Consider the following 57671-nt stretch of genomic DNA (forward strand, 5'->3'; position numbering starts at 1 on the left):
TGGTTGGTTATATAGTGATGCCCGGCTTCAGCCCAATCCCACACTTGAAAAACGATCCGTTTTCCTTCATCCATAACTCGGGGCAACGTGGCACGCTGTCGATCCTGCAGGATCTCGTCATAGTCCCTAATGGACAATACAAGCAAGCCTTGGTTTCCAAGTTTGGCATACAGATTGCTGCATGCTTCTCTTAAATCCTCATCAGTCAATAGATGGGGAATCGCATTGTCAGCAGACAAGACGACATCGAATTGTCCAGGAACATCCTTATCCAGTGTCCTGAAATCCGCGACGCCAAAATGAACTTGAACCCCCAACTTGTCTGCTTCCTTTTTGGCTCGTTCAATGGATTTGGGACTAAGATCCGTAGCCGTTACGTTAAAATGATGCTGCGCTATTCCCAAAGCCTGTGTTCCTATTCCACATGATGCATCCAGGAGATGAATCGGACCCTCGTGTTCCACTGCGTGTAACGAACGAATAAATCGATTGAAGAAATCACCCTGCCATTGAACCGCCTCATACCAATCCTTAAATATCAAATGATATGTGTCCGCAAGATCTTCATAAAAATCCAAGCTGGTGTCCTTCAACACAATCTCCTCCTATGAACAAAACATGTTTTTATACAAGTAATGTTAATAACGGTAACCATGTCATAAATCTTCTTTTCTCATGATTTATCCATTATGGTGGATGGACTTCTCCAAAAGTTTTGCGGGTTTCTACTAATTTGTACGCTTTGATGTTCAGGTATTTCTCTCATCAGTTCAATTGGAGTAAAGTGTTCCGGCAATAAGGCACAATAATCTTTTTCCATACGAGCTTCATAATTGTACTCACTATCAACAGGGCCATAAAACCAAAACATATTTTTGGCCATATAACCTTTATAAAAAATGCTCCAGTCCGTCTCAGTCGATTCACCATTAACCCAAACGGGCTGATTGGAAGAAAGGCGTTCTCGAAACTCTTCTAAACTAAGAGGAATTCTACTATCATCGGTAAGATAGCAATTCCACGAACCATCCATACAGACCCACTTGTTAAGCTTATTTGAGTAAACAAGTGTTACAACATGGCTATCCGAATCATATGCATCGTATGATCTACAATGAACTCTGCGAGAATGGAACCCTAGGCTCAAGAATACTTCATTCAATACAGTAGCAATCACATAGCAATTCATCTGGATAGGTTCTGAATCTGAAAGCCCCAAGACATGTAATGCATTAACTTGCTCCGGCGGCCTAATGTTTCCATGCGGAAGGCGTTCATTCACCCATTGCGTTAGATTTTTAATTTGAGATAGCTCATCTCCAGTTCCTGCTACCTTTTCCAAATGATATTTTTCTCTCAAATGAATCAAATTCTCGTGTGAGCTAGATTGATAGCCAAACACTATAGGCTCCTCTTCAGCCTCAACTTCATATTCTGTTAATTGTAAGAGCTGAAGATAATGTTCATGAAATTCCTTCATATACCCAAACAAGAATATCGCCTCAATTCCAAATAGAAGAATTTTCCTTTCCTCTATAATAGATGATTTGTGCTCGGGAAGGAACCAAAAAGAACCTCCAATTGGGGAGGTTCTTTTTGGTTCCTTTTACTCCGGACTCACGATTGACCCAGAATCCATCCTTGGCCCTGTACTTCTCAAGTCCACGCTTCTACTAATTCTGATTATTCCGGAACCACTCCTCAAAATCTTCCCCTTCCGATTCAACGGATCGATCATTTGAGGGAGTTGAGCCCGCCTGCTGCCGTGAGAAGGTAACATGGCTTGCTTGACCCGTAACATTCTTCTGCAGCATCCAACCGAGAGTCCCCATGATCACGGCATACAACACATACTGTGCACTGTTCGTCATATAGAAGTTCACAATATCATACTCGCTTCCACTCACGCTGATCTGATTCTGTTCCATCATGCTGGAAATGTAGCCGTGCGACTCCACCGCTGCCCAAGCCGCATACAGCGTTAACAAGCCGGCAAGAACGTACAGAATGATGCTGAAGCCATGTATTTTCTTTTTGCTCATATAGGTTCAGCCTTTCTATATAAACTTAATTAAGATTTGATATACAGTAATTTTCCTTCCGAGAGTCCCCACACCTCGTCTGCTACCGATGTGACTTTTTTGGAATGGGTAACGATAATGACGCATTTTCCATGTTCATGTGCAAGGGACATCAGAATATTCAATACTTCGGCTTCCGTATCCCGATCCAAATTCCCGGTCGGCTCATCGGCAATGACAACATCCGGATTGTGCGACAAAGCACGTGCAATGCCGACGCGCTGCTGCTCTCCCCCCGACAGCTTCAATATTCGGCGATCTGCCGTTTCCCGGTTGATCCCCACTTTTTCCAGAAGCGAATAGGCAAACGCCTTTTTGTCCTTTTCCTTGCTGCCGCTTATATTCATGGACAGCACAATGTTCTCGACGGCCGTCGCCGTAGTGAGCAGATTAAAGCTTTGAAAAATAACGCCGATGCTCTTCGCTCGGTAATAGTCGCGGTCAAGGGACTTCAGACTGTCTCCTTTATACAGAATCTCCCCGTTTGCACATACGTCCAGACCGGACAGGAGTGACAGCAGGGTGGATTTGCCGGAACCGGATTTTCCTACAATGGTGTACACTTTGCCGTTCTCAAAAGCCACATTGACGTTTTTCAAAACAAGCTGCTTTGCACCCTCATAGCGATACGATACATTCTGTAAGGCTAATACACTCATGATTCATGCGCCTCCTAATTCCGTTCCATCAAAATTTTGATGGGTTCGTATTTCGTAATTCGGCTGATGCTCATAATGCTGGACACCGCTGCCAGCAGCAGTGCGATAAGCGCGATTTGAAAAAGGGTATCCATTCCCAGCCCGACATCGATTTCACTGATCGGCGGGGTTGTTACATTGCTCATATTGCTCTGTCCCCCGACCATCAGAAATTTACCGGGGCCGCTTGCGGCTTTTGTCTGTTCCGCGGCTTCGATCTGATTCTGCAGAATGGTGTTGGCTGTCGGCTGGGACAGTGCACTTCCAACGGCCAGCCCTACTATAAGGCAGACTGCCGTAATCATAAGCGCCTCGCTGATAAGCCCTGCAGCGACTTTGCCTTTTTTCATACCCATCGCCCGCAGAACCCCGATCTCATATTTCCGCTCCCTGATCGTTATGGAAGACAGCAGCGCAAGGATGATGGAGCCCAGAATAATCACGACGATCATAAAAGTCAGGAAGATTCCCTTCATCGCTTCGACCGGACCGACAACCTTGGCATAGCTTTCCTCATCAGTACTTACCGTATAGGAACTCGGAAGCCCTTTATCACGCAGCTCCTTTTCGAAATCAGGCAATAGATCCGGACTCTTCAGAAAATAAGTGGCCTGAATGTTGACAGCACCCGCTGCCGCTTGGTCGTCCCCCATCACCGTATCAAAGCTCGTCAAAATTTCATTGCGGCGGTTCATGAAACTCATCTCCATCGGCATGTCCCCGTATTCTGCAGTGGAGTCCAGATAGATTCCGGTAACGAGCAATGTATACGGATTGCCCTCGCCCATCACACTGTTCACCTCAATCGTGTCTCCGACCGAGATATCGTTTATCTCTGCAAACTCTTTGCTTACGATACTTTCATTGGGCTCCTTATACATTTCGCCTTCCGTGATGGATCTCTGTCCATCCGAGAATTCGGCAAGGGTCTCCAGGTTAGAATTTCCCACAAGTTTCATCGTTGGATTTCCTTTGGACGCTCCGCCAGGCCCTTGAAGCTTGATATTTCCGCCCTTTGGATCGTTATCCTGATCCACCGCTTTGACGGTATCACTGACACTCGGCACGATGGCGGAAAAGGTGCTTTGACTCAGGTATTCGGATTCCGCAAATTCCAAATATTGCTCCGATGTGACTTTTTCGTAATCTGGCCCCTTGCTGTACATTTGCTCCAAATCGGGAGCCAAGCTAACTTTGGAGCCAAACTGTGTTTTATAGTCGTCAATGATCCTGCCTGACGTGTTGTTGATAATCAGCGAGATGACGGTCGCAATGATGATGACCAGGACGATGATCCCCATCAGCAGGTTTCGTCCTTTGTTACGGCCGATGTTTTTCATGGCATGTTGAAAGATGTACATGGTTATCCTCCCTTTTGTTATTGGCCTAAGATGCAGCGAACCGGTTCAATGCATCCCTATGGACAATCCCATTCTAACGAATGCCATGTTAATCTAATGTTAAGGCCTCAGGGAAAATCATATAAAATGTAGTGCCTCTAGCACCTCTGTTCTCTACCCAGCACAGCCCGGCACAGAGCTCGCACACATGGCGTACCAGACTAAGCCCGATACCGTAGCCGTCTTTCTTGAGTTTGCCAACCCGATACTGGTAATCGAACAGCTTCTCCTGCTCCGCTTCGTCTATGCCCTCTCCTCCATCGGAGACCGCTATAATCACGCTGCCCTTCCTGTTGCATACCGACACATGGATTTCACTGTTCCCGCCATACTTCACCGCATTGGACACCAGATTGGTGACAGCCCGGCATATCCAGAGCTCCCGCCCTATTATGGTGTTGTTGGCATCGTCATCAAAATCAAAATGGATGTTCGGGTGCAGCCTCCGATATTCATCACATACATTAGCGCACAGAAGGGCTGTATCGACCAATTCCATGGTCGTATTTTCTTTGGAGGCACTCAATGTCAAAATATCGTCGAGGCTGTCCGTAACCTTATCCACCTCTTCCGTCAGTTCCCCATGGTCTGAAAGCTGCAATTTGGCTCGGAGCAAGGAAAGGATATTCTTCTGCTCATGCGTCACGTAAGCACTAAGCCGGACGTAATCCAGAGTGTACGCTTCAAATTTACTCTTAATCTCTTGATATGCTTTAACAATGGCAGGATGCTGCTCCATGATGATATGTTCCTCGTCCATGCTGCTTAATTGCTTGGCTAATAGGAGGGCCTGTTTCTCATGCTGGACCTTCAGAATTTTGGACAATACCCAGGTCCCTGTTACGAGTATGCCTACAAGACATAGAATCAAGATAGGAATATGCTGAAGCAGCGCTCCCACATAATAATCCTCCAGGTTTCTCTTGTTGATGATGGACGGCTTCAGATCGAAGAAGGACATGCCGTCAAAACTCCCGTTTTGAATGAGCATTGTCACTTTGTTCATGTTCATCATAAATAAATATTTGGGCAGATTGGACTCGGGGACCGTAATGGAGCTAATGAATAAAATGAATGCAAGAATCAGACAGGCCGTCACCGTAAGGGAATAATACAGAAGAACTCGGCTGACTTTCATCGAGGTTGTCCGCATAACTGATACCCGTTCCCTTTCATGGTAACCAGCAGCCCCTGTCCACCTTGCAGCGTTAATTTCTTACGCAAATTCGCAATATGCACCCTTAGCACCGACGAGAACGGGTCAAAAAACTCATCGTACACATGCTCCGCAATGTCCTCGCTGGATACGATATCCGGGCTTCGGCTAGCTAAATACTCCAATATATCAAATTCCTTGGCGGACAATGCGATCTCCATTCCATCTATGTAGGCCTTCCGTGTACGGGGACAAATTCGAATGCGGCCGATATCAATCTCATTCTTCGTTCGCCCATAATAGCGGCGGATGACGGCTTGAATCCGGGCTTCAAGCTCGACAAAATCAAAAGGTTTGATGATATAATCATCGGCCCCCGTGTTTAATCCCAGTGCCCTCTGAACGACTTCATCCCGTGCCGTAACAATAACGATGGGCGTGTCGATATGCTGTTCCCGTAGAAAGGAGAGGATCTCCATCCCGTCTTTGTCAGGCAAATTCAAATCAAGTAAAATAGCATCATACCGGTTGGCAAACCCTTTATCTTCACCTTCAAGCCCATGGTTGGCAACATCGACATGAAACCCGCTTTTTTCAAGCCCGGCTTTCATGACATAGGATAATTCCCGATCATCTTCAATTATTAGCAGACGCATCTCTTCTACCACCTCCCCATCATTATACGGTTGCCAATGTTAAATTTACGTTAAGAGGACCTTAAGAGAAACTTATTGCTGTCATAAAAAAAGACTCTGGAGCATCGGCGCTCCAGAGTCTATGAGATGGCATGGTTTTATTCGAAAATAATAGGAATAAGCACCGTAATCAACAGGGTCAGAACCATAAATGAAACAGAAAAAATAGAATACCCCGATTTCTTTCGAAACCATACTAACCCGATCAAAATGGCAATGAGGGGCAACCCGAGTAAAAAATACAAGATGTATTTCATAGTAATGCTGCCTGCTAGATAGTTCATGTAGATTATAATGCCGATAGGAATCCAGATCACTGCAAGCAAGAGTCCGTAGGAGGTGGGGACCAACGCTTTATGAAGTAATTTGTTCATCATGTTTTTATCTCCGGGATTGATGTTTTATATTTCCGGTTCATTCCTTCGTCCTCGCGGCTCTTTAATCGTTCAATATACCAGGGATGGGTTTACCACCTATTGGTAATTATTACCACAATCCGACCTCCTGTTTAGGTCGAGTCATGTAGTGTTCAGTATTTTTTCTAATGCGATTAAATCGCAATTCCCTCTCCCCGATACTGATTTAACAACGCCTCTCTCATCGCTTCATCCGTTTCAATCGAGACACTGATCTGAATCGGGGTTTGTTCGACGAGCTTACCGTCCTTATATGTACAGCGATGATCGTAGCAATTCGGATCATATAGGATAAGTTCGAGCGAACCCGGTATATTAGCTGCAATTCCAGCATTTTCCCCGTCGGTTATCCAGCTCACTGGTTTCCAATCCAATATTCCTTCAGCTGTCGTGATCGGAGTAGGGTAGCTGTAATCCTCAGGCACCTCTACTAGATATAAATACATACCACCCGTAATCGAGCCGTTGACGGACCAAGTCACTACGCCTTTAAAGGTTAGACTGTAGTCTTGTATATTTGTCTCTTCCTCCAGTTCACGCAACATTGAGTCTCGCGGGGTTTCATTCGCCTCCAGCTTGCCTCCCACGCCATTCCAGCACCCCATCCAGGGCGGGGATTTACGATTCAACAATAAAACCTCATCACCGCGCCGAACAAAACAAATATTGTATTTGATCATCTGATAATGGTCCCTCCTCTGGATCGTTGCCCTTATCTTAAGCTTCTGATCTTCTCTTCGATTGGCTTCTGTCCATCCTCATCCCAGACAATAGAGATTTCAAAAGTCCCTTCTTCAAAGAATAGGGGAAATCTTCGTTTAAACCAGGGCTGCATAGGTAGATCCATTGCTTCATCAATCGGTACCCAAACGAGCTCACCTTCCGGTGGATCCGCTAACAGCTTACCTTCAAAAGAGTCCGCCAAATAATTAAACACCATGTAACGATAGTTTGTCTGAGGAACCACATACTCATCTAATCCTTTGTACACCAGGTTTTTCACGATCAGTCCTGTCTCCTCAAAAACCTCACGCACAGCACCTTCTGAAATGCTCTCAGGAAACTCCACTTTTCCTCCTGGACCAAGATATCCGGGAAAACCCAGCTTGTCTGGGCGATTGATTAATAACACTTTATCATCTTTTTGGATCAGGCACATTGTGTACATGCCATAAGTTATAGGGGGGCTAGACATTCATTTTCCTCCATCCTGCAGCTGTAAGCTTGCGTTAGACAAACGACCTTTCTTATACAGGTGTATAGCTGCTACTCCCTCGAATACAAGAGTGCTCCGCCCGACCCTAGAATAACGAAATGTTGACCAGACGGCGAGAAACCACTTTTTATTTTTCCATCCAGCCGGTTCAAATCGATCATCGAGGCGTTTTTGAGATATTCATAGTTAGGGACAAACACCTGATCCAATACGACGGCAGCCCTTGGCCACCATGGGTGAATAACTTCCAGCATCCAGCCATCGTTCGTCACGTGAATCCCGTCTCCAGACTCAAATCCAAATATCGCAATCTCCTGTCCGCTCTGCGGAATACGAAAACTCAAGTAGTTCTCGCTAATATGATCTTCGGTTACTTCAGAATCCCGCTCTCTGTGAATCAAGGTTCCTGACTTGGCCTGCGTAATACTGTATCCATTGCTGCTGATCAGAACCAGGTTCTCATCGGTATCCCACCCGCACGCAATACACCCCGCAGCTGGAATGATAACCTCGTGACGCCAAGGATGTGGTGGTTTCGTAGGTTCTTTGGCTTGTGCCTGGTGCAGCAAATCGATCTCAAACTTCGTTCTGATTTCTTTTTTTGAATGTTTAAAAGGGTTCATGTCATACTCCCAATTGATTGTATTAAGTCGAATACGCTCCCAGATTCCTTCTCTACTGGTTTAGCAAGGCTAACCTCACTCAATAAAAAAACAATATCATTGTTTAGGATGATGATTTATCTCTTGTATTTTTGTGTTAAGCTCATCCAATGAACGCTGCATGCGCTCCATCCTTCTCAGAGCAGAATACTGATTGCTGATTATCCCGGCCAAGCCAACTATCATAACGATAATAATCAAACTGATCATATGTAGAATGCTTCCTTTCGTTCTTAGATTGATCTCTAAAAACACTTGTTGTCAGGTAACATCGAAGCGTGCACCCATTCTTCAAAACTACTAAACATCACGGTCTTCGGCCATTCCGCCGACTCTTCATGTTTCCAGGTTAAATGCACCTGCGCATACGATCCTGCAATACAGCACAACATTTACGAAGACGGGCTACTACCTAACTCCTTGCGATGAAGAATAGGATTCATATCACTTTGTTCGATGTGCAATGTTCCATCAGCTTGTTCTGCCTCATAATTAAATACCAAATACCCTCCAATAATTTCCTTGCCTGACTCTAGTATATATCCTACAATCTGATTGTACGTCATTGTTTTCTCTTGCAGGATATACCCTGTCTCTGTAACTTCTTGATCCAAATATCGGGTCAAATCCACATCACCCAATTCTTTAATGTCTTTCACATGCGACTTAAAGGATTGTAAAGTATGAGCAGCGTATTTTGTTTCGGACGCAAATCTATCAATGCCCCATCCGTATTTCTCCAAGTAGTTGATATGCTGTTCTTTATGGATTTCTACGACGACTTCATCATCCTCTCTATTACAACCAACAAAGATTACTAACATGAGAATGAATAATAACTTTAATTTCAATTCTCCGGTCCTTTCCTACATCAGGATTATGTATCTAAATGAGAAGCCTTTGCCATGGTTGGGCCGGACAAATAGGCTCTACCCATTTCGCATCCTCCTCTTAATTCCTCCTATATAAAACGACTACGAGTATCCCATATGTGCGGGTCCAATTTTATTGCTGGCGTGAAAGTTGTTGTCAATGAGTACCGCTCCCCGGATTCCGCGGATTGATAGGCGCCGAACAGAATCTCATGCACGTGCAGCTGCTGTTGCGCAGACTGGACGGGCGGTTCACCCGTACGAAGGCAGCGAACAAAATGGGCAATAACACTCTCATCACGTTGTTCCGTAATTCGATGATACGGTACATAACAGTTATCATTCCCCCGCCAATTGACTGGCTCCGCATCTGGAATGGCATCTCCTAATGTGTGAACAACCAAAGGATATCCACCGTCATTCAGAGCTATAGTGCCTTTTCGACCGTAGATCAGCGTATTATTCTGCTTGAAGGACATTCCCCATAACGAGCGAACAACGGCATGTTGCCCGCCTGCGAATTGAAGGATGAGAGTCGCATTATCATCCACGTCGCTATTCACTTTCTTACCACCGCCAACGATGCGATTAGGAATCAGCGTGTTGACTTCAGCCAGCACACTTTTAGCGGGGCCCAACAAACCGATCAGACGGCTAACGGGATAAGCCAGGCAATCCAATACCGCACCTCCATGCGCTACAGATTTATCATAATACCAGTTATCGCGCCATGGGCCGGGAAGGGAAAGTTGTGCTTCCGCTCCTGTGATTTTTCCAATGTATCGTTCATCCATGTAATCGGCAGCAGCTAGAAAGACGGGATTCAAGTCAAAAGGCAGGCTCATAAAAATAAGCCCCTTCTCCTCTGCCAACGTAACCATACGTTTACAATCTTCGAATGTGGTCGCCATCGGCTTCTCGTTCAGAACAGGCACTCCCCGCTCCAGCGCAGCCAGCACCGGCTCAGCATGCATGGAATGAGGGGTTGTAACTACTACGCCATCCAGATCTTCTCGTTCCAGCATGAGTCGATAATCAGCATACCATCCGGGAATTCCAAATGCCGCCGCCTTCTTCTCCGCATTCTCCAAATGTCTGGAGTATGTTGCTACAATCTGCACGTCTTCAAGCATTGCCGCCTGTTCAAAATAACGATTGCTGACATGGCCGCTGCCGATCATGCCAAGCTTAATCTTTTTCATGGACATCACCTGTATCTAAGATTTGGACGATCAGGAGCAGCGCGTGCAACTGCGCGTGTATCTGTCATTGTGATATGACCGGTTTATAGTTGCATTCACTATCAGCTCTACCTTTTATAACCGCAAGCACTCGTATAATGTTTCATTAAACATGGTCTGATCTTCACTATAATTCTCCGTATATTTGTTCAGCATCCGAACCCCAACCGCATTGAACTCAGGGATAACTACGCAATGACAGCCGGCGGCTCCGGAAGCATAAAACCATTTTTCTTGATAATACCATCCAAAAACCCGGTGTTGATCCTGAGTCTCAGCCCTTAATTGGTTAATTAAACGAAATACTTCACTGGATAGGAGTTGTTGGTTATGAACGGTTCCCTGACATAGATGCAGATATCCCCACATCGCCAAATCTTTAGCGCTGGCATACAAATTCCGGTCGCAGCCTTCATCGGATTCTATTCGAATGGATGCATACCCATCCGCAGCTTGAAAATCACATACCAATCGAGCTTCCGGCACAGACACCCACTCCGAATGGTTCAACTCCAGTGGTTTAAATACTCGGTCTGTTATTAATTGAGCGATCGTCTTGCCTGTTATCGCTTTTATTAGTTTTCCTGCGACTTCCTCGCGTTCGATTCGCTGGGGGCCAAAGTACTTCGCATTGGTTTTGGTGGCTAAATCTCGGATGGTCACGCCCTTTAAATCGCTTATCGCCATATCCTTAACGATATCAGAGACAACCGTATCGATGGAGATGTTCCCTTCTGTAACCGCTATGGCTGTTGCCATGCCAACGTATGACTTTCTGATTGAATATAGATTAAACATCGAATCCCTGGTTACCGGCAATGCACCACGCTTAAAATGATGCTGACCAGAATACCATTCCGTTACGACTTGACCATCTTGAATGATGAACAAAGCGGAGGCAGAAGCACCATACTTCTCCTGAGAAGTTTGTGTATATGATATTAGTTTCTCGAAAGGATTGCTCATAAAAACTCCCCTTTAAACATCATAACCCGGCCTTTAGAACGTAGGTCGGGTCATATGTTGTCTGTTATTCTGTTATATTATTTCGTTGCATAGATCGATAACCATTGAGGAAGCGCTGCAAGCGGGTTCAATTTCCAGTTACGGAAATCTTCCAGCTCTTGATCAGACAAACGACTAGCCTCGGCTTTGGATTCATCCACCCAGAACCTACCGTCCATTGCGAACATTTCTTCCATATGTTTAACGTTAAAACCGGATGACATCATGGCATTCAAAATATCTTGAATACGCCACTTATACGTGGGTATTTCTCCAAAAGGCCCTGTGGAGTCATATGGATTCACCACATGGATCTTATCTGTAGAGCCGGTTCCAAATGGGCGCATAAATGGATGAATATCATACATGATGTAAGCCCCATTAGGTTTAAGAACTCGATGGATTTGGGTATACATCGAATTCAAATCATGAATCCATACATGGACCCCATTCGATGTGTAGACAAAATCATATTCATTGCTCTTGATGCTGCTCAGCTTCATGGTATTGTCACAGATGAACTCAACATCCCATCCATATCTCTGTGCTATAACTGAGCTGTTCTCGAGCTGTCGTTCCGAAATGTCACATGAAGTGACCTGAGCCCCCATGAGATGAAAAGCAAACACGGCATGATTATCTCCGCTTGAAGGAACACATATCCGTTTGCCCCGCAGGTCTGGGAATGCCTTCATGATCATCGAGAATGTTATAGGATGAAACGCGGAATCAGGTTGTTTTATGATGTTGGCAATGACCTCTTCGGTTCGATATCCTACGTACCACGAGTCTGACCATTCGTCCCAAGATCTTTTCACGATATCCGTTTGTCCCTTCATCTTGCAACCTCCCTGCCTGCCAAACGCAAGCGTATTCACAATTAAACATTCATATCGGCTATTATGCTACAACCTACGCCTGACAGGATATGGAGAATTTATATGTAATTGAACTCTACCACAGAGAACAAATAAAAGCTTAGCCCTATGCTCCTTACGTCAATAATCCCTTAAACCAAGGGCGTTATCTGGAACCTTTTGACCACAACCTCTTCTTTGAAATGAATATCATGTAAATTCCTCGCCTGAAACTCCTCTAATATGCTTAAAAAAAATCGACCAATCAATATACTGTCACCTAGCGCATCATGCCGCTTTTGGTCCCGATCATTCACCTTATAGTACTTTATCAAATAATCAGTTGATATAATGCAGTCGATCTCTGGATGCAAATAAGAGAATAGGGCTTTGGTATCCAAGCAGCATATGTTCATCATGGGAAGGCCAAATCTGTTGCATTCGGCCCGCAATAGTGGCAAATCAAATTCATAGCCTGCATGTGTCACCAACACGCAATCCTTCATAAATTCGACAAAACCGCTATAAACCTCGTCAAATCTGGGAGCACGCTCTACATTTATGTTATAAATACCGGTAAAACGCTCAACAGCTTCAGGAATGGGCTTTAGAGGCTGAACATACGAATTGAAGGTTTGGGATTCCTGAACGATACCGTTCTCAATGATAACGGCACCCACCTGCGTAATATGTTCCGTTTCATGGTGGATGCCCGTCGATTCCAAATCAAATACACAGTACCTTTGTTTCAAAATTTCGTTGACTTCCAAGCCGGAAACGGCATATTCCAAATCGGATAAAAAGCGAATCTCCACCCCTTATCCCCCTCCAATTTATTGTGAAGTCATCTGATATGCCGCATAAAGCCACACAGACTCCCGTTACCCTACCCCTCTATTTCTCTATAAATGCTCAGCGCTTTCTCCATCTTCTCTGTGTATTCCGTGGATCGGCTCGAATTGAATAGCTTAACATCCTGACTCCCTCTGGAGCTGAGCAGATCATGGTCACTTAATACCTGAATGAGTCTGTTCACGGTTCCTTTACTGCCATCTATCATGCGAATGTGATCCGGGAGTAAGTCCGATAAGATCCTTTTGTAAAAAGGATAGTGGGTGCACCCCAAGACGATGGTTCCGTATTCATTCATATCAAAGGATTCGAATTGCTTGGTAAAGTAAGCATTCATGACCTTTTGATCGAAATTCAAAGCCTCACAGTGCTCTACCAGCTCCGGCAGAGGCAGGGAGTCCACGATTTGCATGCTATCGACTCGTCGAACCAGATCCCTGTACTTCGATTCCTTTAAGGTCAGCGGCGTGGCAAGCACCAGGATTCGCTTCCCGCTGGAACGGTTGATTTCGACGGCCGGCTTCACGGCTGGTTCCATTCCGATAACCGGGATCGGATAAGCCTTTCTCAGATCGGAAATCGCCATGCTTGTAGCCGTATTGCATGCAATGACGATGGCTTTGACTTCTTCCTTCATGATCGTTTCCATCGCATGATGGATGTAAGATTTCACGTCTTCCTTGGCTTTGGTACCATATGGCACATGGAGGGTGTCCGCATAAAACAAAAAATCTTCCTGCGGCAGCTCCTTCATTGCCTCCGATAACACGGTTAAACCGCCTAAACCTGAATCAAAAAAAGCTATTCTCATGTTTTTCACCTATCGTTGTATGTTTTTCTGTCAGCATCACTACGTTAATGTCCTTATACATTATACTCCACTCCAACAATCCTCGCAGGGCCATCTGCATGAATTGAATCGTAAATTGGATCTGGTTCAAAATACAGAACGACCCAGCCTTATTGTAATCTCAGAGGCCGGGTCGCGTGCGTCGTTCTATGCAATTCCGAGAAAAATACGCAATTTCCTTCGCGAAGATTAAGTAATGCGTGTATTACTCAAAACATTTCAAAAGTGCCAAGGCCTCTTCATGATCGGGTTCCAGAACGAGCGCCTCACGCGTGTATTCCAGAGCCTCTTCGTCGAGACCAAGTTCATAGCAGCAGATCGCCAAGCAATATATAACCGTTGGCACCGGCTCGTCTTCGTCCGTTTCCACGGATTCCTTCAGGAAGAACCTCGCATCCTCATACATATCCATCTCGAACAGCACCAGCCCCGCGTCCAATGCCAGATCATAACGCTGCTCCATTACATAGTACGATGACCACATCTTGTAGATGCCTGTTCGGATATCCAGCATTTCTTCGTCATTGGCATCCGGCAGCAGATTCGAGATGCGCTTCGCGCTCTGAATGAAGAACTCGGCGTCATACCCGCCCAATCGCCAAAACGACAAAATTTGCTGCATGCCCATGCTTTCAATATTCCGGTCGATCCATTCCTTCATACTGAAAAATTCATCAGGTCCGAAGCGTTCGATAAATTGGCGGTAAGCGATCCGAGTATTCGCATAACTCTTCGGTGCTTCCAGCATGAGGATACAGCCGACGTTAATATTTTTATAATGCTGCGTGGGGAAAATCGCATGTGCGCCTCTTTGCTCAAACACATGCTGCAGCGCATGATAATTAGCCGTTAATGAGAAGCTGCCATGATAAATTAATTGCGGCGGTTCGGCAAACTTCCAATTATCGATATGATGATCTCCTTTATCCGCCGTGAGAAGCATGAAACCCGACGTTGATAACTGATTCAGACGCTCCATGCAGGTCAATCCTACCTCCGGAAACAGGATATGCGAATCCTCCAGCTCTTGCTGGTAGTAGGCAATGACATCACGGTACGGGTAGGTGTCCTCCTCGTATCTGGGCGCACGACGGTGCTCGTATGCCAGTTTCATTCGTTCCAGTGCTTCAGCCGGCTTGAGCTTGTCGTGCTGCTCAGGAAACTCGATGACAACATCGCTCTCGTAAATCTTGCCTTCCCCCACATAGATCAATTCTTGCGGAATGCCGTCAAAAAAATAGTTAGCGACAACCAGCAGCGGCTGCTTCAAATCTCCAGGACGTATCGTTGTCTTCGATACCACCAGGTTCAATTCCGTGTCATGCACGGCATCGAACCTCGCGAAGTCCAGCAGCCCCTGTTCAATATAGGATTGCATGGCAGGATGCTGATTCCATGCCGTAACATTTTTAATCGGCAAATCAGTCATGACATAGCGGAAAGGGGGTAGCGCTATACCCGCAAAATCTCTCAGTTCACACAGCTTGTGCAGCACATGATAACCGAGGCGCCCGGCTCCGGCTCCCAGTTCCAGAATCGTAACCGTTTCGGTTAGATCGCCTTGATCGGCGCGGTCCCGAAGAAATCCGAATATAATTTCGGCGTAAGCTGTAGCAATCATAGGGTTGCTCGTAATATACTGCGGAACCTGGTCATTATTCCAGGCTTTCATCCCCAGTTCTTCATAGTAGGTCCGCTGTAGTTCCCAGATGGGTGCTTCACTGAAACGGAAGCGTTGTTGAATATTGTCCGTCATTCTATATAACCCTGCTCTCTATGTATCTTTAAAGTACAATCTGATAATGTGCATGCTTATGCACCCGCTCGACAAAGAACGTCTATAGAATCGTACCATATAACTTGATTCTACCCAAACTTTCTGATGATAATATCCCTTGTATGAGCTTTGGCTTGATGGCGAATTCGCCATTCTTAGGCGTATAGGCACCTTTCCTTCCACACCCTAATATAGTGTAGGAGAACAGAAGGGCGGGATGTGCATGGGTACGAGCATGGAACGAGAACAATGGGCCATTTTTCTGGCAGCGATCTGCGGACAGACCTATACGCAATTCAGCAATACGGACGGCTCATTTGTCCTTCCGCTAAATTATTCGCTCTATGACACCATTGAGGCGAACTCCTTAATCAGCGTGTCCGAGCGCTTTGGGTTTATTCTGGAATCACCGGATGAAATCATTATCGCCTTTCGGGGCACCAGTTCAACAACAAACTGGATCTCAGATGCCATTGCCTCCCAAAAAAACTTCAAATATATTAAGGACTCTTCTCTCACACACCGCGGTTTCACTAACATCTACGCCTCTGCTCGCGGCCAGGTGATGTCGGCGCTTAACCGACTTTCTGCACACAAGACACTGTTCATAACAGGCCACAGCCTTGGAGGAGCACTCGCAACCTTATGTGCAGTCGACGTTGCCGCCAACACGGACCACCAATCCCCTTATGTATTTACCTACGGGTCCCCTCGTGTGGGAGATCCTGACTTTACCAAGGCCTTTGCCAAGTATGTTCGAAGCAGCTGCCGCATTGCCAACCTGTTCGACGTCGTAACGCATGCCCCGCCTCATATCTACAAGATGCCGAAACGGGAGAAGAAATACTATTACAGCCATGTGCATACCCCATGGCCGTTGACTTTCCAGAATGGGTCGGTCAGCGGAAACCACGTGATCGGAAGTTATTATTCGGAGCTTGCCAAGCTCCAGCCGGAATTTGCCGAACGCTTAAGTACGACGAATCCCGAATTCTGTCCAGTTGGTGAATCACCCTTAGAGAAGGTGTAGTTTTATTTTTCGGATCATAAAAGAGCGAATTCCCTGAGAAGGGAATCCGCTCTTTATTTCTGATCTAACCAAAAATAGATTACACATGAGTGCCCGTTAACATCGGGAACAAAATCTTCATTTCAGCCTCATTCGGTCTTCTGCCATAATCCGCAATTTCGAAAGGCTCTGCATATTGTACGCTGGCTGCAAGGTCTTGGCCATATTGCTTCGCAAGCGAAAGCACCATTTCGTCCGAGACGCTCAGGAACCGATCCCAATATTTTAGAATAAATTCCCGCTTCTCTTCCCATGTATCCGGTACGGCATCCAAGAAACCGCCCTGCCAAGGCGCAAACTCATAGAATTGGGAAGCATGGGCATCGCAGGCCAGCAATTTCTTCTCGATCACGCCTCCAGCATCGATCACAATATCCGGTTGGTACGTCGCCCGTGCCGCGTAATCCGGCATCAGCAGGAATATCGGGGATTTCTTCAATGACGGCACTTCAGGAACGGCATTCGGTACGTTCGCAACAAAATCTGCCGCATCCCGCACGACCTTCCCGACATTGCGGTTATCCACATGACCGGGACCGTCCGGATGGAACGTAATGACGATATCCGCCTCCCAGCCGCGAATTTGACGGATCACTTCCTTGCGTACTTCAAGCGTTGGCATCAATTCGCCATCAGGAATGGGCAGGACGACGTATTCCAGCACCCCAAGCCGCTTTGCAGCCTCATGAGCTTCCTGAATCCGACGCTCGATCAACTGCTGCCCGCTCATTTCATGATGACCGCAGCATCCATCGGTTAGTGTTACGAACTTCACCCTATGACCCATCTCTGCGTAAGCTGCCGAGATCGCGCCAGCATAAATTTCGGGTTCATCCGGATGCGCTGCAATGACAATGACATTGAGAATATTAGCCATCTTTTGCTTCCTCCTTGCAGGTTCTTGAATATACGATCGATATACCGATTACTTCGTCCGTTTCATCAATGGATGATCTTCCTTCAACTCCAGCAAATCCCACAGATTGCCGTATAAATCCTTAAATACCGCCACCATGCCGTAATCCGCTTCTTTGGGCTCTCTTACAAACTCAATCCCCCGTGATACCATTTCACGATAATCTCTCCAGAAATCATCTGTATTCAAGAACAGGAACACTCTGCCGCCCGACTGGTTGCCTATAAATGGCTCTTGCTCCGGCTTGGACGCCTTGGCAAGCAATATCGTCGTGCCGACCGAGCCGGGAGGAGCTACGACCACCCAACGTTTATCTTGTTCAGGCTGGTATGTATCTTCAATCAAGGTGAAATTCAGCTTCTCGGTATAAAATGCGATGGCCTCATCATAGTCCTTCACGACTAATGCAATATGGACAATGGATTGTATCATGTCTTCTCCCCCACCCATGTGATTTTTCAATTCAGTTTCAATCTTCCTGTACGATAGGTACGCCCAGGAACCTTGTATACCATTCTACTGCTTTTTCCATATCGTTGACATGAAAAAAACATAAAACGAAAAGACACCCAGTATAATTAACTGGTTCCATTAGGTTGCAGCTGCTCAACGGAGTTGGCCGACTGAATGAATTCTTGCTTATCCAACCTGGGCTGTCCTTCATTAAGAAAATATACGAATCTATACGTTAAACCGTTATTTCTCCACCATAATGATTGACCATCATCATCTTCATCATAATATCCTTGAATACCACGTTCCAGTTCATGACTTTCTTTACCTCTGGCAATGGATTCTTCACTGTAGATCTCGTCCGTCTCGTCATAGGTAATGATGAGATTATAAAGCTGCTGTTTATTAATATTCCTATGGTGGTATACCACTTCCTGAAACTTCCCTTGCTTGGTTTCATACGATTCCAAAGAAGCCGTTGCTTCTGTTACATCAATTGGGATGTATGTTGGAATCTCCGGGGTGAACTCCAGCTTGGATTCAATAAGCGCAACCGGCTGCTCAATTAGATGCACATAATTTGTAGTTGATATATCAGAGTTGGTCTTACATGATGTAATGACAATCAACACAAAAAAGATCAGCACGTGTTTTACTATTTTCATGATCCCCTCCATATTGAGATTGGCATCGACGAATTATAACTATTCTTGGGTTCCTTTCTTATCACTATCATGGTATCGATTCATACGCACAAATACGATATTTTCTACTCAACCTTCCAAGCATGTGCTAATTTTATGAGTTCTTCTTTCGCTTCTATTTCACTGTCGCCTATAACTTCTCCTTCAATATAGTAGGTTCTTATTAATTCCTCCGACTTTTCTTTAACGGGTTTCTGAATGTATATCAAATAAAATACTTTATCCGGAACTGGATATACTGCCGAACCACCATGTAGAAACCGAATTAATGTGGCCTGATGACCAATGGGTAAGTCTATACTTTCTTTGTTCGTTATTTCCGAATGATTTCGAATACTCACATGTTCTGTTGGACCATCTTGCTGCCCAACCGTGATCTTAATAAGATCTTTCCAAATAACAGAGCCTGTATGTTCATCTAATGTCAGGGTAACGGAGTTATTCGGGGCTTTCATCTCAGTGGATTTTTGTATCAAAAGAGAAATGATTGGAATTGAGATGAATAGAAATATTACACATATGAAAATCGTATATTTCTTGGTCATTTCGTTCCTTTCCTTTGATAGAATTCTACCTGATATTATCCATACGATACAATTTTCGTCTCGACTCAAAACCTTAGAAATTCATTGTTATCTGAAATATTCTCTTATCCTTTTAAACTAATCTATGATCCTTTCTAATTCCGTCAGCTTCTTTATGATGTAATTGGGCTGTATATGATCCGGCTTCATTTTGTTCATACGATTGATCCAAACGGCTCGGATTCCCAATGCTTGAGCCCCTGCAACATCACTTGTTAATGAATCCCCGACATGCAGGACCTCCAGCACCGATCCCGGTAAGGCCCCGGCAGTACCTCCATGTAACATGAACCTTCCAGCTCATCCAGCTTGTATATTTTCATAACACCATCCTTCTTGTTAACCTAGCATTCTCATTCTATTTTACATCCTAATTTCAGTTTGGTAAAAAAAGCAAAAGGACTCCCCGGCTCATGAGATCATGACAGCAGGAAGTCCCCTATGTGTGGTGCTTTTAAGCTACGCTCTTAAAAAGGCAATGTAATCCGTTATTAACCCTTTGTGTCCCAAATGCCGAAGCATGGTCGTGATATTACCTCTATGATAGGTTCCATGATTTACGACCTGCTGGAGAATCTCCGAAATCGAATTCTGAAATCCCTCACCCGCAGTGTTGTGATAAGTCACAACCTTCCCCATATCGCCAACCGACGCTAAATATTCATGGTGCTCGGTTTGGAGTCGGCTCATATATTGATAAGCTGCTTCCAAATTCGCGAACGGTCTCGCGGCAAGCGACGGGGGACTTTCCTCCTTGATCCGGGCAAACCAAACTTCCTCCGCAGCTGCAAGGTGACCGAAAACTTCGGTGATGGATTTGAAGCCCAGATTCACTTCCTGGAGAAACACGCCTTCCGGCAAGGATTGCAGATGGTTCCACAGTCTCTCGTTCGCCCAAATGTGATAGTCGTACAATTGAAGATACGCTTCGTTCATTCTGCTCTCTCCTCTCTTGGTTCCTTATATCAATCATTCTAACTCTCGATGCCATAAGGCACAACTTATTCAGTTATCCTCTCCTAGAAATTTTTCAGTGGCACAATCATTGAAGAACATGAAATTTAAAACGCCCGGCTTTTGACTTCTCCTTGATAAGCCAATGCATCTTGGGCCCTTAATCGCTGAACTTCGCCGAGCTCCGACAACTCAGCCCATTTATACTCCGAATGCTCCGAACTAAGGATAATTTCCTCATGAGAGGGGATCGAACATCGAAAGATGCCGACCTGCGCGTTGATATGACTGTGATAATAAAATCCGGTCAAGACCGCATCTTGCAATGTAAGGCCCAGTTCTTCGCGGCATTCGCGAAATATCGCTTCATGGATCGTTTCGCCGGGGTCCACCCCGCCTCCGGGCAAACTCCATCCTTTGTTCCCATAAGTCCGTTTTAATAAGAGCAGCTTGCCGTCGGCGTTCGATATGATGGCATGCACACCAAATCTGTACGTGTCATGAAAGCCCATTATTCATCCTCCTATCTCGGCATTAAAATGCACTATCAAGCAAAATTACTGCCTCTCGCCAATGTCATTACCGCACTTCGGACAATATTGGTACGTTTCATGTTTGATGGCTCTCCCGCAATATGGGCAGAAATTGAAATCGCCATCCTGTTTAAATCCTTGGTTGACGCTTTGCCTTGCATTCGCTTGAAGGTAAGGATCTAATGGATCCGGTTCGTCATCGGTAATATCATAGACGGACATGCGGTTAGCTCCCGTAGCATTTTTAAAATGATAAATCCCCTGCACAACCGCAACACCGACAAAGACGACACCGAATAGGACAAAAAAGACGGGGGCTCCCATATTTGCTGCCGAAATCGTCCAGAATACCCCAAATACGCCAATTGCAGCACTGCCAACCGCTCCGATAGCCGAGGGCCCCCGACCTGGTTTGATGCTTCTCATGTAAGGCTCCTCTCGAAAGTGATAATGACCAAAACAATACATGCTTGCATGGTTCCCGATTGATCTGGTAGTCGTTCCCTTCGTTTTACGTATGAAACAATAAAGGTTTAATCATTCGGAACAACTGGTGCGAATCTACTTTCTCATAATTCCATAGCATGACAATCCGTAGATCTTGAACTGGATAGTGCCAAATTTCGGATCGAAATCCCGGAGTTCCTCCGGCAATTAACCGAAAGTCTGCCCCCAGGAACCATCCATATCCATAGTTTAAATTCGGGTCAAATGTTGTCGTATAGTACGGTACAAACATTTTATCCATCGTTTCCGGCTGAAGGATGTCGCCTTTGAAAAGAGCTTCACACCACGTATTCAGGTCTTGCACCGTGGAGTACAGCTCGCCTGGAGCTTGAACCGTGCTAAGCCTGTCATTATCAGCGTTCGTCAGCTGATTATTTTCCCATGCGTGTCCGTACGCTCTGCCTGAATTGATCTGACGAGGACAATCAACCCCTGTCGATTCCATGTGCAAAGGCGAGAAGAACCAGGAATTCAAAATTTCCTCATACTTCATCTCCGTCACGGCCTCTAGTATATACCCCAACATGATAAACCCGGTGCTGCTGTATTCCCAACGCTCACCCGGAAAAAAGTTCTGTTTGAGTCCGACGAGGTATGGCATAAACGCTCGCTTCTCCATTCTTAATTTGCTCATCTCATATGTAAGATCAGGTACGGCATAAATATCATGCAGCCCTGATGAATGGCTCAATAAATGATGGATCGTGATCTTCGGATGGAGAGCCTTAAATGCGTCAACATAGGTACCCGGATCAGCCCTTGTTCATAGAGTTTGAGGGTGGCAGCTGCAATGAACATCTTGGTGACTGAGGCAATGTGAAATTTCGTATCCTTGTTATTGGGGACGCCAAGCTGAATGCTGGCTTGCCCGTAGGATTTACTGAATAAGGTTTTGCCTTCTTTGGAAATATGTATGTTCCCAGATAAATAATAGTCTTGTTGATAACGATCAATCAGTTCCTCTATTGGCTCTTTCATTGTTTTCGCCTCGTTTCATGAGCAAACCAGCCCAGCCTTGAATAGTTCCCGCTTCCCACTATTTTCTTGTTCTTATCATAACAAAATCTTCCTAATATACAACCGATTAAACGGTATCGAAGAGACTTTCAATTCATTATAATGATATAATGTTTTAGATAACCCTATCATTGTTGATGAAATCGGCCATGACATGAAAAGAATGCAATGGAGGATTCGCCCAAATGATCATTCACAAGCTCAAATCATTCATCGTATCCACTTTCACTTTCCGAATAAACTGGAATCACTTTAAGTCGAAGCTGCTCTTAAGATATGTTCTGTCATATATTCTGATCTTCCTGATTCCCCTGACGGGAGTAACCCTTTTCGTTTATGATAGCGCTGTCAGCGGGCTTCGTACCGAGATAGAACAATCCAACATTAATCAATTGAACCAGATGAAAATGACCATCGACTCCCGGATCGCGGAGCTTCGGGAGCTTTCCGGCCGAATCGCTTACGACAGACGTTTAACCCCTTATATGGTCCGTGATTCTTATTACAGAGTGGAAGCCATCCAAGCTTTGGCTAATTATAAGGCGAACAGCAGCATCATTGAAGACATCTTCTTATACTATCATAATGACCCGGTTATCTATTCTTACCGCGGCCTGACGAATGTTAACGTTACGTTCGATTCCTTTTATCAATACGAGAACTGGCGTCTGGAAGATGTCATCCTAACTCTGAACGAAACGAATCAGATGGTAATACGGCCTGCCGAGAAGGTTACGATCAACAGCTCCAGGCAGGAGGCGATGCTGACCGTAATCGTACCGATCAAACCCAATGCCCCCTATCCCTACGGATGTGTCGTATATATGGTGAAAGAGTCCAATCTTACCGGGGTCATGGATTCCATTCTTAGCGACTTCACCGGGAGCAGCTACATTTTCAATCAAAATGGTGACGTGCTTACTGCCAACAATCACGGCGTATCCCTGTCTCAAGAGCATCTCGGGACACTGGCTGCGCTTGATGCCGGCATACACAATCTCTCCCTGAACAATGACAAGTACTCCGTCGTATCCGTCAAATCCGGGGAGAATGGCTGGACCTACATGACCATCATGCCAAGCTACCAGTTCTTCAGCCGGGTTGCTCATGTACAGACGCTCATTCTGCTGGTGTTTGGCATCGCAGTCATTACCGGAGTGCTGGCCGCTTTTGTGCTGGCTAGACGCCAATATCACCCGATTAAGGATTTGATGGAATTTGCCAAGCTCAGAGTCAACGATACCCCAGAGCCAAAAACACGCAATGAATGGGATTGGATTCGTCAGACCCTTCACGATTACAGCGCCCGAATCGATATGCAGGAGCCCTTCGTGCGCAACCAATGCATGTTGCTTTTACTAAAACACGGCAAGCCGGATGATCCCGAAATCGAGCGAATGATCACCGGAGTCGGACTGGAACCTCCCCAAGAGCAAGTCATGTATTTCTGTGTGATTCTGTCTTGGGAGGAAAACGATGCGGCCGAGGATGCCCAGAATGATCGTCAGCAGGTGCATGAAATTCTCAGCCATGTTGAACCATCAGGGCTTCATGCGAATATCTATGGCGTAGAATTCTCTGCCGATAATCAATTTGCGCTGATCGTATCGCTTCCTGACCCTGGTCAAGATTCGCTGAAGAACCGGATGGAGCAGATCATACAAGCGGTCCAGGGATTGATCTCTGAGAACACACGGCTCGATCCGAGCATGGGCGTAGGTACGCCCTACCGGGATTTGGGGCAACTGAACCAATCCTTCATTGAAGCCGCAACCGCTCTTGAGCATCGAATGGTTGGCAGCAGCCGGATCACCTACTTCGCTCAGCTGGCAGAGCAGAATCATCCTGACGCCAAAGGTGTGTGGCTTCCAAGAAAGTCGCTGCTCAAGCTGGAGCAAAGCTTAAAGCAAGGCAACGAGTCGGTGGCCGTGCAGATGATCGCCGAGATGATGGAGACCATTCGGAGCGAACCGTTGCAGATTCACCTGCTGCGCTGCATTTGCTTCGATCTGCTGAACGCGCTGCTTCGGTCCGCCTCCGAGGTCGGAATGAACGAAGCATTCAGCAGCATCTCGGACTATACGTCGTTTGAGACGCTGGAGGAATTGGAGGACAAGCTGTTGTCCCTCACGACGGAGATTTGCGAGAAGGTTGAGCGTAACCATGAGCAAGCAGCGCCTAAACTGATCGATGATATCGTACATTATGTAAATCAGCAATTTGCCGACTATACGCTCAGCCTGGAGCATGTTGCCCTTAAATTTTCCGTCTCTACCTCTTACTTAAGCCGCAGCTTTAAAGAGAAGACCGGGATCAGTTTCTCGCAGTATATCTGGAAGAGGCGTACGGAAGAAGTCATTCGGCTGCTTGTGACCACAAGCGCTCCCCTGAAGGAAATCATCGAACAGGTGGGCTACCTGGATGCACCTAATTTCATCCGCAAATTTAAGAAAGAAACCGGGCTTACGCCCGGTCAGTACCGCAAACAATATCGCTCGAACAGGCTGGATATATAACAGAAGGGCCCTTTAGGAGACCTTGTCTCGAAAGGGCCCTTCTGTAGCTGCTTCACTCACTCCGGTTCGTTCAAAATATGCTCTACCAGCTCATCGATCGGCACGGTAGCCAGCGCAATTGCAGTGTCCGTAACACCATAATAGATATAAAGCAGGCCGTCTTTGACCACGTTTCCTGTCGGGAACACAACATTCGGAATTTGATAACCGAATTTCTCATAATAGGCTTCCGGTTCTATAATGAAATTCTTCGTTCTTGCTATGACCTTCTCAGGGTTGTTCAGGTCAAGAAGCATCGCCCCGACTCGGTAAACGACCTGATCATCAACGCCGTGGTAAAGGACCAGCCAGCCTTTATCGGTTCGCACAGGCGGCGCTGCTCCGCCGATTTTCCTGGATTCCCAGGCCGGGTTCTCAGCCTTGGCCAGAAGCTTCGGCTCTTCCCAATGAACCAGATCCTCGGAGTACGTAATCCATATCGCCGCGCTGTCCGTTCCGTAAGCCGCACCCACGTATTCCTCCGGACGGCGCAGCAATACATACTTTCCGTTAATCTTCTCAGGGAACAATATGTTGTCACGGTCATTGATATCGAGCGGTGTCGTATCGGCAACGAATTCCCAGTCGATCAGATTGTCCGACTTCACAATCGAAGAGCGAGTGAGCCAGTGGCCTTCCTCCTCCCCCCAGCCGTCCGGATATTTCGGAATCAAACGCTCCGGAATGCCCGCTCCTGTCGGATAGTAACTCATGGCGCACGGCCGAAGGGCATAGTTTAAATAGTACGTGCCGTCTATTTTGACAATCCGCGGGTCCTGGACACTTCCATATGGGAAGCCCAGCATGTCAGGCGTCACGATCGGCTCGTCTGTCACGTGCGTAAAATTCACTCCGTCCTCACTCTCCAGCAGTCCCAAAAAATTCTTACACGGCGTTAACGAGCCTGCGGTACGTTCGATCATGTAAAACTTGCCGTTGTCTATAATAACCGCAGGATTGAATACAGTGACTTTACGCCATTCGTATTTTCCCGGAACGACGATCGGATTGTTCGGATGTCTCGTTATTTTCATAGGCTAGGCCTCCACATTTGTATGGTTTTCAGGATTTATCAAGCCCTCTTGAATTCATAGGTGGGCCTGAAAGAGAAATCGACATCTCCCAGGCCACCTTTTCTTTGAAAACCTCTGTCATCTCGTGTATCTTATCTTAATGGCTAGTTTCTGCTAGACACAATCTGCGTTTAGTTCGACTTCCAGCGGTCATATGCACCTTGGTAGATTTCAACGACCCGGTCGGCTCCCATTTTCTTCATCGTGTTCAGGTAGTTATCCCAATTGGACAATGGTTCTGCCCCCGTAACGAATTTCGCCTCCATCTGCTGTACATACGTGCTCAGATCCGAGTTCAGGCTGTTGATCTCGGTTTGCTCTTCAACGGTCAGGAACAAGGCAGGGAACGGCGGTCTTGCTCCGCGGTCAAGCAGCTTTTCCTTCGTTTCCTTTTCAACCCACTGATCAAAGTCGGTCTTCAATCCATTATTAATATCGTCCGTATTGATGGTAGGAGCCGGAATACCGTAGTTTGGTGTCAAAGTCGCACGGTAATCCTCCATCTCCATGCCATCCGGCACAGGCAAATAGCGCTTCACACGGTTGGCTTCATCCGTATACTCCCACAGCTTGCCTTCTGGTCCTTTGTTGAAAAAGAGCGATCCTTCATAAGAATAAAGGTAGTCCACCCACCGCATCGAGGCTTCAGGGGCAGGATTGGTAACCGTGATGGCAAAAGCCCCTGTCGTGATCCCTCTGTTCTTGGCGATAGCCGGCTTGTCTACCAAATCGCTTCTTACCGGAGCGAACATCGGATCTTTGGTGGACGGTTCTCCCCCTTTGGTCATGTAGGCATGCCAGTCGGAGAACAGGGCCACCTGATTGTTCTGTGCCTTGGCCTTTTTCTGTTCTGCGGTTTGCGAATAGCTTTCGTGGTCAAGCAGATCTTCTTTCCATAGACGGTTCATATAGACCAGATACTCTCGGAAGCCCTCTTCTATCGGGGTATAATGAACAATATCCTTATCGTCCACATAAATTTCGTCTTCATAGATACCGAAAGCGCCAAGCAGCCAAGTACGAATATCCCGAGCATTGGTCGTAGCTGTCGATACGGAAGAGATCGGGATTTCATCGGCGATTCCATTGCCGTTCGGATCCTCTTCTTTTACACGCTTCAGGAAGGTATAGAGCTCCTCGGTCGTCTCCGGAAGCTTGTCGATATTCAGGGCCTCCAGGAAATCACCGTTGTACCACAGCGGGTTACGATACCAGTGCTGGCTTAAATCGATCGCTGGCAAGGAGTAGATATGTCCATCCGGAGCTGTAATGGATTTACGGATCTCCGGAATTTCGTCCATCAGCGCCTTGAAGTTCGGAGCATATTCCTCGATGAGCTCCTCAAGCGGAATCAGAATTCCCTGCTCTCCATAGTTCATCTGTTCAGCCGCCGTCAAGCCTGCAGCATAGAAGACATCCGGGTAATCGCCGCTGGCAAATACGAGGTTCTTCTTCGTATCAAAACTATCCTTCGGAGCGTTCAAGTATCGGAATGAAATGCCCGTCTTTTCCTCCATCTGCTGCAGCACGATCATATCCTTCCAGTTCTGAACGCCGACATCAGGTGCCATCATGGTCAGCGTAATCGGTTCATTCATAATCGGGAAGCCTTCCTTATTCACGGCGGCTGCTTCTGTTGACTTTGTTCCGGCAGATTTCGTATCGCTGCCCGAACCGCATCCGGCGAGCAGAGACAGGGCTGTCATCCCCGTCAGCACCAGCTTCCAAGTTTTGCTTGTCATCTTCATCCATGTTTCCTCCCTTTGCATACTCAAGCTCATATTTTATAAAACGCTTTCATCATCCTTTTACAGAACCAATCATGACCCCTTGGACAAAGTATCGCTGTAAAAAAGGATAGAGAGCGACAATCGGCAGCGTCGATACAACGATAACCCCGTATTTGATCAGCGATGCGGTTTCAGCTTTGGAACTCATTGCCCTTGCGGCATCCCCGCTGATTGCGGCGCCGGTCGTCTCCGCCGTCATTTCCTGAAGAACCAGAATCTGTCGCAGCACCATCTGCAGGGGATATTTGCTCTCATCGTTGAGATAGATCAGAGCCGGAAAATAGCTGTTCCAGTGACTGACCCCGTAAAACAAAGCCATAACTGCAATAATCGGCGCGGACAGCGGCAGAATAATGCGGACGAACAGCTTCAGGTTGGTGCAGCCGTCCATATAGGCCGCCTCCTGCAGTTCCTTCGGAATCGTCGTCTGGAAGAACGTCCGGGCAACGATGATATTCCAGACCGATGCGGCTACGGGAAGAATGAGCGCCCCCATCGTGTTGATCAGTCCCAAATTCCGGACGACGAGATAGGTTGGCACAAGCCCTCCGGTAAAGAACATCGTGAACAGGATAAATCCCAAGAACAGTTGACGACCGACCAAATCCGACCTGCTGAGCGCATAGGCTGCAGGCAGTGTCACGGCCAGGTTCAACAGCGTTCCTATCCCAGTATAGACGATCGTGTTCAGATATCCGTTCCAAATCTTCGGATTTTCGAAGACCAGCTGATATCCGGCCCAGGTAATCTCCTTGGGAAACAGCCACATCGCACCGGAATTCACCTGCTGCGGGCTGCTGATCGATGCGCTGAGAATATAAATGAGCGGATACAGAACAACAATCAGAGCGATGAATAAATAGATATAAACGCTGCCCAGAAAAATTTTGTCCCACTTCGATTCCTTCATAGCGGTAACCAATGTACTTTCCCCCTCTCTACCATAGGCTGTTCTCGTTGGTGCGTCTGGCAATCCGGTTGACCGTTACCAAGAGAATGACGTTGATCACGGAGTTGAACAGGCCAACGGCTGTCGAGAAGCTGTACTGCGCGTCTACCAGACCGGTCCGGTAGACATAAGTTGAAATGACGTCCGAAGACTCCATATTCAGCGAGTTCTGCAACAGCAGTATTTTTTCGAAGCCAATCGTAAGAATGTTGCCCATGTTCAAGATCAGCAAAATGGTGATCGTTGGGAGTATGGCCGGCAGGTTGATGTGCAGCAATCGTTTGAAACGACTGGCTCCGTCCACTATCGCCGCTTCATGCTGCTGGGGATCGACACCGGACAACGCAGCCAGATAGATAATGGTCCCCCATCCGGTGCTTTGCCAGACCCCTGACAGAACGTATACGGTCTTGAACCAGGCCGGATCCGACAGAAAGTTCGGCGCATCGATGCCCATCCATTTGATGAATTGGACCAGTATGCCTGTGGACGGCGATAAGAAGGTAATAATCATACCCGCCATGACAACAACGGATATAAAATGAGGCGCATACGTAACGGTCTGAACCATTTTCTTGAAGGGACCCGTACGGATTTCGTTGAAAGCCAGCGCCAGGATGATCGGCAGCGGAAACCCGATTATCAGCTCGTAGAAGCTGAGACTGAACGTATTCCAGAGCAGATCCCAGAAATAATAGGAATTGAAGTAACGCTCGAAATGATCGAAGCCCACCCATGGGCTGTCCATGATTCCTTTGCTGGGGATAAAGTTCTTAAAGGCAATCTGGATACCATACATGGGCGCATAGTGAAATACAAGGAAATACAGTATGGCCGGCACCAAGAACAGATAAAGCTCCCAGTTCACCTTGATTCTTTTCCCGAGAGACGTTTGGTTTATACCTGGATTAGGCGGCTTCGTTTCGCGATGGATGGAACGTCTTCCGGATATCACAGCAAGTAGTCTTTTTCCCCTCATGCTCCCCCTCCTTTCTTACATATCGATTCATGTCAGGTTATCTGGTTCACTCACGTACATCACGTTTCAGTGATTAACAGGTAACGCTTACATTCCAAAGTGTAGAGAAGACAGCATGACATCGTAAATGTGTAAGATGTGCATTGTCATCCGTCTGTCCGGCGCGATCCCGCTGCTATCATCATTTTCTCATCCGGATCTCCGAGATCCCTGTTGAAGTATGATGCTGAGAATGTGTAACATATGAACCTGTCATCAGGTTTCATAAGTTACATATTGTGCTCCATCAAGCTGTCCAAGCCAAGAGGAGAATCCTCATGGACCTGCTAGCTAAACTAGTAGACAAGAGGAAAAAGTCATCCGCCAATACGACACGCCGAGAACGATTTCAGAAAAAATTAAACAACCGTTCCCCGGTGGAATACCGAAAAACGGTTGCTGCTTAAGCTGTCTTTTTAGTTTTGCCTACTTGACAGGGGTATGACCAAGAATGCGGCTTTTAAGTTTAAAATCTTGTCATATGGCAACTTTCATTCCTTACCCTTCTACGATATCTGCCCGTAAATCAGCTGCAATTTCGATCATGAGGGGTACGATTTCTTGATGGGAGACGGCTATGTACAACTCCCCCATATAGTGTCTTAATGGAATAAGGGCTTCTCCATGTTTCCACATAAAGAAATCCCCTTCGACAGACATGGTGCTCTCCTCCCCTTTCACCGTCAGCACCGTCTGATAAGTGAAATCCGCCTTGGATGAAAAATAAGCTTGGCATTCCTCCAATGAAATCTCTTGATCACCAGTGGTTGCATTCATGGATCTTGTAATACGAAAACGTTGATTCATAAATATCCTCCAAAAATTGAAAAATACCATGCATGGAGCGATTGTAAGTCAATAGCTATATCGATTGCCGTACAATGATGTGATAAGGAATCTCTACCTTATCCTTTGATTTCTTAATTGTAAGATCAAAGGCTTGTTCACCGACTTTCACCAATTGATGATCAACCGTAGATAGGCGTAACCCAATTCCAACAGGCTGATTCTCCTGGCCAATGATCGCCAGATCCTCTGGCACCCCCAGTTGTATGCTCCTTGCATACTGGTAAATACCTGTCGCAACCTCATCGCCGTTCGCATAAACAGCGGTTGGTCTAAGATCCATATTAAGTAGTTGTTGTGCCGCTCTTCCCCCGTCATCCATGCTGTAGCAATCCCTGATATGGTATGCTGGCGGCAGATCGCCAAATATATATTGATACGCTTTTATCGTCAGCTGTGTACTATTGCTCTCTTCTCCTCTTGCTGTCGTAAAAGCGACTCGTGAATGCCCTTTATCCTTTAACAGCTGAAACGTGTCTACGTAAGATGCATATCGATCCATGTAGGCACAGCCAATCTCAGGATGATCCGTAAACTCGCATGCGACGATCGTCCCGTACTTGGTATATGGCACAATGGCATCCCAAGTGTTTGAGCGAGAGGTAATGATGATTCCATCCAGTTGTTTATTTTTCAGCATATTTAAGCAGCTGAGCTCTTTATCCGGATCGTACTTAAGCTAACGATCAATTTCTTAGGCTATAATCTCTTGACCATTTATGCTATCCACTATCGAAATAAGTTAATGAAGAAAAGTCCCCGTAAATTTAGGGGACTTCAGTTTCACATGACCACGTTCCAGATTACTTCATCGATTTGGCAAGCTCCGTGAAAATAACCCCGAGCGCATATGCCCCCGCATCCGGGTATCCGATGCTCCGTTCGCCGACGGTGCCTGCTCTTCCCATTCGAGCAACGATGTCTGCCGTCTTCTGCGCACCGAGCACAGCCGCTTCGGCCGCCTTGATCGCTGCCGCCTTCATCTCCACGCCTTGCTCTGCACTCTGCGTCCAGGCATCCGCGAACGGCACGAGCGCATCGATCAATGTCTTGTCGCCGACGACGGCTCCTCTACCGAACGATCTTTCGCCCGTATCCTGGATTCCCTTGACAACGGCCTGCATCATTTCTGCGACCTCTTGAACGGACAAATCCTGCTTCTGACCGGCAGATTTACTCGCCGCCCGGAATGCGGATCCCCAGATCGGTCCGGAAGCCCCGCCGCAATGCTCCATGATGATCATCGAGCAGGCGTCGAGGAAATCGCCGATATCGCGAATATGGTGGGTCAGAATATCGTCCCACTCCGCTTTTAGCTGCTTGAAGCCCTTGGCGACACTCATGCCGAAATCGCCGTCTCCGGCATGGGCGTCGAGCTCGCAGAACGGAACTTCGTTCTCGATAATGACTTCACTCATTTGATCGATCAGATATACGATATTTTGCAAGGACAGCCGGTTGTTTTTAATCACAGCTGCGGCAGGATCCGTATTGTTATTATACGATACCGCGTTCTCTGACTTCTGTTCGTGAACAACCTCGGTATAGCTTACAGGCTCAAAAGGTCCCTTGACCGACAGTGCCGGCGTATCGCATGGCGCAGACAGCCACTTCTTGAGCGTTTCATCCAGCTTCATGATTGTCACCGATGCACCTGCCATATCGATGCTGGTCATATAGTTACCGACGAATACTTTGAATACCCGCTTGCTCCGGGACGCCAATTCGCGCATTACGGAATTGTTCAACAAATACAGCTCCTGCAGCGGCGTGCCGCCAAATCCGTTGATTAATACGGCCACTTCTTGCTCCACAGAATCATTCATCTGCAAGTTGTCCAGCAATGACGTGACCATCCGCTGCGCCAGCTCATCTGCAGAAACCGATTTCTCCCTACGGATTCCCGGTTCGCCGTGAATGCCAACCCCATATTCCATCTCGTCATCCTCAATATGAAACGTCGGAGTTCCTTTGGCGGGCACAGTGCAGGAGGTAAACGCGAAGCCAATGCTGCGAACATGGTTAATCGCATGCTGCGCCGCTTCTTTCACTTCCGGCAGGGACAGCCCCGCTTCTGCAGCCGCTCCGGCTACCTTATGAACGAGCACCGTTCCGGCAACCCCTCTTCGCCCTACCGTATAGAGACTGTCTTCAACGGCAATGTCATCATCGACCTTCACATAATCCACTTGGATACCGTCCTCGCTTGCGAGGTGGGCCGCATTTTTGAAGTTCATGATGTCGCCGCTGTAATTTTTGATAATAAGCAGCGTTCCTTTATTGCTCGCGGAGCTGCGGATCGCTTGGTACACCTGGATTTGGGATGGGGAAGCAAACACATCGCCGCACACGGCCGCATCCAGCATGCCTTTTCCAACGAATCCGGCATGCTCCGGTTCGTGGCCGCTTCCGCCCCCGCTAATCAGCGTAACTTTATCTTGGTGGATCTCCTTTTTGGAAATCACTTTGTATTTAGAGTTAAACGCCAGCTCAGGATGCGCCAGCACAAGCCCATTGCACATTTCCCGAACCAAGGTTTCCGGCTTGTTCATGATTTTCTTCATCTTATATCTCCTTACCCAATTTGTATTGACGACCCAACTGGTCAGCGGCCATAATCGCGGATGCTACCGCTTCCTCCGAAATCGGGAATGGCATCGAGTGGATGGATTCCTCGGCAATACATGCTTTCTTGGCCACTTCAAGCAGTTCCTCGTAGGTCACATGCTCGACGCCGATATCTTCCAGGCATACAGGAAGACCGATCGACAGACAGAAGTCCAGCACTTCCTTCATTTCGTTCCGATCGGCATTCTCAAGCACCAATTGGGCAATCGTGCTGAAGGCTACCTTCTCGCCGTGATAATAATGATGCGTTCCTTCCAGTGCCGTCAAGCCATTGTGAATCGCGTGAATCGCTGCCAAACCGCCGCTCTCGAAGCCTAGTCCCGATAACAGAATATTCGTCTCGATGATATTCTCCAGTGCGGGCGTCACGATGTTTTGATCACAGGCCTGTTTCGCTCTGTACCCGTTCTCAACCAGTGTTTCATAGCATAGCTTGGCAAGTCCCAGCGCTGTAATCGTCCCTTTGGCCTCACCGCATACGCCTTCGCGAACGCCGCATGGCAGGCCGGCATTGACATTGGAATACGATTGCGCCGTTGCTCTTGCTTCGAAATAGGTAGAGAGCGCATCCCCCATGCCAGCAACAAGGAATCTAGTCGGCGCTTTGGCAATAACCGTCGTATCAATCATGACAACGCTAGGACTTTGTTTGAAATAAGCATAATCATCGAATTCGCCTTCCGGGGTATAGAGGACCGCTGAATGGCTTGTTGGTGCATCGGTTGCTGCAATCGTCGGGACAATGATCAGGGCCTCACCTTCGGCCACGCATTTTGCCGTATCAATCGCTTTACCACCCCCGAGGCCAATCGTGCAAGCACATTGATGCTCCTTGGCCAATGCTTGCAATCTGGCAACCTCCTGCCGGGAGCATTCCCCACGGAAGCCGCTTTCAACTAGCGTTATATTAAATTTCTGTTTTGTTGACTCCAGCTTGTCTTTCACCCGTGCAACATCATCGGGATGGGCAATCAGCAGGGCGGAATCTCCGAATGTCTTTACAAAATAACCTAAATTCAACAGTTCGTTCTCACCCTGCACATATTTTGTCGGACTGATAAACGCTCTTCTCATGATCATTCCTCCTACGTAGACTATATTAATTATTATAGGTTGTACTTATTCGGGAAGCATGAAACAATGAGGTCGGAATAAAGCGTTTTCTTATCGTGTTTTTTTGTCATCCCCATGGAAAATTGTATTATCTTGTTCTTCAGTAGAACCATTCGCTATAATATTCAATAGAGTTTCTATAACTTTTCATAGGAGAATGTTGTCATGTCCAAATCCCGATATGATTTAGAAGAAATCATTGATTTGGAGAAATGGGAGAAGCTGCAGGATTCCTTATCGCTCGTGACCAAAATGGCGATCCTTACGGTCGATTACAAGGGCGTTCCCGTCACCAAGCACAGCTACTGTCAGCCTTTTTGCCAAAGCGTTCGCCAGGATTCCCATCTCTCTTCATATTGTCAAAAATGCGACGCGCGAGCCGGCATTGAAGCGGTTCGCCAAAACAAACCATACATTTACTTATGCCATTTCAACATTATCGATATCGCCATCCCGATCATTATCGATAACCAATATCTTGGTGCGATTATGGCCGGACAGCTCAAGCTCCGAGAACCGGATGCTCCGATGCTGGAGCAGATCGTATCCCGGCCGCCCAATGAGGAGTCGAACCGAAAGTTTAAGGAACTCGAAGGGGACTACGATGCACTGCCCGTCTTATCCTATGATGAGGTGACGAAGTGCGTGGATCTGCTGCTGCAATTAAGCACCTATATCGTGGAGGAAGCGATTCAGAAGCATACCACGATCGATTTGTACAAAAAAGTGCTCACGTCCAACATGGATGCGCCAGCTTCCGTGGAAGCTTTCAAGGAGTCGGATCGTGCGGTCCGCAGCATCCAATCCATGCGGCAGGAGCTGTCAGGAGCGCTGATCGATACCAAATTGAAGAATGGCGCTGGACGGTTCGTCTCGTCGAATGCCGTACTTCAGCCCGCATTTGACTATATTTTTGCGCATAAGCATGAGAACTTCAGCCTGAAGGAGATGGCCAAGCTTTGCCATATCAGCCCCAGCTATTTCAGCCGCATATTTACGAAGGAAACCGGTGAGAATTTCTCCGTCTTCATCGCCAGACTTAAGATTGAATGGGCCAAGCAGCTGCTGGAATCCACCGATTCGCCGATCCATCAAGTGAGCGATGATTTAGGGTTCTGCGATACGGGCTATTTCATTAAAACGTTCAAAAAATTCGAGCACCTCACCCCGGCCGTGTACCGGAACTTGTATGCCGGGCTATCAGCAAAGTGACCGTTCTGGCTACCGGTCATTCCACGCCCATGAACGAAGGGGGTTCTTACGATGGCATTTATTCAACCAGCCCGTTAACGGGAGCTGCTCTGATTCCGGTAATCGTCTACAACAATAGAGTATAATTTCAGATCTTCATGCTTCCCTTTTACGAATATCGTCTTTCTTAATAAACCTTCATAGGACATGCCGGCCTTTTCCATCACTCTGGCTGATCCTGGGTTTGACGGCAGACAGCTTGCCTCGATTCTAACCAGCTTCATTCTTTCAAATCCAAAAGAGATAATGGTCCTGATCACTTCGGTCATGTAACCACGATTCCAATAATCCTTGGACAGGGCATAACCCAATTCCGCTTTAGCATGTCGGACATCCCAAGCCATAAATCCTGAGGTTCCAATGATCTTTCCGGTTTCTTTGTCCACGATTCCCCAAGGGGCCACAGCATGCTGGCTGTATTTATGAAGGACCCTCATTAAGTAGAGACGGGTATCTTCCCTCGTTTGATGCGTCGGCCATGCCGTATATCTCGATACCTCCTCATCCGAGCCGTAATGAAATATATCCTGTTCGTCTTCGCTCCTCAGTTTTCTTAATATCGTTCTGTCTGTTTCTAACGTAGGGAGATCCGAAAAGACATCTTCGATCTGCATATCATTCACCCTCCACAGCTTTCACAATTTCCTTTAACAAAGTTTCGGATATCGTGTCACGATTGAATGCGTTCATACTTAGAATCCTGACTTCCTTCCGATATTTGATGATGTCTATTTCAGGATGGCTCTCCAGAGGAATGGTCCCCAGAACAATCCGGGAACCTGTAATCATGAATCCACCGAAAAGATCCGGACCGATGGCATTAATAAGTTGTTTGATCATCGTCGTTTTACCGATCCGAGGCTCCCCTGTCAGTAAAAATGCATGCTTGGCCTCCAGGCGTTCCCCGTCCATTCTTGACAACAACTTATAACGAGGCGGGTTCAAATCCCATGTCTCATACGGGACTAAGCGGTCTGCATTCATTGCATCAAGCGTGCGTGATTTGACATGGGGCCTTTTTATGTATTCATCCATATTCGTATCGTCCAGATCTAAAAATTTGGCCTCCAGAATTTCTTCCGGTTGAATGGTTATTTCTCCGCTGACATATTCCGCATGAAAAACGACAGACAAGACATGTAGCCTCTCGTTGTAATAAACGCCGGATATGCCTAAAGGACGTATAACGACTCCTGTTTCCTCCAGAAACTCTCGGCATACCGCCGCATCTAACGGCTCGCCAGCATCAACAAAACCTCCGGGCATTTCCCACGTATCCGAACGAACATGAGTACGAACCATTAAAACATGTCCATCCTCATTCTTAACAAGCGCTGAAACCGCAACGAAATGTTTGGACTGATCCTGCATCGTATAACACCATCCGTTTCATGTTTGATGGTTCGCTCAAATGACTGATCAAGCGTTCGAATCAAGTGATTCCATAATTATACATTCGCTAACCAAGGGCGGTAGTCCTGCGGCTTAAAATGATATCGATTTATATTCCGATTTCCTGCATTTTCAGCATAACTTTCTTGACCCTGCCATCCATATCCGTTCCCACAAGCTTTGGAAGCTTGAGTTCGCCGACCACTTTCCCATCGCGCATAAACATAATGCGCTCCGCCCGCGCCGCAACTTGTGCATCGTGAGTGACAAGCATGACCGCCGTACCGTCTGCATTGATCTCAGAGAATAGGTTCATGATTTCCTGAGCGGAAATGGAGTTGAGCGCCCCCGTTGGCTCGTCGCCGAAGATAATTCGCGGGTTGTTCATCAGTGCCCGGCATATTCCCGCACGCTGAAGCTGACCACCCGAAACCTGGGTGATGCTCCGTTGTTCAAGCTCTGCGATGCCTACCCTTTTCATAAGTTCCCTCGCCTTCACCGAAATGTTCGCGGCGTTTTTACGGTTATCCCGCATGGAAGGAAGAATGATATTGTCGAGGATATTCAAATTTTTCAGCATCGTCGGCTGTTGGAACACAAACCCCATTTGGGTTCTGCGTAGATCTGCAAGCTCATTCTCCCCAAGCGTCGATAAATCCTTGCCCTCAAAAACGACTGTTCCGCCATTCATGCCATCCGTCCCGCTCAGCACATACATTAGCGTGGATTTGCCCGATCCTGATGGTCCCATAACAGCTACGAACTCGCCCTCGTGTATACTGGCGGACACCCCGTCCAGAACATTGTGCTGTTCGCCGCCCTCGCCGAAAGATTTGACGATGTCCTCACCGATAATCATCTTTTTCATCTGCCTACTCCTTTATATTTTCGGATATTTTGATACGTCCTGCGCCTGAAGTGCCGATCATGGTTGCGATAAGTACTGCGGTTATCATCATAAGCGGGCTGTACAGATATGCCGAAAGCGGATTGACCACAAAATGAAACGCTGACGCTCCAAACGAAGAGATAACCGCACCCGCAAGCCTTTCTCCGAGCGTGTTCGCCAGAAGAGTTCCAAGAACAATGCCGACCATCAGAACAAATACCGAACGCGAAGCATACTGCACCTTTATGTCCGAGTTCGTAAAACCGAGGGCTTTCATAACGGCAATGGAATATCTGTCCTTCGCAACAAGCATTTTTATAAACATTAGGGTAATCAGTACCGATATCATCAGCGCAACGGCAATTGCAGCGTCCGAGGCCTTCTTGACAGCATTTATCGTTGAGCCGAATGTCTGCGTAATAAATTCATCAATGTCTGAAATCTTGGCAAAATCATACCTGTCCGCGTAGTCTGAAATCTTAGCGCCGATAAGAGATATATCCGAAAGTTCTGCACAGATGATGCTCCACATCATATCCGCCGAATTGTCGGAGAATACCGCCTTTGCGGTTTTGCCTCCGTTGGTAATGTCGGAATATATCCCGCTCACCGTTAGTTCCTTCTCCTGTCCCTCCATTACCAGCGTAATGACATCGCCGACTTTCTTGCTCAGCTCATCGGCATTTATAGCCGACAGTGCAATTTCATCCTCTGCGGCGGGTGCTCTGCCAATGGAATAAGCAATCGGGAATATGGAATGGTCGCCGAGTTCGATTTTTATATTTTCCTCAGAACCGACTTCTGTTTTAATGTTAAATGCTTTTGTTGTAAGGACTGCAACCTTGGATATGGCGGGGTCGCTGCTCATCTCATTTCGTAGTTCAGCCGTTTTTTCTGAAATGTTATCGGTCTGCTGTATATCAGCACGTATATCATAGTTTCCGATCCCCATATATTGGGTGAAACTTGTAGAGGAGATGGTGTTGTGCAAATTCTGTGGAACCATCATGATAAATGCTGAAATCACCAGTACCGTTAGGCTTGTAGCATAAAGCTTTTTCCTTGTGAGAACGTCTTTGATACCGAGGAAAACATTCGTATTCAACAGCCTGTTTCCACTTAGATTAAAACGGTTGGCGCCTGAGTTTTTGTCCTGCGAAGTGCCTAAGCGTATAGCTTCTGCAGCGGATATGTTCCGAAAACGTTTCAACACTGTGTTTACATAGGCGATGATGGCAAGGAATACAAGCAGTATGCCGATGATACCGAACAACAAAGCATACGCGGCATTTTCGCTTTCTCCCATATAAAGCCGTATATTTTCAAGAAGCATGCCTTGGAACATAAACGACAGTGCAAAACCGAGCATACAACCCGCCGCCGCAATCGCTGCGTATTTCGCAAGATACATCTTCTTTATGTCGGAAACACGCAGCCCAATTGCCTTCATCACGCCAATCTCGCGGTAGTCGTCTTCGATTTTCGCCAGGAGCGTAAATCGTATGCACATCAATGCGATGACCACGACAAGCGCGCTCACAAGAAGTATAACCGCGATCATCAACCCATCGGATAGTGCGTTCATCATTTTGAAAAGCTTATATGTAACGGTTGGTCCGTTTGCTTCAAGTCCTGCGGAGGCATAAGCCGTTTCAAATGAACCGATCTCGGATGGATCCTTTAATCTAAACTCAATCAGATACTCCGATCTGCCGAGGCTCTTAATTTCCGCGTAATCATGTTTATGTACAAGAAATCTCTTGGAGGAGGAGAGCGTGGAGTTCATCTGTGAATCCCGGAGAAATCCTGCAACGATAAGCTCCTTCCCGCTAATAACCGCCTGATCACCAACCTTGGTGGTGCCATCCTTCATATAGCTTACTGGAACATACAACTCGCCGATGGCGGGTTTAATGATGTTACCGTCGAGATCAAGAAGATAATCGAATTTTTGGCTCTGTATGCTAAATCCGTTATCCTGGACGCTATTCGCAAGCGAATGTTCGCCTAATCGTATCCGCGCACCATCCATATTGAGAAATTCCATCACTTGAACGTCATCCACATTGTGATGCCGCTCCGCAAAAGCTGAAAGCCGCGCTGAATCTATTTCACCGGAATGCATCTGCATAAAATGCGGGGTTTTGGCTTGTGTCATCAATGTGTTCAGCCCACCCGAGAGATTGACGACGAGGATCGCCGCGAGCGAAACAAGCATTGCCGCAGCAGCGACAAATATCAAGGTTGTTAGCGTAGTGGCCTTGCTTTTTAAAAGATCATTGCGGATTATTCTGGAATACATGAGACACCTCTGCTTTCAAGCATTTTAACCGCCTTTAACTTATACAGAGTCAGTTTATTCATGGCTGCTTTCCATCTCCTCCACCAAACATCTGCATAACGTCCATAAGACTTCCGCTTGCCGCACCGAGCAGCCTTTCTACGTTGCATACAAAGGCCAGCATTCGTGAACCGCGCTCCTCATTCGTCATGGTAATCATATCGTCATCAAAAACGGTATTCGCGTAGATCACAACCATTTCCATGCATTCATACGGAAACGGTGTGCTGAACATTCCCTGCTCAATGCCTTCGCGGATGATTCCCGTCAGGATCGACGGAACGCCGTTGATGATGACCTTTTGTATTTTCTGATGCATGAGCGCGTTCTGCGGCTTATGAATATGCTCCATAATTTCCTTGCTGCTTCCGCCGCTTAAGTTCAGAGCCATCACAACGCGGATTATGCGTTCGACTACGGGTATGCTCTTGTCCTCGGCAATTTGCTGTGCCCCATCCAAAAGGTGGACCGCATACCGATCAATCAGCGCATCCATGATATCCTCTTTCGACTTGAAGTGATGATACAAGGTTCCCCGCGCAATCCCGACCTTTTCGAGAATATCGTTTGTACTTGTACCGTCAAAGCCCTTCTGACCAAAGAGCTCATCAGCCGCGTCAAGGATTTCGTTCCTGCGTTCTTCCGCTTTTTTTACGACCCTCATGGTTATACCTCCTTACTACCGACCGACTGACTGTCGGTTATAGAATAACAGGTTTCCTGTTATTGTCAAGATATTGTTAGCTGAAAAAAGCGGCCCATCCTCTATTGAGGAATGAGCCGCTCTTAGTTACTCTTTCGATCCTGCCTCTTTTCCTATTAACTAGTATTACTGTCTAATTACGAGGATGTCTTGGGGCGGTCTGGCGGTGTTTTGGATTTGGGATATTTCAGCGTCCGTAAGATTGCGTCCTACAACAATAAACGAAGATGTCACATTGTTAAAGTTAAAATTCGCCAAGTTCGCTACGTTTTGGCTGCCACGGAACACACGGAACGCTCCCTGAAAGTTAATTCTCGAAAACAATACAAGCGTTATTTCAGAGCTCTGCGCAACATTTCTGAGCCGGAAACTCGAAAGAACATTGTCAAATCGAAACGCTCCAAGGTCACGAACCGCAACGCCTCCTCGTCTGAAGAGAATCCGACGAACGGAAAAATTAGTGCCTGACCAAAGCGCAAGACGCACATCTCTGTTTGCCATTTATATCACTCCTTGTTTGGGAATGATATAGTATATTGCCAGAGTTATAGAATCGTTAAAGACAAAAATACCCGTTTAATCGTTTGTTTTTTGAGATGTCCCTGTGATGCAGTTTCTAATTCTCCTAAGTCTTCAGTTATTCTCTGAAACGTATTCATCCCTTAAAAGGCCATAATACACAAGGTCTTCATATTGATCCCATTTTCGAACATGCTGTCTTAATCGTCCTTCATATTTCATTCCTAACTTTTCCATGACTTTACCCGATGCGGGATTCTTCCCCAGATAACGGGCAAATATACGGTGTAATTTCATTTCGTCAAACGCATACCTAACGATACCTCTTGCTGCTTCCGTACAATATCCATTGTTCTTATACGGTCTCCCAATCCAATATGCAAGTTCACCATGATCAAACTTACGAGTACATCCAATACATATTGCGCCTATTACATATTGTTCTTCTTTATGTACAATGGCCAGTTCCAGTGATCGGTCTTCTTGAAAGTTATGAGCATGTGTTTCGATCCATTGTTCTGCCATTCCATCCTCATACGGATGCGGGATGTACAATGTTGTTTCCGCAATATAGGGATCCCCTGCTAATTGTTGAACGACTTTGGCATCTTCTACACGGAAAGGCCGTAATATCAATCTTTCCAATGGAATGGTCGGCAGTTTCTTCAAATGATTCTCCCCCTTAGTTTTTCGGCAATCGAATCGTGAACGATGTGCCTTGTGAAGCCTCACTTTCTACATCGATTGTGCCTTCGTGTGCCTGAACCAGCTTGTAGACAATCGCCATTCCAAGTCCCGTTCCTTCAGAGGAAGAATCCGTGGTGGTGCCCCGGTAATATTGCTGGAATAGATGTTCCACCAAATCAGCCGGCATGCCCACGCCATTATCCTTGATGCGGACTACAGCATGTTCTCCTATGTCAGCAATCTGTACATATATATCTGTATGTACGGGATTGTGGAGAATGGAGTTCATCATGATATTTTGCAGAATGCGCTGCATGAATTTCGAATCAAAATCAACCTGGATGGCAGGCGAATCCGCTTGAAAATGTATATGATAGCTGCTCGCTTGCGGGTTATTGCTAATATCAGCAACTACTCTTTTTGTAAATTCGACGATGTCTTGATTCGTCTTCTGTAATGAGAAAGTGCCGTCGGAACGATTGAGCTGTGTGACAAGGCTTAAATCTTGAATCAATTCCTCCATGTGTTTTCCCTTGTCGTCCATTTCCCGGATGAAAGAAATCGCCTCTTCCTTCGACCATTCGTACTGGTCATTCAATAAGAGGGCCGAATAGCCTTTGCCCAAATTAACGATTGTGTTTGGGTTCTGTTTTTTCAGTATTATCATAACGACGTTCATGATTAATCTGTTAACGTACCTCTTGAATCCGATAATCGGTTTATTCGACGCTTCTATTGCCGTTGATGCCATGATGGCCGCCGTTCCGGCAACAGTGCTGAGCGCCTTTATGATGGCCGGCATCAGCTTGATTCCTTTATCGTTTGGCATGAGAAAAAAATCGACGGCTTCCACGATTACCTCGGCGGTCGTCATTGGATTCGTGGTTAACGCAACGGTGTCCGACAGAGGAAGCTCGGCCAGCTTGTTCCAATTCATCGCCATCCCGATTGTTCTCTGCCTGCTTGGCCTGATTCTCGGCTATCTTGCTTTTTACAAAGTGGATCGAACCGATGTGGCTTAAAAATTCCACCGTACATGAATGGAGGACTAGAGCATGAGAAAAATCATATCCGCTTCGCTTGTCTTGCTTACCGTTGCCGGGTTAGCTATGGGCTGCCAAGGTGTAGGGAAATCAAGTTATCACCATGAAGCATCCTTTGAGGCAAAACTGATTGAAGAAATTGAAATCAACAACGAATCCTGGGAAATTGAATTCAAGCGTTCGGATTCCTCGAACATTATCATCGCTTGTGATGGCAAGCGTCGGGACAACAAGAGCGCCCCTGTAACGATTGACCAGGAAGGGAAGAAAATTGTCGTTACCCAGAAAGACCAGGGTGGTGCTATGGCTGGGTTCACTTTTGGCAAAAAAGGGACGATCTATATCTCTATTCCCGACCATGAAGTCAATACGATTACATTGAATAATGATGCGGGTGACATCAAGATGAAGGATGTATCGGCTCAAAACATCGTCTTCACCAACCATTCGGGCTCTGAAACCATCGAAGGACTTTCAGCTGACAAAGGGGAATTTACATCCAAAGACGGAGATCTCAAATTGAAAGACAGCTCGCTAAATGAAGTAACGGTAACCACAGGCAGCGGCGGCAGCTATATTACAGACGTGACCAGCCCCGTGATGAACATCACTTCAACTTATGGGGAAGTAGCCGTCAAAGAAAACGAAGAAGGAAAGTTGCTGCGAGTAGAAACACAATCCGGAGATATCGCTGTATCTTATAAAACACCGCCTGCTTCGTTAAAGCTTACCGCTAACAGTAACTCATCTGATATTAGCGTGAATTTGGATGGTTTCAAGGAGCAACATCGCACGGAAAAAACAGTGGAAGGCACTATAGGGGGTGCATCCCATATATTGGAGCTAAGGAGCCATGCCGGAACGATCACTGTAAAATAAATGAATACGGAAGGAAACCGAAACGGACTATTGCCGGCAACCTAGCCTGGGAAAATCCCTGGAGCCGCACGGCAATAGCTGTTTATTCCTTTTTTGGGTGCCGGGTTAAGGATGCGAAGACTTTTTCGAGTATACTTCCAATGCCCGTATGACGACTTCTACATGGATCCCGCTCATCGTATGTATTCGTTCTGCCCATTCCTCGATCCCCTTCAGCTGAGGCTCCACTTTTCTGCCTTCATTGGAACTTAGGTAGCTTTCATAATTATCAAATTCCCAATGGAGAACCTGCCCATCGGTGAACATACGTTTTTCCACAAGCGCATCGCTGAACAGGCGCTGCGTTTTTTGCCCGGCGATGATCAATGCCTTATCGGATACAGGCGTCAGGTCGAATTCTTGGCTGCTTTCCTTTCCGTTGGGTCTTCTGTAGGTTACCAAGAGACGATTCGCTCGGGTGTTCAATTTGATGAACGAACCTGGAAAAAAACCATCCACAAACTCTTCCGTATATGCTTCATGGCCCGGTTCCAACAATATAGGCTCAATCCATTGATCTCCAAGATCGCAGAAATATTTGTTGCCCTCTTCGTTGACGGCGACCACGGCGACATGCAAATGCTCCGTTAGCACCCCGTAACAGCGTACTTTGCTCTGTCTGAACTCATCGATTAACCAAAGCGCCAAATCAAAACAATTGCCCGACGTTCCATATAATGCTCGATGCTCTTTCATGACATCCGTTGTTCGTTGTTTGCATTCCGGGTCGATTAAACTGTGCCAGGCTTTAGTTAAGGTTTCCATTGGAAAGTCGTTGAACTTCCTCCATACCTGCATGATATCTTCAGTCGCGCGCATATCCCTTCCTCCCTCGACAGCTTCTGTCATCTATGATACATGTTCGGGCATCCTTTCTATTCCTCAAACCGGAAAACCTCGTATTCCTCTTCCGGAAGATTCAACGATACCATTCTTCGAACGGACCATAAGCTACACACCATTATATTCCAAAATCCGGAAGACCCCAATATGAAAAATGACCCACCTTTAAACGGGGAGAATGGGCAGCTGTACCGCTACTCATATTGAATGTAAAAAGGTCTTGGTCCGGTATTAACACCGGACCAAGACCCTGTATACGAAGCTAATTATAAACTTTACTGGTTGATTTGACCGCCATCCACGGTATATATGGATTGCGTTACATAAGAGGCATCGTCGGACAGCAGGAAAACGGCTACGTTGGCTACCTCTTCCGCTTCCCCGTATCTTCCGAGCGGAACGGCAGCGCCGAATGCTTTTCTTGCACCTTCTGCATCCTCAGGAACGGTGTTTTTCTCAATTTGGCGCATCATGCGGGTATTGATCACCCCGGGTGCTACGGCATTCACTCTGACGCCGAACGGAGCAGCTTCCAATGCTACCACCTTCGTCATGCCGATCACGGCATGCTTGGAGCTATTGTACCCAACGAATCCGGGCGAACCGATGAGACCTGCACCGGAAGAGGTATTCACAATACTGCCATACCCTTGGTTTTTCATCACCGGAACAACGTATTTCAATCCAAGGAAGGCACCCTTCACGTTGACATTGAAGACCATTTCAAAGGTTTCGGTCGGATAATCCTCTACATTGGCCGTGATTCCTTCGATCCCCGCATTATTGAAAAAACCGTCGATTTTACCGAACTTCTCGACCGTTGCATCCACATACGCTTTGACTTCCTCTTCTTTGGCGACATTGGCCTGCAGCGCAATCGCTCTGGAATCGTCCAGACCCAAATCGGAGATCACTTTTTTTACGGCTTCCAGATTCAAATCGACCAGGGCAAGATTGGCACCCTGTTCCGCCAGCTTTTTCGCGGCTGCCGTTCCGATCCCGCCTGCTGCGCCAGTAATCACAATCACTTTTCCATCAAATTTGCTCATGGTGTATACCTCCTAGTAAGATGTCATGATTCTCTCTACGTCTAAGCTCACCCATTATTGGGCTGTATATCCACCGTCAACCGTCAAGGTATTCCCCGTCATAAACGAGGAGTCGTCCGAAGCCATAAACAGAACGGCCTTTGCCATTTCTTCAGCTTGTCCCAGACGCTTCATCGGAGTGACTGCAGCTAAGGCTTGTTTGCTCTCCTCCGGAATGATCGGTGTATCAATGAAGCCCGGGCACAGTGCGTTGATCCGAATATTGTGCTCCGCATACTCCAGTGCCAGAGAACGCGTTAAGTTAATAACCCCGCCTTTAGCTGCATTATAGGCTGCGGAACCGGGCGAGCCGACCCAACCGTACATGGATGCGGTATTGACGATCGTGCCTCCGCCTGCTTTTAACATTTCACGGATAGCTTCCCGGGCGACCAGGAATACGCCGTCCAAGTCCACGTTTACGGTGTTTCGCCACTCGGAGTACTCTAGATCATGCGAAGAATGAACGCGCCCGATGCCAGCGTTGTTAAATACAATATCCACTTTGCCGAAAGCTTCAGTCGCTTGCTTAAAGATATTGGCTACTTCTTCCTCGCTAGTAATATTCGCTTTAACGAACAACGCCTCGTGATGATTCGCTTTCAGTTCGGCCTCAAACGCCTTACCTTTTTCCTCATTTAAATCAACTAGCACCACCTTGGCTCCCTCTTCAATGAAGAGGCGTGCTGTTGCCGCACCGATGCCGGATGCACCACCGGTAATTACAGCCACTTTGTTTTGTAATTTTCCCATCTTGGATACCCCCGTATAATGGATTAAAATAGTACTATATTGATTACAATTAAATTAAGATATTAAATTTAGTACTATTTTGCTTACAATTCAATTGTACTATTATGTTCACATTTAACAATCATTAACCTGTGATGAAGTGTCGATCTAGTCAACACTTGGAACCAAACTGTCTTTTTTGGGGGGCGCTCTTTTCGTGAATCATGAACAAATCGTGACATCGGCGCGAAGAAATCGTACGAAAGAACATCTGAAATCCGCCTTTATTCAACTTGTAAAAGAGAAGGGATATCATGCTGTAACGGTGAAAGACATCGTGGATAAGGCTGCTTATAATCGCAGCACCTTTTATGTCCATTACCAGGATAAAATCGAATTAGCCGAGGACTTACTGACTTCCATGCTCCAGGGCTTGGAAGAATCGGTGGGGAAGCCTTACATCCCCGGACACAAAGTATATACGGCAAACCTCAGCTCACCGTCCTTCAATATCGTTTCCTACATTTATGAGCATCGCGATTTTTTTGAGCTGATTAAATACCAGGATACCTTGCCGGGGCTGCATACGGAATTCCCTCAAACGATCGTAAAAATCTACAAGGAACGATTTATTTTCGAAACGATTAACCATACTCCGGTTAACATGGATTACTTTAAACGGTACACAGCCTACGGCTTCCACGGACTAATTCTGAACTGGATCCGAAACGATTTCAGCGAATCCCAGGAGGATTTTATTAAGGAGATCATTGATTTAACGAGAACGCATATTTACTCGGTGGAGTATGTGAGGGAGTAAGCGGACGGAACTTAAATAGGCTGCCCTAGAGGCAGCCTATTTAATAACGGTGATAGGGTTATATTTGCCTTGATACCTTGTCAGGACATTCTCCATTTCTTGGCTTTTAACTAAGAACTTTATTACTCCGAAGAAGCGGAAGTGATAATAACTAACTTGGGATGTATCTCCCTTTATTTTTGATCCATTCATAAAGATTGTCAAAAATCTCCTCTGTATCCCCCTTTATCTGATATTGTTTATTATTACAAATAATGATTCCTGACTCCGTGATGTCAAACGAGTAGTTATCTACAGTCCCATCCCTATCCCGATAAAAGATAATCATCATAATCACTCTATCGGAGCTTCCTTTATAACTTTTAAATTCTCGGCTATACGATTCAGCATCTAGTATGTCAATCAACTCACTAGATTTGGTTTTCTCATCAAATTGTATTGAATAATGATTAAATGTACCGTATGAAGCAATCCAGGTTTATTCATCATAGCTTTTAAAGATGCTTATGCCAGATATGACGCATACGAAGAACAGTAACCCTAATCTTAACCAATCCATCAAGAGCCAGAAGTCTCCGCCATTCACAATGTCTGGGCTCAAGCCGTATTCATCCACAAAAATACCCATATTCCAAAATAACTTTAACGAAATAAGCAGCGATAGCAAACTCAAGGAAAATACGAGGATGGATCGTATTCTTTTATTCATGATCCATGTCTCTCCTTTGCTCAGCGTACCACTTTCTAAGCTGATTTATATGGGCTTGGTGATAACGGTTATGGTCAGCCATATGCCATAATCCCCACCGTATGGTGGCTTGCTTTTCATTTTCGTGACCAAATGTGACAATGTTATCCAGATCAGCATCCGTTAATTGCGTGCATGTTTCTTTCAACATAGTTAATACGACTTCATATTTAGATATAAGCGTATCCAGAGCCATCCCTGTAACCATCGGCAGCCTGTTATATTCATCGATCATGGGGCCATATTCGTTTTTTAATGCCTGGGGAAGCGCCTCCCCTTTAATCCTATAAACCCAGTTCAGGTCGACGTACATGATATGTTTTATTAACTGAGCGGCACTATTGTAATTTCCATCTGGTCCCTTGTAGTCTATTTCCTCTTGCGACATGCCCTCTGAAATGGACTTTAGCCGTTGGCTGTTCTCTCTGACAGCGCTATATAACATTCCCACGATCGTTGACATATTCTCTTCGCCCTGCAAATCGTATAACATCCTAGCACAACCTCTCTTGTAAAAATAAATAGCATCCCAGCCTTACTATTTGGACTTTTGAATTTTTTGTTTTAGCCGTATCGATTTATTCAAGTGAAGAAAAATATGCCTTGTCGCCGGCATGAGCACTAATCCCGCAATCGTTTTGTTTCCCCAGTATTCAAGCAACCACGATGCTTCTTCCTTAACCGCATGCTGTACTTTAAGTTCATGAATTCTTGCCGCCTCAACTTTTTGCTTAAAATCTCCTGGCAATAAACGGGATATGACTTCACGAGTGTTCCGCCCAACTTCAATCCGATAAGCTAATAATGAATCAACTTCAAGAGTCGCACTCAAATTAGTGATTTCTGCTTCCGTCATTTCATTTCCGGAATGAACATCATCAATGTGGAGTTTCTTGTTCCATTGGCCTGAATGCAATACTTGGTCATCGTTATTTACGAGTACGCTCATCGTCATGTCTTCAATACGCGTGATATGCCACATATGCCATATTATGGAGTTCTTTGTATCAGGAGCCCTAACTGGATATTGACGGAATGTTTCCTCTTGCAGATCTTTAACTAATTCATCCTCAAGGGTCGCAATGGGTGAATGGCTCATTCTTGATGAATGTAACAAGCGATGCTGCTGCAAGAATAAGTCAACTGCACTCTGATGCTTAGCCGGGTCCAGAATGATCTGGGTTAGCTTTTTGTGATTTACATTCCACTGTTTTCTTTGACTCAAATCCATGGAGAACCATCCTTTTCTAGCCCCCTAATATCCATGTCACGGCTTCATTAAAGTCTGTCGCGATAAAATCCGGATACGCTTCTTTCCATTTGCCGAAGTACTGGTTGTTATTATATTTTTCCAGTTCCTTGGCGCCAGCTCCCGTCTTCACTAACACTTTCTTGCAACCAGCTTCTGTGGCAGCAACCATATCCGTCCATCTATCCCCTATGACAAAGCACTTCCTTAAATCCAGATTATTTTCTTCTGCAGCCTTCAACAACATCCCTGCGGATGGCTTTCTACATGGACAACCCGCTCCATGCTCATGAGCACAAAGATAGATTTTATCAAAACCAAAGCCTAATAATTCCGATTCGAATTCGTCCTTTGTTGCTTCGCCCCGAGTTATTCCAGGTTGATTCGTAAATGAACAAATCAGCATGCCTGCAGCTCTGAGTGAATCCATCGAATTCTGTACTTGCGGAAAAAGCTCAAATTCACCGGGCAAAGCAACCCGATCGGTTCCTCCAAGCGTTCCGTCTCTGTCGATAAAAACCGCCTGTCTTGAGGACTCTAGCAATTGGTCAGGCTCCTTTCCGTGTACATAGTATTATCTCATCCATTTTTGGACTACTGACCTTGATCGCTATTATTACGTATTCTTAATCCAATATCTTTTAACTACGTTTCCATCTTCCTCTATGTAATCGGTATCCGGCCTCCCACCGTTCTTGATAATGGTTCTTTCCGATCCCACATTACCGGCATCACAGACAACTAAAACATCGTTTATCCCCAGTTTCTTGGCCTCGATCAAGGACAATTCCAATAGTTTCGTCGCATAGCCTCTTAATCTTGCAGACGGGCGGATACCATAGCCAATATGCCCACCAGCATTATATAAATGTTCGGTTAGTTGATGTCTAATATTAGCCGCACCTAATACTCTATGATGATTATCGACTAACCAAAAGGTTGAATCCGGGACCCAGCCTTCCTTTACACCAATCCCCTTCCCTTGATTAGAGAGTTCCTTCAACATTCCCAGAAAATCACTTGGATCCTTACTTATAACCCAAGGAACCATATTCTCACCGGATTCTTTCCATTCTTGATAAAATGATAAATATTCTTCTTCAAGCTCTAGCTGAGGTTTAACTAATCTTACATCGTTCATAGGTTTCAACTCCCTTTCATGACCATTGTGTCTTTAAACGGGAACATAGTACAAAATAGGCTGCCCATAAAGGCAGCCTATTTCTAGTTACTGTGTTTACTTGCTGGCGGAGAGAATAAACTTCTCAAGTGCGCCTGTATCGGTAATACTGTGATTACATGCCTGGCTATCCAAACATACGTATTGGCCAATGAAAGAAAGATTATCCGGTGAAGCAACGGCCGGCTTGGTCTTGACCGAGAACAAGGCAAGCTCTTGATGCCGGTTGCAGAACAGACAGTACCCTTTCTTGTTGGTCGGCGTAATTCTTCCCTCAATCCCGATAAATCTTCCTTCGAACGGGTATACGATATATAACTTGTTAGTGGCTATATCCACCCAGCCCAAATACGTTACATATCGAAAGTCGATCGATTGCAAATCCGGAACTTTCAGTTTCTTATTTTTAGGAAATAGCTTCTGAATCTGTTTCAGCGTAATCGTCGGATAAGGCTCCCGATAGGGTTCTAACGCGTTAAGATATCTCTGGAAATCCTCGGCCTTCTCGATGGTCGACATTTCTCCCAACATCCGCTTCTGATCCTCTGTTAGAGACGGAAATGCTTCCAAAGTGTTCGTTACGGCACGATACCTGACCGTTTCCAAAACTTTTCTATCCGCGATCGTTCGCAACGTTTTCAGAAGGAACTCCGATTGTTTTTTAATCACGTTATACTGGTGGTTTCTAATAAATGGTGTACTCATAGCTTTCAGCCCCTTATTTTTATTAAAAATGAAGGTGCAAAGCCTGTTATTAGAAACGATAAAGTTAAGGTTGGGCGATCGAATTCATCTATCGCACCCCACGCAAAGTATCGCCCCAGATCAGGCTTTGCATGAGGACTTCCTAGCTAATGAGCAATTCAGCATTGCCATCGGTATAACCCCCAATCACATTTCATACGCAAAATTATAACAGCAAGTGCCAATTGGCGCAATTTATTCCGTTGGAACAGAACACCGTCTATATCAAAACTTAAAATCTATTGAATGGTGTCATACAAGTCTGCTTCCATATGATTCACTTCCACATGTCCCCATTCATCCGAAATCTCCAGATGCCAGGATCTCGGCAATCGTTCATGGTTATTTATTTTATAATGGAGATATGCGTTAAACTGTTGTTAAATGCAGCATGTGCATTTCTTAAATTATCTTCACGCTTGTTCCTTCAGAACTCAATATATACCGGCTCATCAGCTGGTCTTAAGCAAACCTCGATTCTCTCCCTAAAATTCATAAAGGTCACCATATTCAATCCTTCATCCAATGGGAAGAATCCTGATTCAAGACTTTCTGGTGTAGCTACGGGTGTACCCCCAATGTATTTAGCAAGAAATAATGTATTACAAATACTCGCCTTCACATTTTGGAATATCCCGCAAAACCTTATAATCTCAATATCCACTCCAGCTTCTTCTTTGGTTTCCCTGATTGCTGCTTGTGCCAATGACTCTCCAACTTCAACGACTCCGCCCGGCATTTCCCAGCCTCTTTCCGGACCCCGGATCAGTAATATCTCATTATTATCATTCAAAACAACTGCAGCAGCAGAGACAAAATGTTTAGGTAGATTCATCTTACTTCTCCTTTATATAAATTCCCTCCGTATTAACTGCTTTACTCACATAGCATATTTTCCATTGGCTCTTTGCAGTGCTGGTATCCATTTTTCTTATAAAAATCACCCCCTTTATCACTAGGCCATACTATAATAAATTCATATTTGTTTTCTTTTGCCCATTCGTTGATTTTTGATATTAATTTACTTCCGATCCCTTTACCTCGATAATCAGGTTTTGTATATACATTCGTCATATATGCAAATGGATGTGTGATTCTCCCTGGTCTCGGTACCTTGTGAATGAGTTCTATGTATATGTTGGACACGACCATGTTGTCTTCTTCAGCAACCCAAATACTCCAAATATCACTTTGAAAAGCTTTCACTAAAAAATCATGACACTCCTCGTAGAAGTCACTATAAGCTTCATTTTTTAATTTTCCATCTAGATCGTCTTCCAGTGTAAAATCCCATCTCATTCTAATAAGTTGATCCATATCTTCCTTAGTCGCAATTCTAATTATCATTGAATCACCTCCGAATTCATTTATTCACTTTACCTTTCAAATAATCGGATCGTATTCCATTCATTCCATTTGATTAATCGGTTGGGATGTTCCGTTGTTCATTATCCATTCCATAAGGCTGTTAAAAATCGCTTCATAGTCACTTTTTGATTGATATAGCTTATGTTCCGTAATGATTTTCCCATCTTCCGTTATACTGAGTGAATAATTACTTGAGTCCCGATTAACAATATCCATCATCACAATGCTGCTGGTTGTTCCTTTATACGTGTTGATTTCACGAGAGTAAGTAATCGAATCTAGAATATTTATCATCTCGGCAATCCCATTTTGTTTATCGAATTGAATGTAGAACCTTTTTGTTTCTCCTTGAGCATGATAAGTAATATATATTTTTTCAACATGATCCGCTGAGCTAATGATTTGCTGAATTCTAATTGGACTAGCGAAATAAACAACTACACATATCAAGATTGATATTAAGATTACAAGATGATGAAGGCGTAACTTTTTCAATAATAATCCTCCATTCGATTGCGTTCCTGCATCCCACCTCCACCAGCTGATGTTACTACTTTGTACTGAACTCCTGAATGTATTTCTTTGAATCTTCCCTGTATCTCTCTGTGTAATTATTCTACAGATCCGGTTTACCTGGTTTCCAACCTATTTCTTGTGACCAAATATGTGCCTTTTGAATGATCTCCCATACAATCGGGCCTTTGCCTTCAACATATTTATGTCTTTCATGATGGTATAATCCCATTAACCGGTGCTTCTCTGCCGAATATCTTAAGCAATCCTCTTTATGTTCTCTCAAATAATCCCTAAATAGCAATGTCAATTGCTCCGAGTAACTCCCCGTTTGTCTGACATGAATATGTGTTCTCCGATGTCCCGGAACTTCACGAAAATACCTTTTAGTCTTATCAGGATTTTCTTTACGATAGACAAATCCTATTGATTCTAATTTATTCTTATATTGACTCACATCTTCGAAATTACTAATTGAGATTTGTATATCAATAATTGGTTTAGCATCTAGTCCAACAATCGATGTAGATCCTACGTGGTCAATTCGATCTGCTATGTCCCCTAAAGCTCCTCGTATGTTCCATCCTACCTCCAAGAACAAGCTTCGCCACTCTGGATCATACTTAGCTATTCGCCATTGCTCATCCATGTAATTTGTCTCCTTTGGTTTTAACACTTTAGGTAGTGGGTGGTTTCGCACGTTCGGTTTTCATCTTGTTCTCAATGATTCTACTGAATAATTGGAGGGATCGGTTAATAATCATTGTTGTTGTTCATGTCTCCTTCCAACCTATGTAACAACATATAATTCGGGTTTGCTTCCCAAGCTTCAAAGGGCACAAAAGATGCTGCATTCATCGCATCCAATAATCTAGATCTTTGCTGCGGTCTCGTTATGTATTCCTCGATATTAGATTGATCAATTTTTATGTATCTAGCTTCGAGTATCTCGTCTTCTTGTATTCTAATTTCTCCACTTATGTATTGAGCTCTAAAACATATAGACAAAACTTGTTTGGTTGTATTCATATAAACACCGGTTATACCAATTGGCTTAATAACGATACCCGTCTCCTCAAGAAACTCTCTGCAAATTGCTTTATCCAAGGGGTTCCCCTAACTCAACATTTCCACCTGGCATTTCCCATGTATCTGAACGCCAATGTGTTCTAAGCAACAATACCTCACCACAATCATTAGTGACTAAAGCTGAAACCGAAATACATTGTTTAGGTGCCTGGTATTCCAAACCAATCACTTCCTCTATATTACTTTAAATACGAAACTGGCCGTGACGCAGTGTTCGAAGAATCCAGCTGACCAGATCCTTCGAAATGTCTCCAATAGACCGAGCAGCCTAATGGCAGCGATGAGTGTAATATACGGTAGTTCTTTCCCCGATTATTCTGCAAATTCTTTTATGATTTTATATAGCTTTGATCTTTCTGTGCTTCGAAAGTCATGTCCGCTATTCTTTAATTCAGCTATTTGCAGGTTAGAAAATTGTTTTTTATATTCTTCCAATTCCTCATTAGATATCAAAGAGCCTTCCAATAGCCCTCTCATAACAAGTACAGGCTTTTCAGAACTAAACTTTATGGACCTTTGTACCGATTCACGTTGAATTCCTCTAACCGCTTCCGGGCGGATATGAGACAAACGATTGAAGGGTATTAAATAATTATCAATATAATCTTTAGGCCAATCCATGGGCATCGCTTTGTGTTCAGGCGGATAGTCCAAGATAATCAATTTGCCAATCTGCTCAGGATGTAATCTGGTATATTCCAGAGCATAAGACACACCTCTTGAGAAGGCGTAAAAATGAAATTGGTTTATCCCCGTGCTTTTCACTACGGATTCGATATCTGCAACATGGTCTTTCAAATCATAACCAGTCCGCGGGGTGTCACTTTGGCCTCTCCCTCGAAAAGATAATACGATACATCTTCTGGTCATTAGGTATTCAAGTAAATCTTGATACTCTTCTGCTGTTTCGGAGAGACCAGGACATATAAGAAGTGGGGTTAACGAAAAGTCTGAATCAGGATGAGAATCAAGGTAGTGAATGCTTACACTATTATTTATTGAGGTTTGAGAAATGAGCTTCATTTAATGACTCCTTCATTACGACTTAGAATATTTCGTCTCCCTCATCTACTGGATCTTATACCAGCGCCATCAGGATAAACCATACCAGGATATTTGGTAGTCAAAATCAGGGGACATTCCAACTTTCTCTGCAACTTTCCACATACCATTCTGTGTATTAATGAAACGCCCCAGCTTAGATAGTACTTATCTTAGGCTGAGGCGTGATGTTGAGAGTGTGTGTTCTACGCTTTTTGGTTTAAAAACATGCTGCTAAACCCGCTTGAATGCTTTCAACTTATAGACATTTACTCCTCTTCAGGCTAACTTAATGACTGCGCCGCAAAATGGTAAAACGCCATGGCATCCTCCCCGGTGGCAAAACCAGCCTGTGCCAGCTTGTCGCTGCCTCCGCCTTTACCGCGATAATCAGCCAGATACTGTTTAAAGAACGCACCGCAGGCGAGACCGCTCTTCCCTCCTTGAGCGAGAACAACCTTATGGTCTGCGTTGGACACGAAGAGCACGATAACGTCAGCTTCTTCGGTGAGCTTTGCCGCCAGGTTCTGCATATCCTTCAGCGGCTTATCTGCAAAAACGTGTTGGATCAGGCTGCCCTGACGGTCTGCCAATAGCTTTCCTGCCAGGTAAACATCATTCTCAGCCTTCACGGCGTTCAATTCAGCCTGGAGCAACTTCTGTTCATGATCCCATTTTGCAATCCGGTCCAGAATCTCTTCCTTAGAGGTATTGAACCTGACTGATAGACTGCTTAAAATCTCCATTCCAGCATTGAATTCATTCAATGCACGATCACCGCATTTAAAATAGATACGCAAATGCCCTTTCTGTTTCTCGGCTCTGAGCAGTTTGATCATTCCGATCTCACCTGTTGCGGCGACATGCGTACCCCCACAAGCGTTATATTCGATACCTTCGATCTCTACGATCCGGATATCATCGGTTACCTTTGGCTGCTTCACCAGCGGCAAGGCAGCAGCCTGCTCCCGGCTCACAAAATAATTCGTTACTTTTCGATTAAGGTAAACCTGATCGTTAACTTCCAGTTCCAGCATCATCAGTTGGTCCTGAGACAAGTCAGATCGAGCGATATCAATCGTAGCGTAATCCTGGCCCAGGTGAAAACTGAGCGTTTCCGCCTGGCATACTTCCAGGCACATGGCAGACAGGAGATGCTGGCCGCTATGATGCTGCATATGGTCGAATCTTCTCTCCCAATCCAAACGGCAGCTAACCTCTTCCTTCTCAGGCAAACGTTCAACTTTATGCAGAATTTCGCCTTCCTCCTGAACCACATCAAGAATGGGAATTTTATCGATCCACCCCAGGTCACAAGGCTGCCCTCCACCGTGCGGATAAAAGGCTGTCTCCTCCATTACCAGATAGGTTCCATCCTCCCGCTCCAGTTTCCGTGTGATTCGTGTCTCCCACTCCCGGATATAAGCGGATTCGTAATACAGCTTCTTTGTCATCTTCATTTCCTCACAGTTCCCTAAAATTCACTTAGTAACAGCTTAATTGCACCTGTTAGCTTAAGTACATGTCTATATTTTCTTTTCTCTTAGAAACGAAAATCATGCTCACTACCTTAATAATAGAATAACAAAAAAACATATAGACGATGATGGGGCCTCCACCAGATTCAATTTCTTTCATTACTTTTTTACCGATTCCTTGATTCTGATAATTTGGATCAATAAAAATCCGTCCTAGATTATGTACTTGATTGATTTTCTATAAATATCATAGCGCCCCCCAACGGAATCATATCCTAGTGGGCCACAGATTTCATTATTATTAAAATGTTTCGATTCATCATAAGTCACTCCCCATTAAAACCAACCATAGTACGATGCCCTCCAATCATGCTAAATTGATTTTTTTCAGTTACTTCATTAAAGAAACCTTTAATCTCGATATGGGGATCTTCTAAGTCAATATTTCGGTTTCCTTCATACATTTCTTTTGGAGCAAATACGGTAAGAAGTAATTCTTCTTCCGGACCAATATTGAGTTTATTATTTCTAGCTTCGATCTTAAAATC

63 protein-coding genes and 4 pseudogenes (2 of these 67 running past the window's edge) are annotated in these 57671 nt (G+C 45.6%); 5 read left to right on the plus strand and 62 right to left on the minus strand.

The annotated features are described in order from the left end of the window. The 18 genes from ACQKPA_RS03410 to ACQKPA_RS03495 all read right to left on the minus strand — a co-directional run. Positions 1-593, minus strand: partial view of a class I SAM-dependent methyltransferase gene (locus ACQKPA_RS03410; RefSeq protein WP_427489380.1) — the 5' portion only. It extends 181 nt beyond the left edge of the window; 593 of the gene's 774 nt are visible here — the first part of the coding sequence; it begins with the start codon at positions 591-593; the stop codon falls past the left edge of the window. A gap of 80 nt (positions 594-673) precedes the next feature. After that, the gene (locus ACQKPA_RS03415; protein WP_427489382.1) at positions 674-1492 is read right to left on the minus strand and encodes a hypothetical protein; all 819 of its coding nucleotides are present in this window, start codon (positions 1490-1492) and stop codon (positions 674-676) included. A gap of 181 nt (positions 1493-1673) precedes the next feature. Continuing rightward, positions 1674-2042 (minus strand): hypothetical protein, encoded by a 369-nt coding sequence (locus ACQKPA_RS03420; protein WP_427489384.1) that lies wholly within the window; start codon positions 2040-2042, stop codon positions 1674-1676. A gap of 29 nt (positions 2043-2071) precedes the next feature. Further along, the gene (locus ACQKPA_RS03425; RefSeq protein ID WP_427489386.1) at positions 2072-2740 is read right to left on the minus strand and encodes an ATP-binding cassette domain-containing protein; all 669 of its coding nucleotides are present in this window, start codon (positions 2738-2740) and stop codon (positions 2072-2074) included. Between the two features lie 14 nt (positions 2741-2754). Continuing rightward, positions 2755-4140 carry an ABC transporter permease gene (locus ACQKPA_RS03430; RefSeq protein ID WP_427489388.1) on the minus strand — a complete coding sequence of 462 codons (1386 nt, stop codon included), beginning with the start codon at positions 4138-4140 and terminating at the stop codon, positions 2755-2757. Between the two features lie 88 nt (positions 4141-4228). Continuing rightward, positions 4229-5317: a sensor histidine kinase gene (locus ACQKPA_RS03435; protein ID WP_427489390.1), complete on the minus strand. Its 1089-nt coding sequence runs from the start codon at positions 5315-5317 to the stop codon at positions 4229-4231. Next, positions 5314-5991: a response regulator transcription factor gene (locus ACQKPA_RS03440; protein ID WP_427489392.1), complete on the minus strand. Its 678-nt coding sequence runs from the start codon at positions 5989-5991 to the stop codon at positions 5314-5316. The genes ACQKPA_RS03435 and ACQKPA_RS03440 overlap by 4 nt, the downstream gene beginning before the upstream one ends. A gap of 137 nt (positions 5992-6128) precedes the next feature. Continuing rightward, on the minus strand, positions 6129-6407 hold the full coding sequence (locus tag ACQKPA_RS03445; RefSeq protein ID WP_427489394.1) for a hypothetical protein: 279 nt from the start codon (positions 6405-6407) through the stop codon (positions 6129-6131). Between the two features lie 173 nt (positions 6408-6580). Continuing rightward, positions 6581-7126: an NUDIX hydrolase gene (locus ACQKPA_RS03450; RefSeq protein ID WP_427489396.1), complete on the minus strand. Its 546-nt coding sequence runs from the start codon at positions 7124-7126 to the stop codon at positions 6581-6583. Positions 7127-7158: 32 nt separating this feature from the next. Beyond that, positions 7159-7641, minus strand: a complete 483-nt coding sequence (locus ACQKPA_RS03455; protein WP_427489398.1) for an 8-oxo-dGTP diphosphatase — start codon at positions 7639-7641, stop codon at positions 7159-7161. Between the two features lie 71 nt (positions 7642-7712). Beyond that, entirely contained in the window at positions 7713-8285 is a 573-nt protein-coding gene (locus ACQKPA_RS03460) for a hypothetical protein (protein ID WP_427489400.1), read from the minus strand. A 431-nt stretch (positions 8286-8716) separates the two neighbouring features. Beyond that, positions 8717-9175, minus strand: coding sequence for a DUF4830 domain-containing protein (locus tag ACQKPA_RS03465; RefSeq protein WP_427489402.1), 459 nt, complete (start codon positions 9173-9175; stop codon positions 8717-8719). 110 nt (positions 9176-9285) lie between these two features. Next, positions 9286-10398 (minus strand): Gfo/Idh/MocA family protein, encoded by a 1113-nt coding sequence (locus ACQKPA_RS03470; protein WP_427489404.1) that lies wholly within the window; start codon positions 10396-10398, stop codon positions 9286-9288. 114 nt (positions 10399-10512) lie between these two features. After that, complete coding sequence (locus ACQKPA_RS03475) at positions 10513-11403, minus strand: serine hydrolase domain-containing protein (protein WP_427489406.1); 891 nt, start codon at positions 11401-11403, stop codon at positions 10513-10515. A 77-nt stretch (positions 11404-11480) separates the two neighbouring features. Next, a complete protein-coding gene (locus ACQKPA_RS03480) occupies positions 11481-12281 on the minus strand; it encodes a class I SAM-dependent methyltransferase (RefSeq protein ID WP_427489408.1) in 801 nt (266 codons plus the stop codon). 170 nt (positions 12282-12451) lie between these two features. Beyond that, the gene (locus ACQKPA_RS03485; RefSeq protein WP_427489410.1) at positions 12452-13114 is read right to left on the minus strand and encodes a 3'-5' exonuclease; all 663 of its coding nucleotides are present in this window, start codon (positions 13112-13114) and stop codon (positions 12452-12454) included. Between the two features lie 71 nt (positions 13115-13185). After that, positions 13186-13962, minus strand: a complete 777-nt coding sequence (murI, locus tag ACQKPA_RS03490) for a glutamate racemase (protein WP_427489412.1) — start codon at positions 13960-13962, stop codon at positions 13186-13188. A gap of 244 nt (positions 13963-14206) precedes the next feature. Then, positions 14207-15757: a tetratricopeptide repeat protein gene (locus ACQKPA_RS03495; RefSeq protein WP_427489414.1), complete on the minus strand. Its 1551-nt coding sequence runs from the start codon at positions 15755-15757 to the stop codon at positions 14207-14209. Positions 15758-16001: 244 nt separating this feature from the next. On the opposite strand from ACQKPA_RS03495, the gene ACQKPA_RS03500 reads away from it, so the two are divergent. Further along, a complete protein-coding gene (locus ACQKPA_RS03500; RefSeq protein WP_427489415.1) occupies positions 16002-16808 on the plus strand; it encodes a lipase family protein in 807 nt (268 codons plus the stop codon). Positions 16809-16887: 79 nt separating this feature from the next. Here ACQKPA_RS03500 and ACQKPA_RS03505 read toward each other — a convergent pair whose 3' ends face one another. From ACQKPA_RS03505 to ACQKPA_RS03550, 10 genes are all read right to left on the minus strand, one after another. Next, on the minus strand, positions 16888-17724 hold the full coding sequence (locus tag ACQKPA_RS03505; RefSeq protein ID WP_427489417.1) for a PIG-L deacetylase family protein: 837 nt from the start codon (positions 17722-17724) through the stop codon (positions 16888-16890). 48 nt (positions 17725-17772) lie between these two features. Further along, positions 17773-18195: a VOC family protein gene (locus ACQKPA_RS03510; protein ID WP_071219842.1), complete on the minus strand. Its 423-nt coding sequence runs from the start codon at positions 18193-18195 to the stop codon at positions 17773-17775. 146 nt (positions 18196-18341) lie between these two features. Beyond that, the gene (locus ACQKPA_RS03515; RefSeq protein ID WP_427489419.1) at positions 18342-18881 is read right to left on the minus strand and encodes a hypothetical protein; all 540 of its coding nucleotides are present in this window, start codon (positions 18879-18881) and stop codon (positions 18342-18344) included. Positions 18882-18985: 104 nt separating this feature from the next. Further along, positions 18986-19465 carry a hypothetical protein gene (locus ACQKPA_RS03520; protein ID WP_427489421.1) on the minus strand — a complete coding sequence of 160 codons (480 nt, stop codon included), beginning with the start codon at positions 19463-19465 and terminating at the stop codon, positions 18986-18988. Positions 19466-19582: 117 nt separating this feature from the next. Next, positions 19583-19753 carry an HAD family hydrolase gene (locus ACQKPA_RS03525; protein WP_427490258.1) on the minus strand — a complete coding sequence of 57 codons (171 nt, stop codon included), beginning with the start codon at positions 19751-19753 and terminating at the stop codon, positions 19583-19585. Positions 19754-19963: 210 nt separating this feature from the next. After that, a complete protein-coding gene (locus ACQKPA_RS03530) occupies positions 19964-20440 on the minus strand; it encodes a DinB family protein (protein WP_427489423.1) in 477 nt (158 codons plus the stop codon). Positions 20441-20565: 125 nt separating this feature from the next. Continuing rightward, positions 20566-20970 (minus strand): NUDIX hydrolase, encoded by a 405-nt coding sequence (locus ACQKPA_RS03535; protein WP_427489425.1) that lies wholly within the window; start codon positions 20968-20970, stop codon positions 20566-20568. Between the two features lie 45 nt (positions 20971-21015). Beyond that, entirely contained in the window at positions 21016-21417 is a 402-nt protein-coding gene (locus ACQKPA_RS03540; protein WP_427489427.1) for a zinc ribbon domain-containing protein, read from the minus strand. A gap of 85 nt (positions 21418-21502) precedes the next feature. Continuing rightward, the gene (locus tag ACQKPA_RS03545; protein ID WP_427489429.1) at positions 21503-22189 is read right to left on the minus strand and encodes a serine hydrolase domain-containing protein; all 687 of its coding nucleotides are present in this window, start codon (positions 22187-22189) and stop codon (positions 21503-21505) included. Then, complete coding sequence (locus tag ACQKPA_RS03550; protein ID WP_427489431.1) at positions 22186-22476, minus strand: serine hydrolase; 291 nt, start codon at positions 22474-22476, stop codon at positions 22186-22188. The genes ACQKPA_RS03545 and ACQKPA_RS03550 overlap by 4 nt, the downstream gene beginning before the upstream one ends. Before the next feature lie 224 nt (positions 22477-22700). Here ACQKPA_RS03550 and ACQKPA_RS03555 point away from each other — a divergent pair, with 224 nt between their 5' ends. Beyond that, entirely contained in the window at positions 22701-25031 is a 2331-nt protein-coding gene (locus ACQKPA_RS03555) for a helix-turn-helix domain-containing protein (protein ID WP_427489433.1), read from the plus strand. Positions 25032-25087: 56 nt separating this feature from the next. On the opposite strand, the gene ACQKPA_RS03560 is transcribed toward ACQKPA_RS03555, so the two are convergent. The 8 genes and pseudogenes from ACQKPA_RS03560 to ACQKPA_RS03595 form a co-directional block, all read right to left on the minus strand. Next, positions 25088-26104 (minus strand): glycosidase, encoded by a 1017-nt coding sequence (locus tag ACQKPA_RS03560; protein ID WP_427489435.1) that lies wholly within the window; start codon positions 26102-26104, stop codon positions 25088-25090. A 170-nt stretch (positions 26105-26274) separates the two neighbouring features. Next, positions 26275-27891, minus strand: coding sequence for an extracellular solute-binding protein (locus ACQKPA_RS03565; RefSeq protein ID WP_427489437.1), 1617 nt, complete (start codon positions 27889-27891; stop codon positions 26275-26277). A gap of 52 nt (positions 27892-27943) precedes the next feature. Continuing rightward, positions 27944-28855, minus strand: coding sequence for a carbohydrate ABC transporter permease (locus ACQKPA_RS03570; protein ID WP_427489439.1), 912 nt, complete (start codon positions 28853-28855; stop codon positions 27944-27946). 16 nt (positions 28856-28871) lie between these two features. Further along, positions 28872-29861: an ABC transporter permease gene (locus ACQKPA_RS03575; RefSeq protein ID WP_427489441.1), complete on the minus strand. Its 990-nt coding sequence runs from the start codon at positions 29859-29861 to the stop codon at positions 28872-28874. A gap of 537 nt (positions 29862-30398) precedes the next feature. Further along, positions 30399-30707, minus strand: a complete 309-nt coding sequence (locus ACQKPA_RS03580) for a hypothetical protein (RefSeq protein WP_427489443.1) — start codon at positions 30705-30707, stop codon at positions 30399-30401. A 55-nt stretch (positions 30708-30762) separates the two neighbouring features. Further along, a pseudogene (locus tag ACQKPA_RS03585) lies at positions 30763-31407 on the minus strand (substrate-binding domain-containing protein); the annotation flags it as partial. A 142-nt stretch (positions 31408-31549) separates the two neighbouring features. After that, positions 31550-33310, minus strand: a complete 1761-nt coding sequence (gene dhaK / locus ACQKPA_RS03590) for a dihydroxyacetone kinase subunit DhaK (RefSeq protein WP_427489445.1) — start codon at positions 33308-33310, stop codon at positions 31550-31552. Between the two features lies 1 nt (position 33311). Further along, on the minus strand, positions 33312-34448 hold the full coding sequence (locus tag ACQKPA_RS03595; protein ID WP_427489447.1) for a glycerol dehydrogenase: 1137 nt from the start codon (positions 34446-34448) through the stop codon (positions 33312-33314). Between the two features lie 204 nt (positions 34449-34652). Here ACQKPA_RS03595 and ACQKPA_RS03600 point away from each other — a divergent pair, with 204 nt between their 5' ends. Continuing rightward, on the plus strand, positions 34653-35699 hold the full coding sequence (locus ACQKPA_RS03600) for a PocR ligand-binding domain-containing protein (protein ID WP_427489449.1): 1047 nt from the start codon (positions 34653-34655) through the stop codon (positions 35697-35699). 74 nt (positions 35700-35773) lie between these two features. Here the strand turns inward: ACQKPA_RS03600 and ACQKPA_RS03605 are convergent, their stop codons facing one another. From ACQKPA_RS03605 to ACQKPA_RS03640, 8 genes and pseudogenes are all read right to left on the minus strand, one after another. Then, positions 35774-36352, minus strand: a complete 579-nt coding sequence (locus ACQKPA_RS03605) for a GNAT family N-acetyltransferase (protein WP_427489451.1) — start codon at positions 36350-36352, stop codon at positions 35774-35776. A 295-nt stretch (positions 36353-36647) separates the two neighbouring features. Then, positions 36648-37109: pseudogene (locus tag ACQKPA_RS03610) on the minus strand (NUDIX hydrolase); the annotation flags it as partial. Positions 37110-37239: 130 nt separating this feature from the next. Further along, the gene (locus ACQKPA_RS03615) at positions 37240-37998 is read right to left on the minus strand and encodes an ABC transporter ATP-binding protein (RefSeq protein WP_427489453.1); all 759 of its coding nucleotides are present in this window, start codon (positions 37996-37998) and stop codon (positions 37240-37242) included. A gap of 4 nt (positions 37999-38002) precedes the next feature. Then, a complete protein-coding gene (locus ACQKPA_RS03620; protein WP_427489455.1) occupies positions 38003-40321 on the minus strand; it encodes an ABC transporter permease in 2319 nt (772 codons plus the stop codon). 58 nt (positions 40322-40379) lie between these two features. Then, a complete protein-coding gene (locus ACQKPA_RS03625; RefSeq protein ID WP_427489457.1) occupies positions 40380-41024 on the minus strand; it encodes a TetR/AcrR family transcriptional regulator in 645 nt (214 codons plus the stop codon). Positions 41025-41189: 165 nt separating this feature from the next. Then, positions 41190-41564 carry a hypothetical protein gene (locus ACQKPA_RS03630; protein WP_427489459.1) on the minus strand — a complete coding sequence of 125 codons (375 nt, stop codon included), beginning with the start codon at positions 41562-41564 and terminating at the stop codon, positions 41190-41192. A gap of 132 nt (positions 41565-41696) precedes the next feature. Continuing rightward, the gene (locus ACQKPA_RS03635) at positions 41697-42251 is read right to left on the minus strand and encodes a GNAT family N-acetyltransferase (protein ID WP_427489461.1); all 555 of its coding nucleotides are present in this window, start codon (positions 42249-42251) and stop codon (positions 41697-41699) included. A gap of 13 nt (positions 42252-42264) precedes the next feature. Next, complete coding sequence (locus ACQKPA_RS03640) at positions 42265-43212, minus strand: sensor histidine kinase (protein ID WP_427489463.1); 948 nt, start codon at positions 43210-43212, stop codon at positions 42265-42267. Positions 43213-43324: 112 nt separating this feature from the next. Here ACQKPA_RS03640 and ACQKPA_RS03645 point away from each other — a divergent pair, with 112 nt between their 5' ends. After that, positions 43325-44191: a DUF4097 family beta strand repeat-containing protein gene (locus ACQKPA_RS03645; RefSeq protein ID WP_427489465.1), complete on the plus strand. Its 867-nt coding sequence runs from the start codon at positions 43325-43327 to the stop codon at positions 44189-44191. A 105-nt stretch (positions 44192-44296) separates the two neighbouring features. Here ACQKPA_RS03645 and ACQKPA_RS03650 read toward each other — a convergent pair whose 3' ends face one another. The 3 genes from ACQKPA_RS03650 to ACQKPA_RS03660 all read right to left on the minus strand — a co-directional run bounded on the left by ACQKPA_RS03650 (position 44297) and on the right by ACQKPA_RS03660 (position 46914). Next, a complete protein-coding gene (locus ACQKPA_RS03650) occupies positions 44297-45049 on the minus strand; it encodes a hypothetical protein (RefSeq protein ID WP_427489467.1) in 753 nt (250 codons plus the stop codon). 299 nt (positions 45050-45348) lie between these two features. Further along, positions 45349-46122 carry an SDR family NAD(P)-dependent oxidoreductase gene (locus ACQKPA_RS03655; protein ID WP_071221820.1) on the minus strand — a complete coding sequence of 258 codons (774 nt, stop codon included), beginning with the start codon at positions 46120-46122 and terminating at the stop codon, positions 45349-45351. A gap of 54 nt (positions 46123-46176) precedes the next feature. Continuing rightward, entirely contained in the window at positions 46177-46914 is a 738-nt protein-coding gene (locus tag ACQKPA_RS03660) for an SDR family NAD(P)-dependent oxidoreductase (protein ID WP_427489469.1), read from the minus strand. A gap of 196 nt (positions 46915-47110) precedes the next feature. Between ACQKPA_RS03660 and ACQKPA_RS03665 the strand changes: the two genes are divergently transcribed. After that, a complete protein-coding gene (locus ACQKPA_RS03665) occupies positions 47111-47713 on the plus strand; it encodes a TetR/AcrR family transcriptional regulator (RefSeq protein ID WP_427489471.1) in 603 nt (200 codons plus the stop codon). A gap of 478 nt (positions 47714-48191) precedes the next feature. Here ACQKPA_RS03665 and ACQKPA_RS03670 read toward each other — a convergent pair whose 3' ends face one another. The 15 genes and pseudogenes from ACQKPA_RS03670 to ACQKPA_RS03740 form a co-directional block, all read right to left on the minus strand. Continuing rightward, on the minus strand, positions 48192-48422 hold the full coding sequence (locus tag ACQKPA_RS03670) for a hypothetical protein (protein WP_426197994.1): 231 nt from the start codon (positions 48420-48422) through the stop codon (positions 48192-48194). Beyond that, on the minus strand, positions 48415-48954 hold the full coding sequence (locus tag ACQKPA_RS03675; protein WP_427489473.1) for a DinB family protein: 540 nt from the start codon (positions 48952-48954) through the stop codon (positions 48415-48417). The genes ACQKPA_RS03670 and ACQKPA_RS03675 overlap by 8 nt, the downstream gene beginning before the upstream one ends. 45 nt (positions 48955-48999) lie before the next feature. Beyond that, entirely contained in the window at positions 49000-49692 is a 693-nt protein-coding gene (locus ACQKPA_RS03680) for a DinB family protein (RefSeq protein ID WP_427489475.1), read from the minus strand. Between the two features lie 16 nt (positions 49693-49708). Continuing rightward, on the minus strand, positions 49709-50254 hold the full coding sequence (locus tag ACQKPA_RS03685; RefSeq protein ID WP_427489477.1) for an HAD-IIIA family hydrolase: 546 nt from the start codon (positions 50252-50254) through the stop codon (positions 49709-49711). A 72-nt stretch (positions 50255-50326) separates the two neighbouring features. Then, on the minus strand, positions 50327-50851 hold the full coding sequence (locus ACQKPA_RS03690) for a GNAT family N-acetyltransferase (RefSeq protein ID WP_427489479.1): 525 nt from the start codon (positions 50849-50851) through the stop codon (positions 50327-50329). A 96-nt stretch (positions 50852-50947) separates the two neighbouring features. Continuing rightward, the gene (locus ACQKPA_RS03695) at positions 50948-51595 is read right to left on the minus strand and encodes a FusB/FusC family EF-G-binding protein (protein WP_427489481.1); all 648 of its coding nucleotides are present in this window, start codon (positions 51593-51595) and stop codon (positions 50948-50950) included. Between the two features lie 466 nt (positions 51596-52061). After that, positions 52062-52469, minus strand: a complete 408-nt coding sequence (locus tag ACQKPA_RS03700; RefSeq protein ID WP_427489483.1) for an NUDIX hydrolase — start codon at positions 52467-52469, stop codon at positions 52062-52064. A gap of 41 nt (positions 52470-52510) precedes the next feature. Further along, a complete protein-coding gene (locus tag ACQKPA_RS03705) occupies positions 52511-52981 on the minus strand; it encodes a GNAT family N-acetyltransferase (protein ID WP_427489485.1) in 471 nt (156 codons plus the stop codon). A gap of 60 nt (positions 52982-53041) precedes the next feature. Beyond that, a complete protein-coding gene (locus tag ACQKPA_RS03710; RefSeq protein ID WP_427489487.1) occupies positions 53042-53497 on the minus strand; it encodes a hypothetical protein in 456 nt (151 codons plus the stop codon). A gap of 121 nt (positions 53498-53618) precedes the next feature. Continuing rightward, entirely contained in the window at positions 53619-54164 is a 546-nt protein-coding gene (locus ACQKPA_RS03715; RefSeq protein ID WP_427489489.1) for a GrpB family protein, read from the minus strand. A gap of 104 nt (positions 54165-54268) precedes the next feature. Continuing rightward, positions 54269-54764 (minus strand): annotated as a pseudogene (locus ACQKPA_RS03720) (NUDIX hydrolase). A gap of 152 nt (positions 54765-54916) precedes the next feature. Next, positions 54917-55627 carry an alpha/beta fold hydrolase gene (locus ACQKPA_RS03725; protein ID WP_427489491.1) on the minus strand — a complete coding sequence of 237 codons (711 nt, stop codon included), beginning with the start codon at positions 55625-55627 and terminating at the stop codon, positions 54917-54919. 302 nt (positions 55628-55929) lie between these two features. Next, positions 55930-57099 (minus strand): alanyl-tRNA editing protein, encoded by a 1170-nt coding sequence (locus ACQKPA_RS03730; RefSeq protein ID WP_427489493.1) that lies wholly within the window; start codon positions 57097-57099, stop codon positions 55930-55932. Between the two features lie 169 nt (positions 57100-57268). Beyond that, positions 57269-57444, minus strand: a pseudogene (locus ACQKPA_RS03735) (GNAT family N-acetyltransferase); the annotation flags it as partial. A 5-nt stretch (positions 57445-57449) separates the two neighbouring features. Continuing rightward, on the minus strand, positions 57450-57671 hold the final stretch of the coding sequence (locus ACQKPA_RS03740) for a hypothetical protein (RefSeq protein WP_427489495.1). It continues 249 nt past the right edge of the window; the window shows 222 of its 471 coding nt (coding positions 250-471); the start codon falls outside the window, past its right edge; its stop codon occupies positions 57450-57452.

The organism is Paenibacillus sp. NPDC093718 (assembly GCF_050279985.1).
Taxonomy (GTDB): domain Bacteria; phylum Bacillota; class Bacilli; order Paenibacillales; family Paenibacillaceae; genus Paenibacillus_AQ.

Excerpts from the sequence above, each read along its gene's own strand:
- ACQKPA_RS03420 (WP_427489384.1), bottom strand. The coding sequence starts at position 2,042 with ATGAGCAAAAAGAAAATACATGGCTTCAGCATCATTCTGTACGTTCTT.
- ACQKPA_RS03425 (WP_427489386.1), bottom strand. The coding sequence starts at position 2,740 with ATGAGTGTATTAGCCTTACAGAATGTATCGTATCGCTATGAGGGTGCA.
- ACQKPA_RS03430 (WP_427489388.1), bottom strand. The coding sequence starts at position 4,140 with ATGTACATCTTTCAACATGCCATGAAAAACATCGGCCGTAACAAAGGA.
- ACQKPA_RS03435 (WP_427489390.1), bottom strand. The coding sequence starts at position 5,317 with ATGAAAGTCAGCCGAGTTCTTCTGTATTATTCCCTTACGGTGACGGCC.
- ACQKPA_RS03440 (WP_427489392.1), bottom strand. The coding sequence starts at position 5,991 with ATGCGTCTGCTAATAATTGAAGATGATCGGGAATTATCCTATGTCATG.
- ACQKPA_RS03445 (WP_427489394.1), bottom strand. The coding sequence starts at position 6,407 with ATGATGAACAAATTACTTCATAAAGCGTTGGTCCCCACCTCCTACGGA.
- ACQKPA_RS03450 (WP_427489396.1), bottom strand. The coding sequence starts at position 7,126 with ATGATCAAATACAATATTTGTTTTGTTCGGCGCGGTGATGAGGTTTTA.
- ACQKPA_RS03455 (WP_427489398.1), bottom strand. The coding sequence starts at position 7,641 with ATGTCTAGCCCCCCTATAACTTATGGCATGTACACAATGTGCCTGATC.
- ACQKPA_RS03460 (WP_427489400.1), bottom strand. The coding sequence starts at position 8,285 with ATGAACCCTTTTAAACATTCAAAAAAAGAAATCAGAACGAAGTTTGAG.
- ACQKPA_RS03470 (WP_427489404.1), bottom strand. The coding sequence starts at position 10,398 with ATGAAAAAGATTAAGCTTGGCATGATCGGCAGCGGCCATGTCAGCAAT.
- ACQKPA_RS03475 (WP_427489406.1), bottom strand. The coding sequence starts at position 11,403 with ATGAGCAATCCTTTCGAGAAACTAATATCATATACACAAACTTCTCAG.
- ACQKPA_RS03480 (WP_427489408.1), bottom strand. The coding sequence starts at position 12,281 with ATGAAGGGACAAACGGATATCGTGAAAAGATCTTGGGACGAATGGTCA.
- murI (WP_427489412.1), bottom strand. The coding sequence starts at position 13,962 with ATGAGAATAGCTTTTTTTGATTCAGGTTTAGGCGGTTTAACCGTGTTA.
- ACQKPA_RS03495 (WP_427489414.1), bottom strand. The coding sequence starts at position 15,757 with ATGACGGACAATATTCAACAACGCTTCCGTTTCAGTGAAGCACCCATC.
- ACQKPA_RS03500 (WP_427489415.1), top strand. The coding sequence starts at position 16,002 with ATGGGTACGAGCATGGAACGAGAACAATGGGCCATTTTTCTGGCAGCG.
- ACQKPA_RS03505 (WP_427489417.1), bottom strand. The coding sequence starts at position 17,724 with ATGGCTAATATTCTCAATGTCATTGTCATTGCAGCGCATCCGGATGAA.
- ACQKPA_RS03510 (WP_071219842.1), bottom strand. The coding sequence starts at position 18,195 with ATGATACAATCCATTGTCCATATTGCATTAGTCGTGAAGGACTATGAT.
- ACQKPA_RS03515 (WP_427489419.1), bottom strand. The coding sequence starts at position 18,881 with ATGAAAATAGTAAAACACGTGCTGATCTTTTTTGTGTTGATTGTCATT.
- ACQKPA_RS03520 (WP_427489421.1), bottom strand. The coding sequence starts at position 19,465 with ATGACCAAGAAATATACGATTTTCATATGTGTAATATTTCTATTCATC.
- ACQKPA_RS03530 (WP_427489423.1), bottom strand. The coding sequence starts at position 20,440 with ATGAACGAAGCGTATCTTCAATTGTACGACTATCACATTTGGGCGAAC.
- ACQKPA_RS03535 (WP_427489425.1), bottom strand. The coding sequence starts at position 20,970 with ATGGGCTTTCATGACACGTACAGATTTGGTGTGCATGCCATCATATCG.
- ACQKPA_RS03540 (WP_427489427.1), bottom strand. The coding sequence starts at position 21,417 with ATGAGAAGCATCAAACCAGGTCGGGGGCCCTCGGCTATCGGAGCGGTT.
- ACQKPA_RS03550 (WP_427489431.1), bottom strand. The coding sequence starts at position 22,476 with ATGAAAGAGCCAATAGAGGAACTGATTGATCGTTATCAACAAGACTAT.
- ACQKPA_RS03555 (WP_427489433.1), top strand. The coding sequence starts at position 22,701 with ATGATCATTCACAAGCTCAAATCATTCATCGTATCCACTTTCACTTTC.
- ACQKPA_RS03560 (WP_427489435.1), bottom strand. The coding sequence starts at position 26,104 with ATGAAAATAACGAGACATCCGAACAATCCGATCGTCGTTCCGGGAAAA.
- ACQKPA_RS03565 (WP_427489437.1), bottom strand. The coding sequence starts at position 27,891 with ATGAAGATGACAAGCAAAACTTGGAAGCTGGTGCTGACGGGGATGACA.
- ACQKPA_RS03575 (WP_427489441.1), bottom strand. The coding sequence starts at position 29,861 with ATGAGGGGAAAAAGACTACTTGCTGTGATATCCGGAAGACGTTCCATC.
- ACQKPA_RS03580 (WP_427489443.1), bottom strand. The coding sequence starts at position 30,707 with ATGAATCAACGTTTTCGTATTACAAGATCCATGAATGCAACCACTGGT.
- dhaK (WP_427489445.1), bottom strand. The coding sequence starts at position 33,310 with ATGAAGAAAATCATGAACAAGCCGGAAACCTTGGTTCGGGAAATGTGC.
- ACQKPA_RS03595 (WP_427489447.1), bottom strand. The coding sequence starts at position 34,448 with ATGAGAAGAGCGTTTATCAGTCCGACAAAATATGTGCAGGGTGAGAAC.
- ACQKPA_RS03600 (WP_427489449.1), top strand. The coding sequence starts at position 34,653 with ATGTCCAAATCCCGATATGATTTAGAAGAAATCATTGATTTGGAGAAA.
- ACQKPA_RS03605 (WP_427489451.1), bottom strand. The coding sequence starts at position 36,352 with ATGCAGATCGAAGATGTCTTTTCGGATCTCCCTACGTTAGAAACAGAC.
- ACQKPA_RS03615 (WP_427489453.1), bottom strand. The coding sequence starts at position 37,998 with ATGAAAAAGATGATTATCGGTGAGGACATCGTCAAATCTTTCGGCGAG.
- ACQKPA_RS03620 (WP_427489455.1), bottom strand. The coding sequence starts at position 40,321 with ATGTATTCCAGAATAATCCGCAATGATCTTTTAAAAAGCAAGGCCACT.
- ACQKPA_RS03625 (WP_427489457.1), bottom strand. The coding sequence starts at position 41,024 with ATGAGGGTCGTAAAAAAAGCGGAAGAACGCAGGAACGAAATCCTTGAC.
- ACQKPA_RS03630 (WP_427489459.1), bottom strand. The coding sequence starts at position 41,564 with ATGGCAAACAGAGATGTGCGTCTTGCGCTTTGGTCAGGCACTAATTTT.
- ACQKPA_RS03640 (WP_427489463.1), bottom strand. The coding sequence starts at position 43,212 with ATGGCGATGAATTGGAACAAGCTGGCCGAGCTTCCTCTGTCGGACACC.
- ACQKPA_RS03645 (WP_427489465.1), top strand. The coding sequence starts at position 43,325 with ATGAGAAAAATCATATCCGCTTCGCTTGTCTTGCTTACCGTTGCCGGG.
- ACQKPA_RS03650 (WP_427489467.1), bottom strand. The coding sequence starts at position 45,049 with ATGCGCGCGACTGAAGATATCATGCAGGTATGGAGGAAGTTCAACGAC.
- ACQKPA_RS03655 (WP_071221820.1), bottom strand. The coding sequence starts at position 46,122 with ATGAGCAAATTTGATGGAAAAGTGATTGTGATTACTGGCGCAGCAGGC.
- ACQKPA_RS03660 (WP_427489469.1), bottom strand. The coding sequence starts at position 46,914 with ATGGGAAAATTACAAAACAAAGTGGCTGTAATTACCGGTGGTGCATCC.
- ACQKPA_RS03670 (WP_426197994.1), bottom strand. The coding sequence starts at position 48,422 with ATGAATAAAAGAATACGATCCATCCTCGTATTTTCCTTGAGTTTGCTA.
- ACQKPA_RS03675 (WP_427489473.1), bottom strand. The coding sequence starts at position 48,954 with ATGTTATACGATTTGCAGGGCGAAGAGAATATGTCAACGATCGTGGGA.
- ACQKPA_RS03680 (WP_427489475.1), bottom strand. The coding sequence starts at position 49,692 with ATGGATTTGAGTCAAAGAAAACAGTGGAATGTAAATCACAAAAAGCTA.
- ACQKPA_RS03690 (WP_427489479.1), bottom strand. The coding sequence starts at position 50,851 with ATGAACGATGTAAGATTAGTTAAACCTCAGCTAGAGCTTGAAGAAGAA.
- ACQKPA_RS03695 (WP_427489481.1), bottom strand. The coding sequence starts at position 51,595 with ATGAGTACACCATTTATTAGAAACCACCAGTATAACGTGATTAAAAAA.
- ACQKPA_RS03700 (WP_427489483.1), bottom strand. The coding sequence starts at position 52,469 with ATGAATCTACCTAAACATTTTGTCTCTGCTGCTGCAGTTGTTTTGAAT.
- ACQKPA_RS03705 (WP_427489485.1), bottom strand. The coding sequence starts at position 52,981 with ATGATAATTAGAATTGCGACTAAGGAAGATATGGATCAACTTATTAGA.
- ACQKPA_RS03715 (WP_427489489.1), bottom strand. The coding sequence starts at position 54,164 with ATGGATGAGCAATGGCGAATAGCTAAGTATGATCCAGAGTGGCGAAGC.
- ACQKPA_RS03725 (WP_427489491.1), bottom strand. The coding sequence starts at position 55,627 with ATGAAGCTCATTTCTCAAACCTCAATAAATAATAGTGTAAGCATTCAC.
- ACQKPA_RS03730 (WP_427489493.1), bottom strand. The coding sequence starts at position 57,099 with ATGACAAAGAAGCTGTATTACGAATCCGCTTATATCCGGGAGTGGGAG.